Below are 57,671 nucleotides of genomic sequence, written 5' to 3' on the forward strand. Positions count from 1 at the left end.
CAGCCGGAGTACGAGGGACTGTCGGCGTACTTCGTGAGCCTCAACCGGAATAAACGGAGTCTTACGCTCGACCTAACGAGCGAGGAGGGACAGACGGTCCTCCACGAGCTGGTCGAAGACGCCGACGTATTCATGCAGAACTTCAGCCCTGGCAAGGCCGAGGCGTTCGACGCCGACTACGAGACACTCTCGACGCTGAACGATGACCTGATTTACTGTGACGTGTCCGGATACGGTTCGGACAGCCCCTACAGCGGGCGCAAGTCTTTCGACATCGTGTTACAGGGCGAAGCCGGCATGATGAGCATCACCGGGAGCGAAGACGAACCGGCGCGGGTCGGTATCTCGATCTGTGACGTCTCGGGTGCTATGACGGCGACCTACGCCATTCTGACGTCGCTCTATCATCGCGAACAGACGGGCGAGGGGCAACACATCGAACTCTCGCTGTACGACACGAGCTTCCAGTGGCTCCTCTATCACGTCACCAACTTCTTCGCCTCCGGCGACGTGCCGCGCCGGATGGGGACCAAACACCCCAACCTCGCGCCCTACCAGGCGATCGAGACGGCCGACTCCCACGTCGTCGTCGGCGTGATCAGCGAGGGTCTCTGGCCCAACCTCTGTCGCGCGCTCGATCGCGAGGAGTGGATCGACGACGACCGGTTCGCGACGTTCGAGGATCGGGTCGAGAACCGGGAGGCGCTCGACAGCCGACTCGAGGAGATATTCGCCCGGATGACGACCGACGAGTGGGTCGAACACCTCCGCGAGTTCGACGTCCCGTGTACGCCCGTCAACGACGTCGAAGACGTCGTCAACGATCCGCACATCCAGTCCCGGGACATGATCGCCAAGATGGAACACCCCGAGCACGGAACGCTGAAAGCGCCCGCGAACCCGGTCAACTTCTCCTCGCTCGAGACCACCCACGAGCGGGCACCGCCGGATCTCGGTCAGCACTCGCGTGAGATCCTCGCGGAACTGGGCTACTCGGACGACGAAATCGCGGCTCTCGAGGCCGACGAGGTCGTCTGATCGAGGAACCGACGACGGCGTACCCCGGCCGACCGCACTCGTAGCACGGTTCTCTCCGACCGCGAGCCGATCGGCGGTCTCGGACGGTCGTTCGAGAGGCTCGACGAGAGAGGGATCGGCAGTCCTGTCGTTTCCGGTGACGATCGTCATCGGAATATCGTTTCGTTGGTCGAAACGGCGACTCTTCCTGTGGCAATAATTGCGATATCGCCGCTCGAGACGCCCGATTCGCGCTGTTCTCGGTCGACGGCCGCGATAACGGGTCGCGATCCGAATCAGCGCGACGGGCACCGAGAGGAAGCGGACGAACGACCGAATGCAACTACTCATTCATTGTTCATTTGAACGGATGTGTTATTTCGTCGACTCGGCTAACCGCACGCCGTGACGGCGGCAATCGATCGTGTACTCTCGAGGGATTTTACATATATATGGCCGTAATTCATAGTCGCGAATAGCGAGAGCGTCCCAGTCTGAACGAGGCGATTGCAGCGGACGAATCGCAATTCAGCGCCGAACGGCGTCATTTCGAGAGGCGAAACGAATTCGGTTCCGCCCTCGACCATCATTGGTTCTTGATATCACACACCAATTTCGATCGAACTCCCCGAATCGGCGATAGAGGCCGTATACGCACCCTTCATGGCATCACACGGCAGTCGGACGCCACGAACTGTCATCGCCGGCCCGATCTGTCCGTGTCCCGACCGGCCCAGTTTTGTTTCGGTACGCGAAACGCTATTGCGTTTCAGCGCGCCCGATCCGCCCGTCGGATCACCGCTCAGAGAGCGAACCGAAGGGAGATCATAAGTACCTGGTTTACGAGGTGAGCGTATGGACGTGAGCCGAGCGGTCATCGAGCGATTGGCAGCCGACGGAATCGACACCGTGTTCGGCATTCCGGGCAAACAGACGCTCCCGCTGAACGAGGCGATCGGAGCGCGGGACGACATTCAGTTCGTCATGGCTCGCCACGAGACCGCCGTCACCCATCAGGCGTGGGGGTACGCCGAGACCAGCGGGCGGCCCGCGGCGACGGCCGTTGTCCCCGGGCCGGGCGATATGAACGCGATGAACGGTTTGAAGAACGCGCTCAACGATTGCACGCCGCTCGTCCACATGGCCGTCGAGACCGAACCCGAGGTCCGCGGCGGCGACGGCATCCACGAGACGCCGCCGGACACCTACGACAACGTCGTCAAAGCGAACCGACTCGTCGAGAGTCCCGAGAGCACGCTCGCCGTCCTCGAGGAGGCGATCTCGATCGCCGAGACGCCACCGAAGGGCCCCGTTCGGGTCGGGATTCCGAAGAACTTCCTGGCGATGGACGTCCCGCTCGCGACGCCGGCGGAATACAGCCGGGACTCGGTTTCGGGGGTCGCGGATCGCGACGTCGAGGCCGCCGCCGATCGCCTCGCCGACGCCGACGAGCCGGTGATCGTCGCTGGCGGCGGGGTCCGTGCCGCCGAAGCGAGCGACGACCTCCGCCGCGTCGCAGAGCGACTCGGCGCGCCCGTCGTCACGACCTACAAGGGGAAAGGCGTCCTCCCCGACGGTCCCGACGGGTACGTCGCCGGAACGCTGTCGGGCAGCGCGTCGCCCGAGTTGCTCGAGCTCCTCGCCAGCGCGGACGCCGCGCTCGCGGTCGGCACGGACTTCGACGCCGTGGCGACCCGTGCCTGGTCCGTGACCGTACCCGAGACCCTCGTCCACGTCACGCTCGATCCCGACGACCTCGGGACCGGCTACGATCCGACGGTCGGCATCGTCGCCGACGCCGGCGAGGCGCTGTCGGCGCTCGAAGACGCGCTCGCCGACCGCGAGTTCGCGGCCGGCAACGCCGTCGAGCGCGCCAGCGAGGTCCGAACGGCCACGAGCGAGCGACTCGAGGAGCTGCGCGTCTCGTCGCCGCCACTGACCTCCGTCAGCGCGCTCGAGGCGATCCGGGAAGCGGTCCCGCGGGAGGCGATCGTGACGGCAGACGCCGGCGGCTCCCGCGTATGGGGACTCAACGTCTTCGAGGCGGGGGGGCCGCGCTCGTACGTCAATCCGGGCTCGTGGGCGTCGATGGGGACCAGCCTCCCGTCGGCGATCGGTGCACAGGTCGCCAACCCCGACGAGGACGTGGTCGTCCTGGTCGGCGACGGCGGACTCATGATGTGCGTCCACGAACTCCACACGGCCGTCGCCGAGGCGCTGCCGATCACCGTCGTCGTCTTCGTCAACGAGGACTACGCGATCATCAGCGACGACGCCGACCGGAACTACGACCTCGAGGCCGGCGCGTACGAGTGGGCGAACGCGCCGATCGATTTCTCGAGCCTCGCGACGAGTCTCGGGATGCGGGCCGAGCGCGCGGAGACATCGTCGGAAATTCGGGCAGCGCTCGCGTCCGCGCTCGAGGCGGACGAGCCGGTACTCGTCGAAATTCCGACGGACCCGGGCGAACCGCAGGCGAGCGAGTGGATGAGCGAATAGGCGGTCGCGTCTGGCGGGAATCCGCGTCTACGACCGCGGAGAACCGATTCAACGAGCGGGTTCGCTTCGATGCGACCGGTCGCTCCAGTCCTCGAGGCGACGAACAACACACGTATACTGAGTGATACGATTCGAGAGGGGTTTACGTGATACGCCCCCACTAGTCGATAATGAAACACGAGATTGCCGAAGACGACCTGGTAGTGGAATACGAGATTCCGGAGAACGAATCCCCGAGCGTCGCGACCGTTCGCGCGGTGAGTTCGATACGGGAGTGTGACCCCAAGGCGCTGACGCCGTTATACGAGGCGATAGATCCGGACGCATTGAACGACCTGTGTGAGTCGCGAGGAGACGAATCGGACGGAGTCGACTGCACGATCGAATTCGTCTTCAGCGACTATCACATCACCGTTGACAGTGATGAATGTCTCACGATTCGAGCAGTCGGAGAGTGAGCGACCGGGCCGTTTAGCCGTCAGTACCCCAGCGAGAGGACGTTGTTCGAGACGATCGTCACCAGCGCGATCGCCATAATTCCCGAGAGGAGGCCGAACGCGACCGTCCAGCCGAACAGGTCGGCGGCCGTACCGATGGCGACGCTCCCCGTTGCGCCGAGTAGCATGTAAGCGGTCCGGACGAGTCCGAAACCGAGGCCGCGTTCGGACGACGACAGTACGTCCATGAACCGCGACTGCAACGGGGCACCCCAGGTCATCGCGACGCCGACGCAGGCGACTCCGGCGATCGCCGCCGCCAGTCCGTCACCGGTGACAAGCACCGCGAAGCCGACCAGTCCCGCCGTCATCGTGACCGCGGCGGCGGCGTCGCGCGAGTAGCGATCGGACAGCGAGCCGATCAGCGGCTGCACGCCCCCGTTGACGAGGAAGTACAGCGAGAACAGGAGGCCGGCCGTCGTCCGCGGGAGACCGTAGCCGACCGCGAGAAACGTCGGGAGAAACGACGCCGTGGCCTGCCAGGTGAAGGCACCCATCGCACAGAGCGCGGTCGTGTAGGCCACGCTGGGCCGGGTCAACAACTGCGAGAGGAGGGACGGGTCGACCTGGTCGCGCATCCGCCGATCGGGATAGCGCGGCTCCGTCGGACGGGTCCGGAGGTAAAACAGGGCGACGATCGGAATTCCGACGGCGGTCCCGACGGCGATCGCCGCGCGCCAGCCGTATCGGTCGGCGGCGAGCGCCGCGAGCACCGGCGCGGCGAGGCCGGCGATCGGCGCGCCGGAGACGTGGATCCCGATCGCGCGTCCCGTCCGATCGAACAGCCGAGTCAGGAACGTCGTCGCGACGCTGTAGTGGAGACCGGCCGCTCCGCCGAGGACGATCGCGAAGAGCAAGAAGGCGACGTAGGTCGGCGACAGCGCGAGCAAGGCGCTCGCGACCGCCGTGCCACCGATCGCGGTCAAGATGATCCGCCGCTCCCCGAACCGATCGCCGAGCAGTCCGCTCGGAAACTGCGAGAGCGCGTAGGCGGCCCACATGCCCGAGAGCGCCAGTCCGACCGCACCGGTGCTGACCGAGAACGTCTCGACGATGTCGGGAACGACCGGACTGATCACCAGCCGCGCGGTCACCGTCACGAAGAACGCGAACGTACAGAGAACGAGAACCGTATTCCTGTATGACCAGTTCACTGAGAGACCGTTCGACGAGCGACCGAAAAGCGGTTTCGATAGCGGCCGTCCACCGCGATGAGAGTCTATCGCGACGCGTACTACTAAGTGAATTCCGGCCGGTCTATGACGCATGTACCGGATCGTTATCCCGGTCGACCCCGACGAAGAGCGGGCGATGGAGGCCGCGGACTACGTAGCCGGACTCCTCGAGGACGGACCGGTCGAGAGCCCGGACGAACTCGCCGTGACGGTGCTCAACGTGTTCGAGGAGTTCTCGGCCGTCGACGATGGCGTCCGCGTCACCTCCGACGAACTGTTCGATCCCGACGACGTCCCCGAGTCGGTCGACGCCGTCCGTGACGCGCTCGAGGCCGCCGGCATCGACGTCGACGTCGTCCGCCGCCACGGCGAACCCGCCGAAGAGATCGTCGACTACGCCGACTCCGTCGACGCGGATACGATCGTCCTCCCGACCCGCGAGCGATCGCCGGTCGGCAAAGCGGTCTTCGGAAGCGTCACGCAGCAGGTGATGCTCGAGACCGATCGCCCCGTGACGGTCCTCTGAGGATCAACCGACCGCCGGTCAGTTCCCGTCTCCCCCGGCCAGTGGACGGCGGTATAGAAATATGTGATATCATAGTAGTGCATAGAACAGTAAAATAGTACTCATATATAGCCCCACATCTGACAGTATCTATTAATACGCACTTATCAACCGTACTACGGCACTTATTCGCTGTTTTCCCTTTCTCATGCAGTTGCCACCCCTACCAAAAATATAATTTCCCCAATACGCCGTAAAACGCCCTTTTGAGCCCTAATACGAGACTACTCCTAATCTACTCCACATTCACGACGATATTCATTCATATTCTATATGGGTATCTATGTAATCGTATAGTATCGGCTTCGGTCACGGGTGAGCGGTCGTTCGCAGTCGGACTCGAGTCACCGGTATGCTCGAGTCCGATCGATCAGACTCGATTCGCACACCGAACGGAGACCGGATCGTGCCCACATTTAAATACCAATTCCGTCATACACGGTGACGTACGACCGATGACCACCACGCCGCCCGCGCTCGACGGAACCTGTAAGCTCCTCCCCTCCCCCCTACCGGGCAACGACGTGTTCGCGACGATCGCCGCGGAGTACGCCGCTCTCGCCGCGGAACACGGCCCGCGGAACGTCCTAGTCCTGAAACGGCATCCGGCGGGTCTCGAGGCCCTGACCGAGGCGGTAGCGGACGCCGACCTCGAGCGGGCCGGCGACGATCCCCGTTCACCTCGAATCGAGTCGCTACCGGAACACGCCTCGAAGACCATCGAGGAGTACGATCCGACGCTCTCCCGCCTCGAGTACGAGGAGCGTATCGAGCTCATCTCGCTCGTGATCGACGGCGCGAGCCGGTCGGTGCCCGACTACCTCGAGCGCGCGGCCGACCACGAGAGCTTCGCGCGCGACGTCGGGCAACTGCTGCTCGCCGCGACCCGCCAGCGGCTCCGACTCGACGACCTCGACTCGCCCCACGACTGTCTGGCCTTTCTCTACGCGATGAACGACCGGTTCCACGCGGAACTCGACGATCGGGGCTACGTCGAGCGGGCGGACGTGATCCCGCAGGCGGTCGACCTGCTCGAGGCGAACGCGGACGGACTGCGAACCCGCGTGACCGACTCCTTCGACGCCGTCCTCGCCGTCGAGTTCGAGGAGTACCGCCGACTCGACCGCCGGTACCTCGCGGCGCTTTCGGGGGACGCCGACCTCGTCTGTCTCGGCGAGCGCCACGCCAGCGTCGAACGTACCCGGGTCGAACCGGGTCGCGTCGAGGATTTGGCGAGGGACGCGGGCCTCGAGATCGAGCCGCTCGAGCCCGCGTCCGATCGCGAACCGGCCGACGAACCGCCACATCGACCGATCACGCGGTTCCTCGCGACGGGCGAATCGCCGGACGAACGCGTCGACGCCGAAGACGGGCTCACAGGGGGAGGACCGGCCGGTCGCGCCCGACGGATCCGCACCGAAACCGCCCGCGAACAGGTCCGGGCGGTCGCGACCGAAATCCAGTCGCTGTCCGACCGCCACGGCTGGTCCGCCGACGAGTTCGCGGTCGCCGTGCCGCGGATCGAACGGGTCCCGGAGACCAGACGCCGACTCCGGGACGCCGGCGTTCCGACGGCGACGATCGGGACCCCATCGCTGGCGGACGATCCCGCCGTGAACGAGCTCTACGCGGTCGTCACGTGCCAGTGCGAACGCGAGCGCGACGGTGACGCCCTCGAGCGGCTCGGTCCCGCTGACCCGGCCCGCGAGTCCCGAGCGTCGAACGACCCGCGAGACGTCTCGCTGAATCGTCTCCGAGCCCGCGTTCCGGACTTTTCACCCGACCTGCTCGCCGAAACCGCCGGGTCGAGCGTTCGCCGCTCGCTCGAGCGCTGGATCCGTCGGACGAACCTGAAGGGGCGAATCGCCCGCGAGGAATCGTGGGTCGACGCCCGCGAGCAGTACGAGGGCGTCGGACGCGTCCTCGAGATCGCCCGGTTCGTCGAGGAGACGGACCTCGTCGGCCCGGACTGGCAGGGGCTGCGCCGGATGCTCCGGCGGACGATCCGGTACGACGCGCCCTACGTTCACGCGGTCGAGACGCGGCCGCCGACCGGCGGCGTCACCGTCTGCGCCGTCGACGACCTGAAGTACGACTCGCGGCGGGCGGTCTTCCTGCTGGACCTGATCGACGAGACCTATCCGGGCGAGCAGTTCCTCACCCAACTGTTCCCGTCGGCGTGGCTTCGCACCATGCCGACCTATCCCGCGGTCACCGACCCGTCGCTCGAGGACATTTCGGAGACGTTCGAGCCGGTCGACGCGACCGCCGTCGGTGACCCCTTCGAGACGTACCACGCCCAGCGGTCCCGTAGGCGGCTCGCGCTCGGTGCGCGCGCGGCCGAGAAGACCCTCTACTGGTGTTCCTACGAGCGCGGTGCCGGCGGCCTCCAGCGGACCTACGACGAGTCGCGGTATCTGAAGCTGCTCGAGTCGACGCCGGGACTTCGCCTCGCAGACGTCGACGCCGCGGCCGACGCGGCGATCCACGGCGAGACGAACGCCGTCGAGGCGCTGCTCGACCAGCCCCGCGGCGAACTCGAGCGGGTGCTCCGAGAGGCCAGCACCGGCGGTGAGGCCGACCTCGGCGAGACCGAGGCGCTGTTCGAGGAGATCGCGGTCGTGCTCGAGGACGGTGATATCGACGACGAACTCGCCGAGGCGGTCCGCTCGCAGTTCGAGTTCGCCGCGGGCGAGGTGGTCCGCGATGACTGACGACGCGACGACCGTTCCCGTGCTCGACGTCGACGGCCTCCGCACCGCGCTCCACTGTCCGCGCCGATACGAGTTCGCCCACGTTCACGGGCTCGAGGGGAGCGACGACGACGCGGTCGACGACCGCGTGGACGTGTTGCGGACCGCCATCTGCGACGCGCTCCGGAGCGGCGAGACGGACCGAGAGGCGCTCGAGTCGGTCGCCGGCGACCGACTCTCGACGTTGTGGAACGACCACGACGAGCCGTTCCACTCCGGGACGCAGCGCCGTCACGAGCGACGGGTGCTCGAGGCGACGCTGTCGGCGTATTTCGAGCGCGTCGGGGCCGACCACGCCGCGGGGATCGAGCGGCTGGACGCCAAGGCGGCTGGCGGCGAACTGATCGGCCCAGGGCTGCCGCTCTCGAGCGCAGTCGACGTGCTCGATGAGACAGTCGAGGCCGAGAGAGCGAGGATCGACGCGACGGTGGACTACGTCTACGGCGACGGCTCGTCGATCGTCGGCGTCCGGTTCGTCCCGACGCTCGCGCCGCTGGGCCGCCTGCGCTACCGGTCCGACTGGGAGGGCGACGTCGCCGAGCTCTTCACCGATCACTTCGACGACGAGTCGACCGCGTTCGAGCCGGACCCGGTCGGCTCGCTCTTCGAGACCGCCGTCGTCCTCGACGGGCTTCGCGGGCTCCGCGACCGGCTCGAGCTCGGCGACCGGACCTGTCGATACGTCCAGATTCCGCTGGCGGAGCGCTCCGGAACGACGGTGAACTGGGTCCGGGACACCGTCGAGACGAGCCTCGAGGTCGTCGATCTGACCGACGTCTACGTCGACCACCACACCTACGGTATGACACACGACCACCGAAACGAGACCGTCGACGACCGACTCGCGAGGATCGCTGCGGGCCTGCTCTCGGGTCCCTTCGATCCGTCCGAGCGCTGGGCACAGATCGCAGAGCACGCCTGTCCGGACTGTGAGTACACCGTCTGCTGTCAGGAGTACATCGCGAAGGAGGTGCGGTTCGATGGGTGACGGCTCGCGACGGGACGACAGCGGAGAGCGACCGCTCGAGCCGGGGGCCGACCCGAACGACGACGAACCCGACGCGGGGGCCGCTGCCGACCTCGCGTCCGCCGCCGAGATCGAACCGAAGGGTAATCAGGAGGCCGTCATCGACAGCCGCGCGGCCTGTACCTCCGTCGACGCGGGGGCCGGTACCGGGAAGACGACGACGATGCTCGTCCGGATCGAGCGCGCCATCGAGCGGGGCGACGTCGATCCCGACGACGTGCTCGTGTTGACGTTCGCGAACGAGGCGGCTGCCAGCATCCGCACGGCGGTCTCCGAGCGGCTCGAGCCCGACGCCGCCGCGGCGATCGACGTCTACACCTACCACTCCTTCTGTTACCGGCTGGTCCGGGAGTACGCCTACTACCTCGGCTACTCGCCGGAGTTCGACGTCGTCACCGAGCGAACGCGTCGCCGGCTCATCGGCCGCCTGCTCGCGGACAACGACTACGACTTCGCAGCCGCGTCGACCCGCAACGACGGCTCGCCGGCCGACCTCGTCGATGCGATCGACCGGTTCATTCAGTCGATGAGCCAGGAGGACATCACGCCCGACGACCTGCAGTCGGGGCTGCCGCCGGTGCGGACCCTCGAGCTCTGCAACGAGTTCGTCCTCTGGCTCGAGCGGACCGCCGGCGAGGAGCTCTCGTTCGACAACGAGGCGCTACGCTACTTCAACCGGGACGAGTACCTCGAGACGGCCCGGGAGTCGCTGGTCGACTACGGCAAGCTCGTCTCCTACTGCCGGGAGAAGATCGCCGAGGCACCGGCGGCCTTCCGCGACGACGACCTAGTGCAGGACGTCGACCGCTATCTCCGAGTGCTCCAGCGGTGCGTCACCGACACGATCGACGCGCTCTCGCTCGACGACCCGACGACGAAACACCTGCCGCGGGCCCTGTTCGGCAACCGGATCTGGGGGACCGCGACGAGCCGGATCGAACAGACCCCCTTCGGGCGGCTGAAACACTACGTCGAGTTCCTCCGACTGGCCCGCCACTACGCCGACGTCTACGCGGATTACCACGACGCGCTCGAGGCCGAAGGGGCGATGGACTTCGACGAACTGGTGCGGACGGCGACCGGCCTGCTAGATGACGAGGCGATCGCCGACGAGATCACCGACCAGTGGACGCAGGTCTACTGCGACGAGTTTCAGGACACCGACGCGACCCAGTTTTCCCTGCTGACCGAACTCACGGACGGCCCCGACCGGCCGGACCTGCTCGCGATCGGCGACAAGGATCAGGCCATCTACGGCTGGCGCGGTACCGACCGCGAGGGGTTAGACCGGCTGGCCGACGCCTACGACGACCACGAGGCGATCGAACTCGAGCTCAACTTCCGCTCGAGACAGGAGATCCTGGACCTGACCAACGCCTGCGATTACGGTCCCCAGTCCTCGAAGACGCTGCGGGAGGACGGTCGGACGGCCGGCACCTACGACGAGGACGAGCCGCCGGATCGGGTCGTCAAAGTCGAGAGCGACGAGGTGCCCCAGTCGACGCCCGAGCAGGTCGCGACGACGGTCTCACGGCTGCTCAACGGCGAGGCCGCGAACGTCCCGCAGCGCTCGCTGGGCGATATCGCGGTCATCGTTCGGACCAACCGCCACGCACAGCGGGTCGCAGACGAACTGCGAGAGTTGCAGATCCCCCACGAGATCTCCGGCTCGCCCCGCGGCGAGATCTCGTCCGGGATTCGGACGGTGCTGTCGTACCTCAGAGTCCTCGTCGAACCGGACGCCGACGCCCACCTCCGGCGCGTGTTGCTCTATCGGTATCGGTTCACCGAGGGCGATCTCGCGACGCTGCAGCGACGGGACGGCTCGCTGTTCGACGCCGTGACGGACGCTGATCCGGCGGCGCTCGACCTCGAGCATCCCGATCGGCTCGAGACGGTCCGCGACCACATCGAGCGACTCGAGCGGCTCCGAGACGTTTACCCCCTCTCGGGGTTCGTCCGCCGGTTCCGGGAGCTCACCCGGATCGAGTGGTTCTGTGCGAGCGAGGAGCGCGCTCAGTTCGACCGCCTCGAGCGGTTCGTCGAGGCCTACGAGTCCGACGGGGTCGTCCAGTCGCTGTCGAGCGAGTTCGTAGACGCGCTAGCACAGACCCTGCGAAGCGGCGGGAGCGACCGGACGCGTGGGACGCGCTCCGAGGACAGCGTCGACGTGATGACGGTCCACCAGGCCAAGGGCCTCGAGTTCGATACCGTCCTCGTTCCCTACCTCTCCGACGAGGAGTGGTGCGTCGACGGCGACTACGTCGAGCGGGCACGCTACCGGCTGCTGGCCGCGACGCTCGACGACGACGTCGGCTCTCCCTTGCTCGCCGATCTCGCGGCCGAGCGGGTCGCAGAGGAGTGGCGGGTGCTCCACGTCGCGCTCACCCGGGCCGAGGAGCACCTGTTCGTGTTCGGTTCCGACTACGAGTACGACGGCGACGACGACGAACTCGCGGCGTCGACGGCCGAGGCCTGCCTGGCGAGCGAGATCGAGTGGTCCGTGACCGGCCAGCGGATGGACCTCTGGTCGTCGCTGACCGAGAGCTTCGAGCAGGTGCGGGAGACCTACCCCGAAACCGTAGTCGATCGCACCGACGAGATCGCCGCCTCGGCGGGCGAGAGCCCGGGAACGATCACCTACTACGCCGACTACGGCGACCGCCCCGTCGAGCCCCTCGAGACCCGCGAGGCGATCGAGACGGTCCACCGGCTGGGCCGGCTGCTCCGCGACGGGACGCTGTTGTCGGCGGCCGATGCCGCGAGCCACGGCTCGCTCGAGGACGGGAGCGGCGACCGATCGGCAGCGGATTCGCCGGCTCGAGTCCCCAGCGGTCGGCGACTCTCCGCGCTGACGACCGACACGGTCCGGTTCCCGGTCGAGACGCTCGCGACGGCGACGGAGCTCCCGGTCGCGATGCGCCACAGCTACTCCGCGATGGACACCCACGAGACCTGCGCCCGGAAGCACTACCTCGATCACGTCGTCCGAGCGATCGACGATCCGCTCGCGGCGGACGCGATGGACGGCACCGCGACCGAGACGAACGGCGGGACGCCCGCGCCGACCGACGACGCAGCGTCGCGACTCGTCGGCACCGTCTTCCACGACGTCGCCGAGGAGGCGTTCCACCGCGAGTACCGCACCCGCGAGGCGTGGCGCGAGGCCGCCGTCCGACAGCTCACCGCGCGAGACCTGCTCGCACACCGGGAGGCCGTCCTCGCCTGCGTCGACCGCTACTTCGCGGCGACCGCACCGGCGGTCGACCGCCCGGTCGCCGACTGGGAGCCCCTGGCCGCGGAACTCCCCTTCTCGCTCGAGGACGTGCCCGGCGTGACGGGAGACGTCGTCGGCTACGTTGACTCGGTCCGGCGGCTTCCCGACGGCGGGCTCGCGGTGCTGGACTACAAGGCCACCGCGGAGCGGATCGACCCCGACGACGCCGCCCAGTTGTCGCTCTACGTCCGCGCCTGCGAGGATCGGTTCGACGAGCCGATCTCGGCCGTCGGCTACGTCTACGTCGGCGATATCGACGGCCCTCGCGTCGACCTCATAGCGCCCGACGACCTCCCGCCGTGGGAGTCCGTGCTCGAGACGCTGGAGGCGGTCGACGAACCGTCGTTCGCGGAGACGACGCCGGGCGACCACTGCCGGCACTGTCCGCACCGCTCGCTGGGCTGTGGACCGGCGGAGTACACGCCCGAAATCGACCGAACGGGTGACGACTGAGGGGGTCAGTGGGGTCTCGCGAATTCGGGATAGGTGAGGAGAACGACTCCTGCAAAGAGCAGCATGAGCGGATCGTACGGGACCGCGAGCGGGCCGTCGACGAGCGTCGAGGCACCGACGAGCGAGAGCGGGATCCCGGCGACGGTCGTCAGCCGGCGTTCCCACGCCAGCACTAGCTCTCGATGCGGCGTTTCGGAATTTCGGAGAAGCTTCCAGACGGCACGGCAGACGAAACCGACGACGATCAGCGACGCGAGACCGTACACGAGTCCGTCGGAAAGGGGCATACCGGCATCGAGCGGTGCGATACCAAGAAACTGAGGGAATGTATGATGACGCCGTCGCCGACCGAAATCACGACGGTCGATCGCTCGCGGCGGGGAGCGTAAACGAGAACGTCGTTCCCTCGCCGGCGTCGGAGCCGGAGTCGACCCAGATGTCGCCGCCGTGGCGCTCGACGATCCGCTCGCACAGCGCGAGGCCGATCCCCGTGCCGTCGTGTTCCTCGCGGGTGTGGAGCCGCTGGAACACCTCGAAGATGCGCTCTCGGTCGTCGGGATCGATCCCGATCCCCTCGTCGCTGACCGAGAGCAGCCACTCCCCGCCGTCGCGCTCGGCGTTGATCCGGACTCGGGGGGGCTCGTCCCCGCTGTACTCGATCGCGTTCGACAGCAGGTTCTGAAACACCTGCCGGAGCTGGTTCGCGTCGCCCTCGACGAGGGGTAACGACTCGCTCGTGATCTCGGCGTCGGTCTCCTCGATCCGGAACTGGAGGTCCGTCAGTACGTCGTCCAGCACGGCGTCCAGATCGGTCGGTTCCAGCGGATCGCCGCGGGTCTCGACTCGCGAGTACTCGAGGAGGCCGTCGATCATCTCGCGCATCCGCTGGGCCCCGTCGACCGCGAACGCGAGGAACTCCTCGCCGTCCTCGTCGAAGGCGTCGCCGTACCGCTGCTCGAGCAGTCGGAGATAGCTCGTGACCATTCGCAGGGGCTCCTGGAGGTCGTGCGAGACGGCGTAGGCGAACTGTTCGAGGCGCTCGTTGGACTCCTCGAGCTTTCGCTGGTACTCCCGGCGTTCCGTGATGTCCTGAACCATGACCATGCCGGCGAAGGTGTCGCCGTCGTCGTCGTCAACCGGCAGCGTATACGCGATCCAGTGGCGGTCGTGAAACTCGATTTCGAACGAGTTGCGTTCGCCCTCGAGTGCAGCCCGGAAATTCGGCTCGAGCTGCGCGGCCAGTTCGTCCGGATACCGCTCCCAGAGGGATTTCCCGACGATCTCCTCCTCTGAGGTGCCGACTTCCTCCAGAACCGCCCCGCCGGCGGCCGTGTACCTGAGATCTTCGTCGAACAGCCCCACTGCACCGTTCGGGAAGTTCTCCACGATGGTCCGATAGCGCCGCTCGGACTCCGCGAGCCGGCGCTGGGCCCGCCGTCGCTCGGTGACGTCGCTCAGCGTGATGACGCCGCGAGTCACCTCGCCGGCCTCGTCCCGGATCGGCATGCCTTCCGCCTCGATGATCCGGCGCTCGTCGTCGAAGGCGTCGATCTCGAAGATATCGGGCTCGGTCACCTCCTCGCCGCGGAGCACCCGGGCCAGCGTCATCTCTTCGGGGTCGGCTCGCTCGCCCGAGTCGGCCCATCGCAGCGAATACTGCTCGTACTCGTCGATGGAGTCGGCGTCGAACACGTCCCCGCCCCAGATGTCGTGTGCGGTATCGTTCGCCGAGACGATCTCACCGTCGGCCTCCGCGACGACGACGCCGACCGGGAGCACCTCGAACAGCGTCTCGAGTTGCTCCTTGTTCCGCTCGAGTTCGCGTTCGCGCTCTATGCGTTCCGTGACATCGCGGACGACGCCGACGCGACCGACCTCGTCGTCCGTCTCGAAGAGGGTAAACCGGGTCACGACCGGGATCTCTCCGTCGGCGGCTCTGACGTGCTCGTCCAGTTCCGCGATGTCGGTCTCGCCTGCGATCATCTCTCGTTGGAGCCGCTCGGCTCGGTCGACTTTCGATTCCGGAAAGACGGTCGAGGCGTGCTCGCCCACCAGCGCCGCCCGGTCGCGGCCCAGCATGTCGGCGAAGGCCTCGTTCACCGTCCGGAACCGGCTGTCGCCGTCGAGCACGTAGACGCCGTCGTCGATCGTCTCTATGATCCGCTCGTACCGCTGTAGTTCGCGCTCGCGCTCCCTACGCTCGGTAACGTCGCGGTCCGAGACGATGATCGAGACCACCTCGCCGTCGTCGTTCGTGACCGGGCGGAAGTACCCGCTGATGGAATACTGCTGGCCGTCCGGACCGACGAGATCCGTCTCGAAGCCCACGTACTCGCCCCGGGCTGCCCGTTCGATCCACTCCCTGACGTCGTCCCGGACGCCGTCGCTCTCGCCCCACCACGGCGTCTCCCAGAACGGTTCGCCCGTCACCGCCTCGAGGTCAGCGTCGACGTACTCCATCGCCGTCCCGTTGATATCGATGACCGTTCCGTCGGGCTCGAGCAGCCCCACGAGGATGTTCGGGTCCTCGAAGACGGCCTCGTACCGACGTTCCTTGCGCTCGAGTTCCCGCTCGCGGGCTCTGCGCTCGGTGACGTCTCGGGAAATCGCGAGGACGTACTCGTCCTCGAGTTCGACGTACGAGGCGTTGATCTCGACGGGATAGGTCGTCCCGTCCTTTCGCCGGTGACGGCCCTCGAACGTGATCGGTCCCTCGGCTCGCAGGTCGTCGACGAAGGACTGCCAAGCGTCCCGGTCGGGAAGCTCGGTCTGGAGGTCGGGGACCGACAGTTCCAAGAGCTCTTCTCGGGAGTAGCCGCGTCGATGACAGGCCGTTTCGTTGACGTCCAGATAGCGGCCGGTGTCCGGATCGACGACGAGCACGCTGTCGGTCGAGTGATCGAGCAGGAGCCGGAACAGTTCGAGCTCCCGTTCCCGTCGTTTCCGCTCGGTGACGTCCTCGATAATCCCCTCGATCTCGACGAGCTCGCCGTCCTCGAAGACGCCGCGACCGTAGTCTCTGACCCACCGCTGCTCGCCGTCGGCGGTCTCGACGCGGTATGTCTCGGAGAAGGTATCGTCATCGGCCATCTCGCGCTGGATCGACTCCCAGACCGGCTGGCGGTCCGCCTGCACCATGACGTCCACGCCCCACTCGACGTCGCCGCGCTCGAGCGCCGCCGGGTCATAGCCCGTGATTCGCTCGCAGGCCTCGCTGATGAACTCCATCGGCCAGCCGCGTTCGTTCTTGCAGCGATAGACCATCCCGGGAACGTTGTCGATCAGCGTCGAGAGCTGCCGCTCGCGCTCCCGGAGTTCCCGTTCCAGCTTCCGGCGTTCGACGATGGCCTCGGCGCGTTTCCGCTCGCTGATGTCCCGGACGATCCCGACCGTCCCGCGAAACTCTCCGTCGTCGGTCAAGAGACTGAAGCGAAGTTCACACGGGATCGTCTCTCCGCTCGCAGTCCGTGCCGTCAACTCGAACGTCTCCTGCTCTCGATCGTCCGTCGTAAGTCGAGTGGAGATCTCCGCCTCGATCCGTTCGGAGTCGGCCTCGTTGAGGACGATCGAAATGTGTTCGCCGAGGAGGGTGTCGCGTTCGTAGCCGGTAATCTCGAGAACGCAATCGTTGACCGCGACGAACTGACCGTCGGAATCGAGCTGGTAGATACCGTCGTCGACGACGTCGACGAGCGTGCGATAACGCTGGAGCGCCTCGGACTCGGTCGTCTCCCCCCAGAAGTTCGGGTCCGAGGCCGCCGACCGTTCGCTCATATCCCCGCACGTGGGGACCGTGACGTATAAATCCGCTCCCGGGAGTGTCGTACTCCGGCCAGTCGCTCGCCGTCACGCGTTCCAGTCGAACCGCTCCGGATCGCGCGCGGCGAGCGCCGTCCGAACCGCGGCGACGTTCTCGGGAACGTCGTGGACCCGAACGAGATCCGCTCCCCGGTCGGCCGCCAGCGCACTGGCCGCGACGGTCGCCTCGAGTCGCTCGCCGGCCTCGCGGCCGACTCGTTCGAACATGGACTTGTGGGAGTGTCCGAAGAGAACCGGACAGCCGAGCGCGTGGAACTCGTCGAGCCGGTCGAGGAGTTCGAAGTTCTCGGCGGCGGATTTCCCGAAGCCGATGCCCGGATCGACGATGATCTGGCTCCGGTCGAGGCCGGCCTTCTCTGCCAACAGGATGCGTTCGGAGAGCTGATCGATCACGTCCGCGACGACGTCGTCGTACTCGACGTCGTGGTCCGGCACGACCGGCGCGTCGATGCTGTGCATCACGACCAGCCCTGCGTCGTGCTCGGCGGCGACGAATCGCATCTCGGGATCCTCGAGCCCCGAGACATCGTTGATAACGTCTGCCCCGGCCTCGAGCGCGGCGTCGGCGACGGCGGCCCTGCGGGTGTCGACAGAAATCAGGGCGTCGAGGTCGGCGATCCGTTCGATCACGGGCACGACCCGCTCGAGTTCCTCGTCGACCGAGACGGGAGCCGCACCCGGCCGGGTCGACTCCCCACCGATGTCGATCACGTCGGCGTCGTTCTCGATCATCGCCTCGGCGCGGGCCACGGCGTCCTCGAGGGCGTCGTACTCGCCGCCGTCGTGGAAGCTGTCGGGCGTGACGTTCAGGATCCCCATCACGGCCGTCCGATCCGTCCAGGGGTAGTCCGGGCCGCTCGAGTCGGCCGTCGTCCGACCGACTGCGTGCGGACGGCCGGCGGACTGCGCCGGGCTCGTCGCGTCGCCGTCGGTTTCGCCGTCGATATTTGTATCGTCCGCAACGCCGACGCCGGCCTCGGCGTCGAGCGCGAGCGTGTCCCGCAACTCCCGGGCGACGTCGGTCAGTCCGTGGGGCCGCGAGCGGCTCTCGAGGGCATCGACGAGCGACTCGAACTGGGCGAGCGTACCCATCAACACGGCGTCGACGGCCTCGTCGTCTCGCTCGAGGCCGGAGAGGGCACACTCCCCGCCCAGCCGCAGCAGTTCCTCCTTCAGGACGGTCGCCTGTCGGTCCCGGAGCGCCGTCCTGACGACCCGGTGGACGGCGTCGCCGTCCAGTCGCTCGACGTCGCCCGCGGCGACGTTCGCCTCCGCGAGCGCGTCGCGAGCGTCCGAGCGGTCGCGAATCCGCTTGGGAACGTCGGTGCGAGTCCACCTCGAGCGGGCCTCCGCGACCGCGAACAGCGAGCCGGTGACGAGCACGCAGTCGTCGCGCTCGGCGCCGGCGAGGGCGGTCGCGAGCGCGTCCGGGACCGCGGTCTCGGTGCGGACGGTACCGACGCCGGCGTCCGCGAAGACGTCGGCGAGGACCGCCCGATCCTCGGCCCGGTCGAGGGTCGGTTCGGTCGCGACGACGGTGTCCGGCGTCGGCAGCGCGGCGGCCATCTCGCGGTGGTCCTTGTCGTGCATCGCGCCGAAGACGAGGTGGAGGTCGTCGTACTCGTACGTCCCGAGCGTCTCGGCGAGCCCCTCGCAGGCGCCCGGATTGTGCGCGCCGTCGAGGACGGTCAGCGGGTCGGTGTCGAGCACTTCGAACCGGCCCGGCCAGTGTGCGCTCCGCAGTCCGCGCTCGAGGTCCGTCTCCGAGATGTCGCCGATCTGTCTGGCGAGGACGGCGGCGATGCCGGCGTTCGAAGCCTGATGCTCGCCGAGCAGCGGAATCCGCGTCTCGAGGTCCCACTCCGCGGCGTCGACCGAGACGGCGGCCTCGGTGTGGTTCGTCCGGCCGCCGTAGGCGACCCGAACGTCCGGATTCGAAGCGGTCCCGTCGCCGTCGCCACCGTCGTCTGCCCCGCTAGCAGCGGCGTCCGGTGCCGGACCGACCGTGACGACGTCGCCGGCGACGTCGCGGATCGCCTCGAGCGGGCTCCCGGTGACGCCCGTGACCAGCGGCGCGCCGGCCGGGGCGACGTGGGCCTTGTCGCGGGCGATCTCCTCGACGGTATCGCCGAGGATTCCCGTGTGCTCTAAGGTCACGCTCGTCACCGCGCTGGCGATCGGATCGACGACGCTCGTGGCGTCGTACTTGCCGCCGATACCGACCTCGAGGACGGCGATATCGACGTCCTCGCGGCCGAACTGCCAGATCGCCATCGCGGTCATCGTCTCGAAGAAGGTCGGGGACTCGCCGTCCGCGCCGCGTTCGGTGATATACTCGCGAGCGGCGTCGACGTAGTCACAGACCGCGGCCCGCGACATCTTCCGGCCGTCGACGCGGACGCGCTCGCGGAGGTCCTCGAGGTGCGGCGAGGTGTAGAGGCCGACGGAGTAGCCCGCCTCGCGCAGCGTCCGCTCGAGCATTCGGGCCGTGCTCCCCTTCCCGTTGGAGCCGGCGATCTGGACGAAGTCGACGGTTTCGTGCGGGTTCTCGAGGTGGGCCAGCAGCCGGGCCGTCGACTCGGTGCCCGGCTTCGGGCGGAACCGCCGCAGATCGAAGAGGAAGTCCGCCGCCTCGTGATACTCCATACGGAACCAGAGTGCCCGATCGTTTTAGAGTATTCCGTTCCGGTACCGCTCGGGTCGCTCTCCCGGCCGGTACGCGGCGACTCCGTCGGGGCGACGAGGGACGATCGGTCTCCCCAACATATTCGGGGGAAGATCGACCCTGGCGAGGGCCGTCGTTCCGGATACGTCTAGGCGAACCTAAATCGCCTGGCGCATACTACCTATGCCAGCGACCGATTTTGACACCGAACGGACGTACGACGAGGATCGATTCAGCACGCAACCTGTCTTCCAGAGCGACCGGATGAAGGTCGTCCTCGGCTACTTCGAGCCGGGGCAGTTCATCCCGGTCCACGCGCCCGGCAGCGACGTCGCGATCTGCGTTCGCGCCGGAACCGGCGTCGTCCGAGAGGGGGAGACCGAACACGTCGTCGGGCCGGACGACGTGGTCGTCATTGAAGCCGACGTCGACCGGGGGATCCAGGCCGACGACGACGGTCGGCTCGAGGCCCTGCTCACGACGAGTCCGCCGCCGACCGACGCAGAGCACGCGCCCGTTCGAGAGGGACTCCGGCGCGGCGTCTTCGATCCCTGACTCGAGACGCGATACTCGCGGGGGTAGCGACTGGGCTCGAGCGGTGCGACCGGCGAACTTACGTCCCGCGGGGCCTCGTCGGAGGCCGGAAGAACAGGCCGTCGAGCAAGGCGAGAGCGGCGATGACGACGCCGGCGAGAAGCGTCGCCTTACCGGAGAGATCGAAGATGCGACCGGCGATCCCGGCGACCGCGAAGGCCGTCGGGATCAGTCCGAGCAGGAGATCGTATCGATCGATCGTCGAACCGTACTCGGCGAGTCGAGAACCCGTCTCGATTCCGGTGCTATCTCTCAGTCCCATCGATTCTCACCACCCGACAGGAGCTATGACCGCGCCCCACTAAAAATATACGGAAACGAAGCCCGCAAAACGCAGCTACGCCACCATCCGACGATCTTATCGAGTGTCACCGCTCATAACGGCTCGCCGGCGCATCACTCCGCGGCCCGCTCTCTCGCCAGTCCGTCCTCGTCGGGTTCGCGAGTGATCTCGAGGAAGGCGTCCTCTAAGCTGCGGGCGTCGCCGGTCTCGACACGGGACTTGAGCGTCGCGGGATCGCCCTCGGCGACGAGTTCGCCGTCGTGGAGGACGCCGATTTCGTCGGCCAGTTCGTCGACGACGGGAAGGATGTGCGTCGAGAGGAAGATCGTCATTTCCCGGTCGGCGAGTTCGGCGATGGTGTCCCGCATCGTCCGGGCGGCGCGGGGATCGAGCCCGCTCGTCGGTTCGTCGAGGAAGGCCACTGCCGGCTCGTGGAGGACCGCCTGAATGACGCCGACCTTCTGGCGCATCCCTTTCGAGTAGTCCTCGATGCGCTTGTTCGCGTCCGCGAGCAGGTCGAACCGCTCGAGTAGCGACTCGATGCGCTCGCCGGCCGCGTTCTCCGGCATATCTCGGAGACCGGCGGCGTGCTCGAGCTGTTCCCGGCCGGTCAACTCGTCGTAGATCGGCGGCTCCTCGGGAAGATAGCCGATATGAGGGGTGACGGACTCCCGGTCCGCGATAGAGTGGCCGGCGACGCGGGCCGTCCCGGCGGTCGGCTTCGTCAGGGTCGTCAGCATCCGCATCGTGGTCGTCTTCCCCGCGCCGTTGGGGCCGAGGAAGCCGTAGACCGTCCCGCGCTCGACGGCCATCGTCAGCTCCGAGACGGCGACCGTCTCGCCGTAGCGTTTCGTCAGTCCCTCGGTTTCGATAGCGGCGGCGCCGACAGAGCTCATACGGTTCCTTTCGCGGCGATATAATTAAATGTGTGTCACGTCCAGCGGTCGAGCCGACGCGATCCGAATGACAAAAAACCAAACTAATTACTGGCAGCGCGATGCGGTTACACGTATGATGTCGGTTCGTTCCCGGTCCCTGCATTCGAAACGAGGTGATCGCTGATGGCAGCCGTTGCGCTCTCCATCACCAGAACAGAGGTCCGGCGAACGGTTCGTGCGGTCGCCGGCGATCGAACGAAACTGCTCATGATGGCGGTGGTCGCGCTGTTCGCGCTCGGTCCGGTCACGGCCGTCGGACTGCTGATCGTTCCGGAACTCGGCGAGGAGGCCGCCGCCGGATCGCTCTCCGCGGCCGACGCCGCGACGGTGATCGAGTTCGTCACCGGCGGCACGGCGGTCCTGTGGCTGTTTCTGGTCCTCATGGCGATCATGCGAACGGTCACGGCCGTCGCCAAGGTCGATAAACCGGCGTTTCTCCTGCTCTCGACTACGGTTCGGAACTCCGTCATCGGGGTCGTCGCCGCGGAAATCGCGCTCTTCGCGATTTGGCTGGTACCGCCGACGGTCCTCTTCGCGGCCGCGTTCGCCTCCGGTTCGGGAACGGTGCTTCCGGTACTCGTCGCGCCGCTGCTGATCGCCCTGCTCCTGTGTACCGCCGTCCCCGTCGGGTTCACCGTCGGCGTCTGGATCCGACATCTGATCACCGTCTACGAGCCGGTTGCCCGGTATCGAACGCTGCTGTTCGCCGCGTTCTGGGTCGTCTACTTCGGCGCAATTGCGACTGGCGGGCTCAACACGGTCATGGGAACGCTGTTCTCCGCGTTACAGGCCAGCCCGCTCGGATGGCCGGGCCACCTGCTGGTAGCCGGAATCCCAGGTGTCGATCCGTCCGCGACCGGAATCGCGGCCGCGATCGGGGGCTCGCTCCTCGTCGCTGGCCTCGCGATCGCGGTCGCGATTCCCTCCGCAGAGCGCCACTGGTTCGCCGACCCGGCCCGGACTCAGGACGAGGAAGTCGACGAGACGACGTCGTCAGATCGGCTCGCTGGCCTCCTCTCCGGGACGCTCTCGCGGCCGGTCCGAACGGTGACGGTGACAGCGATCCGCCGAACGAAACGCGCCCCCATTCGATTGGTGTACGTCGGCTACCCGCTGCTGGGTGCGCTCGGGTTCGTCCGACAGATCGTCGAACTGGGGACGATACCACCGTTCATGGCCGTCCTCTTCTCCCTGTACATCGTCTGGGCGGCCGGCGCGCTGTTCACGCTGAACCCGCTCGGCGATCTCGGACCGGCGCTGCCCGCCGTCGTCACGTCGACGCTCACCGGGAAACAGGCGATTCGGGGACGAATCATCGCCGGTGCGCTCGTCGCCGTCCCTGCGGCGCTGTGTCTCTCGCTCGCGATGGGGCTCGTCAGCCCGCTCTCGCTCGAGCGGACCGCCGCCCTGGTCGCCGGAACCGTCGTTGGCACGGTCGCCACGCCGGCGCTGGCGACCGGGATCGGTTCGGCGTTTCCCCGCTTCGGTAGCGTCAACGTCACCAACAACCGCGAGGCCGTGATGCCGAGCAAGACCGCGTTCGTCGTCTACACGCTCGCGATCGCGCTCCCAGCGGTCGCCGCCGTCGTGTTGTACCTCGAGGCACCGGAACTGATCGCCGACCTGATCGCGTCGACCGCGACCGTCACGCCGCTTCCCGACCTCTCGATCTCCGCTCAAGCGATCACCGTCGGCGCGTGGATCGTCCTGATCGTCGGCCTGATCGCCCCACCGGTCTCCTATCGCTATGCGGTCGAGCGGTTCGACTGGTACGATTTCGAGTGAGTCGATCGCAGTTCGCTGCTGCAGCGAGGACGTGCCGTGCGAGGCGAGACGTCGAACCGCGTCACCCGCGGGCGTGCTGATCCGGACACGGGAATTTCCGCCCCGAACGGCGCGAGGAACGTGTCAGTATCGATGCAGAGACGCTACACTGTTCGAGGCCGTTTACGGAGCATGGAACTGAATCACGTGCGAAGAGGGACGGGCGAGCCGTTACTCCTCGTCCACGGACTGGGCGGAAGCTGGCGGACGTGGCAGCCAGTGCTCGAGTCGCTGGCCGCCGAGCGCGAGGTGATCGCCGTGGACCTTCCCGGCCACGGTGAAACGCCGCCGCTGCCCGGCGAGTCGTCCGTCGATACGCTCGCCGACGCCGTCGGTTCGTTTCTGACGGCCCGCGACCTCGAGGGCGTCGACGTGGTCGGGAACTCGATGGGCGGACGGCTCGTGCTCGAACTGGCGCGCCGGGGCGAGGTCGGCGCGACCGTCGCCCTCGATCCCGGCGGGTTCTGGGCGGGCTGGGAGCGGTACTTCTTCTACGCGACCCTCGCCCCGTCGATCCGTCTCGTTCGCCTGCTCCAGCCCGTGATGGGGCGGCTCATGGACAGCGCCGCGGGTCGCACACTGTTGCTGGCCCAGCTCTCGGCACGCCCCTGGGAGTTGCCCGCCGACGTCGCACTCGAGGAGATGCGGACCTTCGCGGACTCGCCGTCCTTCGACGAACTCCTTCGTCGATTAGCGTTCGGACCCGGTCAGGAGGGGACGGACTCCACCCCGGGACCGGTCGTGATCGGCTGGGGCCGGAAGGACCGGGTCACCCTCCCGCGGCAGGCGAAACGCGCGCTGAAGCGGTTTCCCGACGCGCAACTGTACTGGTTCGAGGGGAGCGGCCACTATCCCCACTGGGACGCCCCGGAAGAGGCGACGCAGTTGATCCTCGCGTGTACCGGAGAGACGGCGGTAACGGCCCGGGAGTAGGGACCGACGCGTGCGAGCGCTTCCGACTCGTACGCCGTGCCCGCTCGAGTCGAGGGGGCCGTCGACCCGACCCTTTATTCGATCGGCGGCGAAATCCGACGATCGATGCCACGACTGTGGCGGCTGACGCGCAACCGGTACGGCCGCGCCGCCTACGACGCGCTCGCACGGGTAGGGATCACGGCGACGGTGATGGACGAGTACGTCGCGACGCTCACCGAAGATCAGTTCGACGCGCCCGCGTCGAACGGCGAGCGATCGTACGCGATCGACGTCTGCGAACCGGCGCGGGTCGCGTCGCTCGACGCGCCGGTGGACGAACTCGAGCCCGACGAACGGATCGTCGCCGCGCTCGAGGACGGGCGAGCGCGAGGGTATCTCTTTCTCTCGGTGGATACCGCCCACGAGATCGGCCCCCTCGAGCGGACGCTCGCGTTCGACGGCGCTTACGTCAGACGCGTCTTCGTCGATCCGGCGCACCGAAACCGCGGTATCGCGACGGCAATGGTCGCCGAGGCCTGTCGACGGGCGCGCGAACGTGGCGCGCGGCGGGCCACTGCACTCGTCGCCGTCGATAACGCACCGTCGCGCGCGTTGTTCGAACGCCACGGCTTCGAACCGCGCCGCCGTCGGCGCTACGTCAGGGTCGGTCCGTTCTCCCATCGGGCGACTCGAGCGGTCTGATCCCGATCTCGATCGATCCCGCTCGCCGCGTATCCGCCATCGAGACGATCGGATCGCTCTCGAGCGCTACGTATCTCTCCACACCTATATAGAATAATAGTAAGTAAATAGTTGTCAGAGCAGATTTATACCGGTTCCCGTGGTGTCTCCACTCGAGCGGATGGCCAGTGAACTGCGAGAGGCGATACGAGGGGTCTGGAATCGGCTCGATCTCGCCGATCGGCGAGTCGGCAACGCGGCGGATCGAACGAACGTGTTCGGACGGCTCACGGGGGCCGATTACATCAGCCTCGGCGCCCTGTTCGTCGGGTGGGCCAGCGCGCTCCTGTTCGCTCGCGGGGAGCCGAACTGGGCACTGCTGGTCATGTTCGGTGCCTTCCTCCTGGACAAGGCCGACGGCTGGTACGCCCGCCGCACGGGCACGTCGTCGCCGTTCGGTCGGCAGGTGGACTCCTTCATCGACATCTTCGCGTATCTGGTTCCGGCGGTCCTCCTCTATCACTTCGTCCTCGCGCCGAGCGTGTATGCGAGCCTCGTCGTCGGGTTCCTCGTCCTCGCGTTCGGGGGACTCAGGCTGGTCCGGCACAACAACGAAGGGTTCGGCACCGACGGCGGCGAGAGCTTCTATCACGGGACCACCGTCGTCCACACGAACCTCGTCGTGGTCGCGAACTACTTCCTCCTCGTCTTCGTCGGGGGCTGGAACGGCTGGCTGGCGGGGCTCGTCGTCGGTGCCGTCTGCCCGCTGATGGTCTCGGACTACAAGGCCTACAAGACCGATACCTCCCACGCGCTGGCCGGCCTCGCCGCGGTCGCTGCCGCTGGACTGGCGATCGGCCTCGAGTTCGGCCACCTATGACGAGCCACGCGATCGGCGCGGCCGACGGAGCAGCGCGGACGCTGCGTATCGATCCCCACGTCCACACCAGCGCGTCCTACGACGGAACGACGACGCCGGCGGAACTGGTCCGGGCGGCGCGGACCGTCGGCCTCGACGGCGTCGTCGTCACCGATCACGACACGGTCGACGGGGCGACTCGGGTCGCGGACCTGGCGGCCGACGACCTCACCGTCATCGTCGGCTGCGAGGTTTCGACCGCCGACGGCCACCTGCTCGCGATGGGCGTCGACGCCGCGCCCGAACCCGACCGCTCGCTCGAGGAGACGGCGCGGGCGGTCCGCGCCGCGGGCGGCGTCGCGGTCGTCCCCCACCCGTTTCAACGATCGCGACACGGCGCTCGGGGGGCCGCGATCGACGGCGTCGACGGCATCGAAGTCTACAACGCCCACGCGGTCACGAACGTCCGGAACCGCCAGGCCGACCGGTTCGCGACGCGCCACGAGTATCCGCGATTCGGGGGGAGCGACGCCCACCGTCCCGGGAACGTCGGCCGCGCCGCCACGGCGGTTCGACTGCCCGCGGACGCTCCCCCGACGCCGACGGCGATCCTCGAGGCGATGCGCGCCGGCCGGACCGCCGCCGTCGGCGAGCGAACGACGACGTGGCAGTACCTGCGCAAGGTGGTCACGAACGCGAGGCGAAAGACGCCCTCGCTGCGCTGAGTTCGACTCCCCGTTCCCGCTCGAGTTCGATGGCGGGGAGTGGGTCCATGGCCGGGAGTGGGTCGATGGCGAGAAGCGGTTCGTGTCGAGTAGCCGTAGGGAGCGACTGTCTCTCGAGCGTGCGCGTCCCTGGAGGCGAAGCCTCATTGCTTATCAGTACCGAGGGCTATGTAGCGACCAGTATCGCTATGATGGCGCTCACGCACGGGTTCGTGGCCCTCGCCGCCGCGGTCGTCGTCCTCCCGGTCCTCGGCGACCACGTCGGGACGCCGCTCCTGCTGGCGGCGTTCGTCGGCGGACTCGCGCCGGACGCCGACCTGCTGGCGAGCCATCGGAAGTCGCTGCACTATCCGGTCGGCTTTTCGGTCCTCTTTTTCGTTTTGCTCGGCGCGGTCCACCTGACGGCGTCGGCTCCGCTAGTGGTCCTGACGGTGGGGGTCGGGGCCGCCGCCCTCCACGCCGTCTCGGACGTGTTCGGCGGCAGCGCGGAGCGGGAGCCCTGGAATCCGGTGACCGAAAACGGCGTCTACAACCACGTCCTCGGCCGGTGGCACCGGCCGCGGCGGTACGTCCGGTACTCGGGCGCGCCGGAGGACTTTCTGGTCTGTCTCGGGTTCGCGGCCGTCGCGATCTCGTCAGGGAGTACGTCAGCGGCGGCCGACACCGTCCTAATCTCGCTGGTCGCGTTCGCGGGCGTGTACTCGCTGTGTCGAAAGCGGCTCGCGGCGATCGGCGCCGGAATCGGGGGCCTCGTCCCGGCGAGTCTACGCGCGATCCTCCCGGCGGTCCGCGTCAGAGAGACGGAAACCGACGGGACGACGATCGATATCAGGTTCGGCCGCTGAGTGTCCGGCGACGCGATCGAGAACGACACTGCGAGCGGCACGGATCAATCGAACAGTTCACTGTTCAGTCTCTCGTCGCCGTCCCAGTACCAGCGGAGATACGAGTATCCCACACCGAACAAGACGCACACTGTCACGATCATCGCTATCGCTCCCATACGCCAGTTGTTACCTTCGGACAGAAGTGATTTCTGGACGTCACCGGTGAATACCGACTGAATCAGCTACTCCGCTTGGATAGAAACCGCGTGGGCCGGTCTACGACACCTCGAGACCAGTGAAACCGGCGTCGGCGAACCGATCCGGACGACTCGAGCGCGGTCTTACTCCGCCGCGCCCCAGTCGCCGGTGTGCTTCGGACGGTCCGTCACCGACGCGACCTCGAGGTCGCCGTCGAAGCTATCGAGCGCTTCGACGTAGGCCTCGGCGCTGGCCGCCGTCGACAGGTAGGGGATCTCCTCTTCGACGGCCATCTCCAGCGAATCGCGGTCGCGGCTGACGATGAAGTCGACTTTCCCCTCGCGGATCGCCTGCGGGACGTCGTCGAACTCGGTCACGTCGAAGTGATTCTCGAAGCCGTCGACGTCGAGGTCGACCACGGCGGTCCCCTCGCTGACGGCGTTGCCGGCGGCCTGCTGGGCCTTCCAGTAGGCCGTCCCGGGGTCGCTGGCCGTCCCCATGACCTCGCCGGTGGACTTCATCTCCGGGCCGAGACGCGGGTCCGAACCCGGCAGGCGGTCGAAGGGCAGAACGACCTCCTTGACCGAGGTGTGGTTGGGGATCTGCTCGTCGACCTCGAGACTCTCGAGGGTCTCGCCGGCCATGACCTGCGCGGCGAGTTTGGCGATCGGCACGCCGGTCGCCTTCGAGACGAACGGGACGGTACGCGAGGAGCGCGGGTTGGCCTCTAAGACGTACACCTCGCCATCGCGGACGGCGAGTTGGACGTTCAGCAGCCCCTTCGTTTTGAGCGCCTCGGCGATGTCCTCGGTGACCTCGCGGACGCGCTCGAGCGTGTCCTCGTCGAGCGAGCGCGGCGGGATCATACACGCGGAGTCGCCCGAGTGGACGCCCGCCGTTTCGACGTGTTCCATGATGCCGCCGATGATGACGTTGCGGCCGTCGGAGACCGCGTCGACGTCGAGTTCGATCGCGTCCTCGAGGAAATCGTCCACGAGAATCGGTTTGTCCGGCGCGACGCGGACGGCCTCCTCGATGTAGGTCTGCAGTTCCTCGTCGTTGTAGACGACGTCCATCGCGCGGCCGCCCAGCACGTAGGAGGGGCGGACGAGGACGGGGTAGCCGATGTCGTGGGCCAGCTCGAGGGCTTCCTCCTCGGAGAAGGCGGTCCCGCCGTCGGGCTGGGCGATGCCCAGTTCGTCCATCAGGGCGTTGAAGCGGTCGCGGTCCTCCGCGAGGTCCATCGCTTCGACGGAGGTACCCATGACCTCGCAGTCCAGGCCGCGGCGCGCGAGTTCGTCCTCGAGCGGTTCGCCGATGTTGACGGAGGTCTGGCCACCGAACTGGACCATCACGCCGTCAGCACCGGTCGCCTCGGCGACGTCCGCGACCTCCTCGGCCGTGATGGGCTCGAAGAAGAGGCCGTCGGAGGTGTCGTAGTCCGTCGAGACGGTCTCGGGGTTGTTGTTCACGACGTAGGCGTCGATGCCGAGGTCGCGCAGCGCGCGGACCGCGTGGACCGAACAGTAGTCGAACTCGACGCCCTGTCCGATGCGGATCGGGCCGCCGCCGACGACGATCACGCTCTCGATGTCGCGGTCGACCTCGAGCTCACCGGCCGCGGCGTCGCCGAGTAGCGGGCCGGACTCGAACTCCGACTTGCGCGCGGAGTAGTAGTACGGCGTCTCGGCCTCGAACTCGCCCGCGCAGGTGTCGACCTGCTTGTAGGTGCGGCCGGGGACTTCCGTCTCGACGGTCTCGACGTCCGCGCCCGCGGTCGTGGCGATGCTGGCGTTGGTGTGGCCGGCGATCGCGGCCTCGGTGAAGTCGCCTTCCTGAGCGGCGAGCGTCGAGTCTGCGATGCGTTTGAAGCGCTCGGTGTACCACTCGAAGATGCCGGTCAGCTCCTGGACCTCGTCGACGGTGTAGCCGCGCTCGAAGGCCTCGAACATCGCGTAGGGACGATCCGGCGACGGGCGCTCGAGGTAGTGCTCCTCGAGTTCCTCGTCCGAGATTTCGGCCCAGTCGACGTCGGGCTCGTACTCCGAGGAGCGAAGCGCCTTGAGCAGGGACTCCTCGAAGGTGCGGCCGATTGCCATCGCCTCGCCGGTCGACTTCATAGCCGTCGTCAGCTCGAAGTCGACGTCGTCGAACTTGTCTTTGGGCCAGCGGGGTACCTTCGTGACCACGTAGTCGATCGCGGGTTCGAAGGCGGCGGTGGTCTCGCCCGTGATCTCGTTGGTGATCTCGTGGAGTCGCTTGCCGAGCGCGACCTTCGCGGTCACGCGGGCGATCGGGTAGCCGGTCGCCTTGGAGGCCAGCGCGGAGGAGCGGGAGACGCGCGGGTTGACCTCGACGACGCGGTACTCGCCGCCGGGGGTGCCGTCGTCGTGCCACGCGAACTGGATGTTACAGCCGCCCTGAATGCCAAGTTCGCGGATGACGTCGAGCGCGGCGGTGCGCATCTCCTGGTGACCCTCGTCGGGGACGATCTGGGAGGGCGTGACGACCGTCGACTCGCCCGTGTGGATCCCCATCGGGTCGATGTTCTCCATGTTACAGATGATGATACAGGAGTCGTCGGCGTCGCGCATGACTTCGTACTCGTACTCGACCCAGCCGGCGATCGACTCGGTGATGAGTACCTCGCTGTTACGAGAGAGGCGCAGTCCCTTGCGGACGCGGCGCAGCAGTTCGTCGAAGTCGTGGACGACGCCCGAACCGGAGCCGCCCAGCGTGTAGGTCGTGCGGGCGATCACGGGCAGGCCGCCGACTTCGTCGACAGCCGCCTGAACGCGATCGCGCAGGCCCTCCTCGGTCATCTCCGAGACCTCCTCGCCCTCGTCGAGCGAGATGGTGGTGGAGGCGGGAACCGGCTGGCCGATCTTCTCCATGCGCTGACGGAAGAGGTCGCGGTCCTCCGTCGCGTAGATCGTGTCCAGGGGCGTCCCCATGATCTCGACGTCGTACTCCTCGAGAACGCCTTCCTCGGCGAGTTCGGCGGTGACGTTCAGCCCGGTCTGGCCGCCCAGGCCGGCGATAACGCCGTCGGGGTTCTCCTTGCGGATGATCTCGGCGATGGCGTCGGTCGTGATCGGCTCGATGTAGACCTCGTCGGCCATCTCCGGGTCCGTCATGATCGTCGCCGGGTTCGAGTTCACGAGGACGACGCGAGCGCCTTCCTCCTGAAGCGCGCGACAGGCCTGTGCGCCCGAATAGTCGAATTCGGCGGCCTGTCCGATCTGGATCGGGCCGCTCCCGATCAACAGGATCGTGCGCCCGTCGCCCGTCTCGGCGTCTGTGGCGGTGTCCGTACTCATTTGTCTTGTCGAATTGGAGTTCGTACATCGTAATAAGCCCCACGATACAGTACGAATCTCGAAATCGATTTTCGAAATTCGAACTCAACGGCGGAGTCATCTCGATCAGTCCGAATTCGCGCGGGTCGCCGTCGATCCAGCGGCTGGGTGTGAACCTCTCGCGTCCTCACCGAGGACGGTCGGCAGGGGTATAGCAGTCGGTTATGACCGGTATCTCCGGCCACACGCCTTATGATGACTCGTCCCGTCACTTCAGATCATCTAGATGGCCGCGTCCGGTACTATCCGTTTCCAGCGCCCGATCACCGTTCTCTACGCCGACCCGGACCCCGCGGCTCGCCGCCGAACCGTCGAGAAACTCGAGACGGCCGCGGACGGACTCGCGGTCGATCCCGTCGCGACGCCGACCGAACTCCGCGACGCGCTCGCGGACGCGGACGAGCGTACGTGCGTCGTCACCGAATATCGGTTCGCCGAAACGGACGCGCTGTCGATGTACGAACGCGTCCGAGCCGAGGACGCCGCCGCCGTTCCGTTCGTCCTCTACACTGCCGACGACGACGAACGGCTCGCGAGCGACGCCATCACGTCCGGCCTGATGGGATACGTCCCGAAGGACGTCGCGGATTCGATCGAGCGACTGCTCGCCCAACTCCGAACGGTCGTCGACGAGAGACTCCGACCGGGCGATGGCAAGCGGGCCGCCGCCCCGTCCCGATTACACCGGTCGCGAGCGACCGACCGCGACCACTTCGTCGCGCTCTTCGAGCACAGCCCCGACCCGATCATCGTGACGCGCCGCGCCGACCCGAATCAGATCGTCGACGTCAACCCCGCGTTCGAGGACGTCTTCGGCTACGAACGCGATGCCATCTCCGGGGACTCGCTCGACGACGTCCTCGTCCCCGACGACGCCGAACCGGTCCGTATCGCCGGGACGGTCGGGCTCGGTGAAGTGGTCACGGCGGCCGTCGAGCGCCTGACGATCGACGGCTGCAGGGACTTCTCTCTCCGCGGGTTCGCGGCCGAGATCGGGGGCGACGTCTACGAGTACGCGATCTATACCGACATCAGCGAGCAGAAACGCCGGGAACGGGAACTCGAGCGATATCGGACCCTCGTCGATACCGTCGGCGATCCGATGTACGTCCTCGACGAGCGGGGACGGATCGAGATGGCCAACGACGCGATGGCCGACGTGCTCGGGACGACGCGCGCCGCACTCGTCGGCGAGCATCCGAGCGAGTACATGTCCGACGAGGACGTCGAACGGGCGAAAAGGACCCTCAGCGAGATCCTGTCCGACGACGATCGAACGTGGGAGACCTACGAGATGCAGTTCGAACCCCCCGACAGCGACCCGTTTCTCGTCGAGAACAACGTCGCACCGCTGACCGACGAGCACGGGTCGTTTACCGGCAGTGTCGGCGTCATCCGAGATATCAGCGACTACAAGGAGCGAGAACAACGGATTCACCGCCTCCACGAGGGGACCCGACGGCTGATGGCCGCGGAGAGCAGCGAAGAGGTCGCCCGCGTCGCGAGCGAAATCGCCCGCGACGCGCTGTCGCTCACGATCAACTCGATCCATCTGTACGAGGAGCGAGCGGACCGATCCGCCTCGAGTTGCGACGACACGTCACGCGCGCCCGGCGTTCTCGTCCCGGTGGCGATGACCGACGAGACGAAAGCGCTTCTCGGGGCGGTCCCGCCCATCGAGCCGGGCGACAGCATCTCTTGGGACGCCTTCGAGGCCGGCGAGACGATCGTTCACGGCGACGTCCGCTACGCCGATAACGTTCGAAATCCGGAAACGCCGGTCCGGAGCGAAGTCCACATCCCGCTCGGCGAGGCGGGGATCTTCATCGCCAGTTCGACGGCGACGAACGATTTCGATCCGGAGACGATCACGCTCGCGCGCATCCTCGCGGCCAACGTCGAGGCCGCGCTCGAGCGGGCCCGCCGGGAGGACGAACTCGCCGCGCGTACGGCCGAGCTCGAGCGTCAAAACGACCGGTTGGACGCCTTCGCGAGCACCGTTTCCCACGACCTCCGGACCCCGCTGACCCTCGCGGCAGGCCACCTCGAGAACCTCGAACCCCAACTCGACGCCGAGGGCGAGCGATACCGCGAGGAGATCGAGTGGGCGGTCGATCGGATGGACGACCTCATCGAGAACGTCCTCGCGCTCGCCCGGAGCGGCCAGCGGCTGACGGAGACGGAACCGGTCGACCTCGACGGCGTCGTCGATCGAGCCCATCGAGCGGTCGACCCCGAACTGACCGTCGTTCGAGAGCGGGCGTTACCCACCGTCGAGGCCGACGAGGAGCGGCTGCTCGTGCTCTTCGAGAACGTCTTTCGAAACGCGCGCAACCACGTCGGGACCGACGTGAGGATCACGGTCGAGCCGACCGACGACGGGTTCGCCATCGGTGACGACGGCCCCGGAATCCCGTCGCGCGAACGTGAGAAGATCCTCGAGTCCGGATATAGTACTGCCGCGGAGGGCACTGGCTTCGGGCTGGCGATCGTCTCCGAGGTCGTCGAGGCCCACGGCTGGTCGATCACCGTCGGGGAGAGCGAGGCGGGCGGGCTTCGGCTGGCCGTTTCGTTCGGCGCGTAGCGCTATCGAATCCGCCGCACGCTCCGCAGCGATCGACCGTCACGCTCGCATCGCTCGATCCTCTGTCTATTCGCCGCCGACGTTCTGTGATATGATCGCTCTCAGAGCGCCCGGTCGTGTTCGCTCTCGAACTCGCGCTGCCGGCGGTACTGGTCGACGAACTCCGCGACATCGAACTCGAGCATCTGGGACTCGAACTCGGAGACGGCGTCGTCGTTCTCGGCGTGACTGACCGCGTGTTCCATGAGTTCGACGACGAGTTCGACGACGATTTCGTGGAGTCGGCGGGCGTCAAAGTCGGTCATCCACAACAGCGTGTATCCGACGGCACCGTCGTCACTCGCATCGTGGACGACGACCTTCTCGGGGAACTCCTCCAGGACGACGCCCATCAGGTGGGGCGTGCCGAACTCCTCGAACTCGTCGTCAGTTTCGATCGTTTCCTGAAGGACGGCCACGAGCGACTCCGGGAAGAACCGCGAGGGCGGATGGACGTCCGTCACGACGGCGTGGGCGTCGCCGCAGGAACAGGTGTACTCGCGCATCCCCAGATCGATCTCGTGGGGGTCGACGCGCTCCCCGCAGGGGAGCGCGAGCCGATCACCGCTGTCGGAACCCGGGACGCCGGAGTCTGCCATTGACAGCGCTTCGGCTGGAGCGGGCATAAGAGCGACGACTCGCAGGGAAAGACGAGCGATTCGTCCCCGCCGGCAGGCGGTATCGGAGCGGCCGCCACGGGACGGTAGGTGCGATGATTTCGAACGGACAGAGCTGAACCGGTTGATCACTACAGATGTAAATTGGGCAGTGGGATCTGATGGGAACGAGCGAGAGAATGTCTTGCTACCGTGGCAACGGGGAATTGCCACGCCCTCCCCAGCCGATTCACTCACGCCTGCGGCGTTCGCTCATCCCTCGCGCAGTATCGGCGGCCGCCCTCACTTCGTTCGGACGGCCGACAGCGCGCGCCACCGCGGGTTGAATGATTGATTTGGATAATATCGGTTATCTTTGCTGGACGGATGATAAGCGGATAAGACAGGCTTGTAAACCGCTCGCTGAGATTCAGAAACGAAAACGTTCCAAGCAGTATGACACGAACCGTTCGGAGAGAACGCCGACGTCGAGGTTACGGCCAGTCGTCGCGGACCTGTTCCGCCTCGTCGTCTTCGTCGTCGGCATGCGTTGCCGGCACCCAGTCCGCCGCCTCGGCGGCGTCGTGGACGTCGAGGTACTCCCAACCGACCTCGTCGGCCAGTTGCTCGTCCTCGTCGTTCGCGCCGACGTAGACGTAGCGGTCGGTGTCGAACTGGTCTTTGACGCCCTCGAGGCTCTCCGCTTTCCCGCGGGGGCCGGAGAAGAAGTCCTGTCGAATGCGGTTCTTCCGGGTGAAGTTCGTCACGACGTAGGTCGGTTTCTCGGAGACGACGCCGATGTACTCGGTCCACCCTCTGGCGTCTTCGAACACGCGCTCGGGCGAGGCGAGCTCCTTGAGCGCCTCGAGTTCGAACGCCAGTGTCATGTCGCTGTCGCCGTTCATGCGTCATCGAAGGCGCGCACGCGGGAAAACGACTTCGATACCACCCACCGAATCGGTATCGCCCACTGGACGAGGGCCCGACTCGCGACGCCGGCGCGGCTCAGACGCGTTCGACGCGGTAGTAGTCCGTAAAGACGATGATCTCGCCCGGCTCGAGATCGGTCTCCGCAGTCGACACGGGTCGGTCCTCCGAAACGGCCCGATAGACGGCCGCCAGCGTCTTCGTATCGAGTTGGTCGACGTGACGAATCGTCGCGTTCGCCGCAACTGACTCGACGCGCTCGAGTCGGACGTCGACGTGGTCGAGACGGATCGATCGACGGCGGAAGTCACTGGCTGCCATGTTCATTGTTACCAAATACCTTGGATTGACTTAATAGTTCCGGCTCGAGAACGGTCGACGGAGCAGGTAAGAGAGCGATCGCCGTTCGGACGCGGATCGAAACGAGCGACGGCGAAACGGCACGGTCCGTGCCTCGAGAGCGGCCGGAAAATGGACTGCGTCGAACGGATCGGGTCGGATTACTGTTCCTGGGGCGCAGCGAGTTCGTCCAGATCGACGGACTGCTCTAGGAGCACGTCGGCCTGATCGGCGACGACGCGCTGTTCGCGCATGAGCTGTTTGAACTTGCTCTGGGGCGAGAGATCGCCGATGAGGACGCCGCCGACGATCCGGCCGTCCTTGAAGGCGACGCGTCGCCATTCGGTGTCGCTGTAGCGCCGTTCGGCGTGTTCGTCGCCCAGCGTCGGGTGCCCGAAGGAGAGGAACGGGAAGTCGAAGTGGGTGATGGAGTACGAGGAGACCCACTGGAATCCCTCTTCCTCGGCGTCAGCGGCCATGTTGACCGCGGCGACGCGACCCTGTTCCTTGGCCGAGCCCCACGAGCCGTTCTGGCCCTGCTCGCCGAGCAAGACGTCGTGGAATCGGGTGAGGTCGCCGGCGGCGTAGACGTCGTCGACGTTCGTCTGCATGTACTCGTCGACGATGATCCCGTTGTCCCGTTCGATCCCGGACCCGCGGAGGAACTCGGTGTTGAAGTTCAGCCCGATAGCGGCCCCGACGAAGTCACACTCGTAGCGGTCGCCGTTGGGATCGACTGCGGCAGTGACGCGACCGTCGTCGTCGGTTTCGAAGCGATCGACGCCGCTGTCGAAGACCGGTTCGACGCCGACTTCTCGCATGCCTTCGTGCATGATCTCCGCGCCGTCGGCAGAGAGCGCGTAGCGCCACCAGCGGTCGCCGCGCATCAGGTAGTCGGCCTCGATACCCTGTGCGCCACAGACCGCGGCGAAGTCGATACCGAGCAAGCCGGCACCGACGATGACGCCCTTGTCGGCGTTTTCGGCGTGTTCGCGGATGCCGCGGGCGTCCTCGAAGGTCCAGAAGTGATGGATCCCGTCGGCGTCGCTGTTCTCGACGGGCAACTGTGTCGGCGTTCCACCGGTCGCCACGAGCAGTTTGTCGTAGGGAATGTCACCGCTATCGTGGGTGTAAACGACATTCGCGTCGGTGTCGACGCTCGTGACGTGGGTGTTCAACGAGAGCTCGATGTCGCGTTCCGCGTACCAGTCCTCGTCGTGGATCGAAATGGGGGCTTCGGGGAGCTTGCCTTTCGCGTGTTCCTTGATGAGAATCCGGTTATACAGTGGCTCCCCCTCATCGGTGATGACGGTAATCTTCGCGTCCGGGTCTTCCTCCCGGAGGGTCTCGGCGGCCGAACTACCCGAGATCCCGTCACCGATGATCACGTACTGAGTCATATCCGGAACGTTTGTAATGCGGGTTAAAGTGGGTTGCTATCTCGTCTATTTTGCCGGACGTGGACGTATGGCACTACGATCGTAAACTGACGGCCGAATATATTCACCAGAATATATCCAATTCAGCTATTTCGGCACCAATTCTCGAGAGAGCAAGGTTTGCTGCCATCTCTGACGAGCGCTCGCCCCGTCATCTGCGGTCGCCCTACTCGAACGGAGCGGTGACGGAAACCGAGATGGAGCGGTCGGTCGCCGGGGCCTAACAGTGTTGTCCGAACGGCTCTTTAGGGCCCCTTCCTAAGACGAGACCATGAAACTCCGTCAGAACGCGAAACACTTCGCCTATCGGAAGTCCCTCGAGACACCGGGGATTCGATCGGTCGCCAAGTCGGGGCTCGTCAGGCTGCACACCAAGATCTTCACCGGCAAGGCCGACCCGGCCCACGCCGAGGAGCGGAAGGACCACCTCGACGCCCTCTTCGACGCGACGATGGACGCCTACCTGCGCGCGCTCCAGGAGGGCTACTCCGAGGCCGAAGCCCGAGAGATCACGCACATTCAGGCCAACTTCGACTTCTACAACCACGGCTGGACCGAGATGATGGAGTTCCCCGCTGACGAACTCGAGGCCCATTATGATCGCTACGGTGAGTTCTTCGGACGCTGGGACGTGACGATCGACGAGCCGCTGGGTCAGTTCGAACCGCCGGAGGGGCTCCCCGAGGCTCCGTCGACGCCCGAGCGGCTCGAGGACCCCGAACACCCCCACGCCGAAGGCGGATTCGCGGACGACGTCTACGTCGAAACCGACGACGGCGAACTGGTCGTCGGCGGTCGCGACTCGGCGAACGCCGATTCGTGAGGTCGTCGGCGATCGACGGAGTCTGAGGACGGCTGAGGAACGAACCGGCCGACGTTTCGAAGGCCGTCAGCGTCGCGGACGAGCGCGACCGTCGGACGGACGCCAGCCTGACGAGGGTCGGTTCGACTCTTCGCGTCTTGAGGACGGGTACCGCCGGTTCCCAAGCGGCTAAGTGCGCGGAGGGTCCGCGTTCGGGTAACGCAATGGGGCTGAACGCGAACGATCGCTCGATCGCGGGGTTTACCATGGCGGGCCACGCGCTCGTCCACTGGTTCGAAACCTCGATCCCGATCTTTCTGGTCGTCTGGCTGACCGAGTTCGACGTGGGCGTCTCGCTGTTCGGGATCGTGGTCGCGCTCGGCTACGCCCCCTTCGGACTGGGGGCGCTCCCGGGCGGCATTCTCGCTGATCGGTACGGCACCAAGCGGCTCGTGGTGGGCTGTCTCGTCGGCATGTCGCTGTCCTTTCTCGTCCTCTCGCTCGCGACCTCCATCTATACCATCGCCCTCGGCCTGATCCTGTGGGGCGTCGCCGCCAGCGTCTACCACCCCGCCGGTCTCGCGCTCATCAGCACCGGCGTCGAGGAACGCGGCACCGTCTTCGCCTGGCACGGCATCGCCGGCAACGCCGGCATCGCGCTCGGTCCCTTCGTCGCCGCGACGCTCCTGATCTTCCTCGAGTGGTCGCTCGTCGCGGCGCTGCTCGCCGTTCCGGGCGTCCTCGCCGTGCTCTACGGGCTCAGTGCGGAGTTCGATCCGACCGCGGCGGTCGCGGCGGACGCCGACGCCGGTCCCGACGAGGCGCTATCGGCGTCGGGACTGCTCGGGGACTCGCGGACGCTGTTCGCGAGCGCGTTCGCCGTCGTTTTCATCCTCGTCACCTTCGAGGGGCTCTACTACCGGGGCACGCTGACCTACCTCCCCGAGATCCTCCACGGACTGCCGGCGACGGACGGCCTGGCACTGCCGGCCAGCCTCGAGGGGATCGAGCCGGCCGACTACATTTACGTCGGCCTGTTGGTCGTCGGGATGGCGGGTCAGTACGCCGGCGGAAAGCTGACCGGGCGGGTCTCGCCGGCCCGCGGACTCGGGGCGATCTTCGCCGTTCTGGCCGTCCTCGCGCTCGCGTTCGTTCCGGTGACGGCGACGGGAGCGGGACTGGCACCGCTCGTCGCGCTCTGTGCCGCCCTCGGCTTTTTCCTCTTCGCTATCCAGCCGTTCTACCAGAACGCCGTCGCGATCTACACGCCGCCGGACGTCCGCGGTCTCTCCTACGGCTATACCTATCTCGCGGAGTTCGGGATCGGGTCGGTGAGCATCGCGCTCGGCGGGTTCGTCCTCGGCGAACTCTCTCGGACGGCGTTTTTCGCGATGATCGCCGGGTTCGCGGCCGTCGGGGGCCTGCTCGCGGGCGCGTTGCTGGTCGGCGGCGATCGGTTCACCGGGACCGACGACGCGCTCGAGGCGAACGCGGACGACTGAGGCGTCGATCCGCGGACGATCGAGCGCTCGCAGCGGCGACCCGCTCCTCTCCGGCGACGATGCCACCCCGCTGGGACCATCGCTCGCCTACTGGAGTTCCCGTACGGGGTCGGATGTAGCGTGCCGGTCGCGATCGGCGGCTCGTGACCACCGTATCCTGACCGCTGTCCGACGAGAGATGTTCGACAGAAGAGTCCCTCAACTGAACCGAGTCGTCTGCGGGTTGCGTCGGGCGAATTCGATCGGCATCAGTCTGCGAGACGCGCGGCGTTCTCCTACTCGTCGCCGTAATTGCCGAGGGAACACTCCGCTGCCGGACCGCTGTCGCAGTCGTAGCTCACCTGATCGCTGGAGACGAGCTCTTCGATTTCGTAGAAGACGCCCTCTCGTTGCTCCGACTCCGGCAGTCCCTCGACGACGGGGACCGGGCGCTGGGCCTGGTGGTCGCAGGCGCGCATCGTCTCCTGTCCCATTCCGATATCGTACTCGTGGTCCTCGAGTTCGCGGATGACGTGTGGCGGATAGAACGTCCCCGCGCGTTCGGCGGCAGCGGCGTACTGGAGCGTTTGCGCGTACGCGAGATGTGCCGTACCGGACGGAAGACGCCCGTTGTACTCGGTCTGGAACGCCTCCGTGAACGAGTTCGACAGGTCGCTTTCGATCTGTGCGTCCCACGCGACCGTTCCGTAAACTCCGTCGATCGCGCTGCCGGCGGCCTGGGCCATCGGTCGGTTGTAGAGGGGAACGACGAGTTCGGCCTCCTCGTCTATCCCCATCTCGACCGCCTGTGTGAGAGAGTTCGCGCCGTCGAGTCCGTAATGGTTCAGGAAGATGACGTCCGCTCCGGAATCGAGCGCGTCCTCGAGATACGAGGAGTAATCCTTCGTTCCGAGCGGCGTCGGAACGCTATCGATCTGTGACCAGCCCTCGTCCTCGAAGGCCGACTTCATCGAGGCCTGCTGGGTCTGTCCCCAGGAGTAGTCCGCATACAGTTGATAGAAGGAAAGGTCGCTGCCGTAGTCGTCCGTAACGATCGGTGCGAGCGCCTGTCCCGACATGTAGGCGTTGAACACTTCGCGGAAGCCGTAGCGGACGCAGTCCTTGCCGGTCGTATCGTTGGAGTGGGTGAGTGCGCACATATAGAGCACCTTCTCCTCCTGTGCGACCTGCTGCTGTGAGATCGCGGTCGCGCTCGAGGAACCACCGCTGAACATGATGACCTCTTCCTGATTGATCAGACGGCGAGCGGACTTCGCGGCAGCGGACTCGTTCGTCTCCGTATTGCCGATTGCGTAGCCGACCTCCTTGCCGAGCAGTCCGTCGCCCGAGAGGTCGTCGAAGCCGTCGACCCAGCCGCCGCCCTCGTTGAGGTGTTTCACCGCGAGTTTGTAGGCGCGCAGTTCGTCTTCCCCCTCCGAAGAGTATGCTCCCGACCGCGGCACGTTGAATCCGAACTTAACGATATCGCCAGTAACAGGGTACGTACCGAGAGCGGGATATTCGCTTTCGATCTCGCTCGCGGTCTCGGAGTTAAATCGATCGAGACAGCCGGCCAATCCGACACCGCCGATACCAACACCCGCCTTGAGCAGCGTTCGTCGACTCGGCACGGTGTTTTGCGAACTCGGGACGTTTCTCTGAGGCACAGTCGTCGTTGTTTGACAAATTATATAACAGTTTTGGCCATTTCAATAAGTAACTGTGTATCTAATTATTACTGAATGACAAATATCTAAATTTCAAACAATACGGAAGATTGGAAGCAGAGGGCGAGAAGTAATCAATGTATCGGATTTAGCGAGTGTCTTCGTGGCCGGACGTTTTATATAGAAACAATCTATTTACAGACTATGTTTCGGCCGATACGGAAATTAGTCCCGAATTTTATTCGAAAGAGGTATGCGCTAAAATTCGCCATAGCGCTCCTCGCGATCGGATTGATCGTCGGTGGAATCGGTACGTTCGCAACCGGAGAGATCACGGCACAGACCGAAAACAGCGTCAATTCGGAGTATGAATCGCTCGCTTCGTCCGAAGCGAAAACGATCTCGCGGTGGCAGGAGCGCAACGAAATGGCCACGCGCAGTACATCGACGTCCGAGGTGTTACGCAGCGATGATAGTTCGGAAGTGACATTATTCCTACAAAACAAACAATCCGAACTGTTCGGCGACGTCCACGCAACCCACGTGATCGATCACGACACCGAGAACAAACGGGTCGTCGGCAGTACGACGATGAAAAGCGACGTGAGCTTCCAGGACGAGGAACGAAACTGGCTCGACGACGTCGAGACCAATCAGGTGAGTGAGGTGCACGTCTCGGACGTCTACGACGTCGGCGGGACACCAGTCGTCGGGTTCGTGAGCCCGATCGGCGGCGGGGAGAATCGAATGCTCGTTCTCGAGGTCCGCGTCTCGGACATTGCGAGCGACTTCCAAGGCGGTGACCGCATCGACAGCGGATTCACGATGGTCGTCAACACCGAGGGCACGGTCGCCTTCGACGAGCGCAACGAACGAGTGCTCACCGAATACGGCGACGACGCGGCCATGGAACCGGTCCGACTGGGCGAAGAGCTCCGCGGATCGATGGACTCGTTCGAACAGGAGGCGGGCGTCGTCCAGATGTCCGCCACGCCGTCGGTCATCGACGAACCGTACACGGTCGGCTACGCGCCGATCGAAGGCACGAACTGGGTCGTCGTGACCCACGCGCCGACGTCCGACGTCTACGGCTTCGTCCAGACCGTCCGCGACTTCGGGTATATCGCCACGTTCGCCGGGGTCGCCGCAATCGTCCTCATCGGTGCAGTGCTCGGTCGAAACACCGCGAGGGCGATCGATCGACTCACGGGCAAGACGAAACAGATGGAGGAGGGGAACCTCGAGGTCGATCTCAGTTCCTCCCGTATCGACAGCATCGGACAGTTGTACGACGGCTTCGCCTCGATGCGCGATTCGCTGAAGACTCAGATTCACGAGGCGGAATCCGCTCGCATGGAGGCCGAACAGGCCCGGAAGGAGACCGAACGCATCAATCATAATCTGGAGCAGAAGGCCGCCGAATACTGTGCGGTCATGGGTGACGCCGCCGACGGCGACCTCACCGCCCGCGCGGACGTCGAAAGCGAGAACGAGACGATGCGACAGATCGGCGAGGACTTCAACGAGATGCTCAGCGAGATCGAGCAGACCATCGCCGAGCTCAACCGGTTCGCGACCGACGTCGCGACCGCCTCCGAGCAGGTGACCGCCTCGAGCGAGGAGGTCCGATCCGCCTCCCAACAGGTCACCGAGTCGATTCAGGAGATTTCGGACGGTGCGGACCGACAGAACGAGTCGCTCCAGTCGGTCAACCAGGAGATGAGCGGCCTCTCGACGACGACCGAGGAGATCGCCGCCTCCTCGAACGAGGTGGCCGATATCGCCGAACGGACCGTCGACACGGGACACGAAGGGCAGGAAGCCGCCCAAGCGGCGATCACTGCGATGGACGATATCGAAGGCGAGGCCGGCGACGCCGTCGCCGAGATCCGCCGGCTCGAGGAAGAGGTCCAGCAGATCGACGAGCTGATCAACACGATTTCCGAGATCGCCCGCCAGACCAACATGCTGGCACTGAACGCCAACATCGAGGCCTCCCGATCCGCGGGCGGCAGCGACGACGAAGGGTTCTCCGTCGTCGCGAAGGAGGTCAAGGCGCTCTCCGAGGACGTCGCCGAGGCGGCCGACGAGGCCGAAGACCGGCTCGAGGCGATCCGCGAGCGGACCGAAAAGTCGGCCGCCGAGGTCGAAGGCACGAGTTCCGACATCGAACACGCCAGCGAGCAGGTCGAGGACGCGGTCAACGCACTCGAAGAGATCGCCGAACTCGCACAGGAGACCAACGTGGGCGTTCAGGAGATCTCCGCGGCGACCGAAGAGCAGGCGGCCTCCACGCAGGAGGTCGTCGCGATGGTCGACGACGCGGCGACGATCTCCGAGGAGACGACCTCGGAAGCCGAGAACGTCGCCGCCGCGGCCGAAGAGCAGACGACCGCACTGACCGAGGTCACGAAGTCCGCCTCGAGCCTCTCCGAACAGGCGTCACAGCTCTCCGAAGCGCTCGATCGGTTCGACACCGACATCGACCGCGCGGACGTCGACTTCGAATCGACGTTCGACGTGGACGCGGAACTGGACGCGCCCGCAGCGAACGCCGACGTCGACGTCGACGCGGCCGGCGACGAATCGACCGCGCAGGGCCAGGGGATCACCTTCGATGCCGATGTCGGAGACGAGGAGGGCGACTCCGACGAGGCCCTCACGTTCGACGACGCGGACGAGGACGCCGTCGAACTCGAGGACGGCGCGGATACGGACGACGCCACTACCGAGCGGTCGACGGATACCGCGCTCGAGGGCGAGCCGTCCGAGGCCGAGACACCGTCCGACGGCTCGATCGACCGTGCCGACGACGGACCGGCAACCGGCAGCGATGCCGACGGTGACGACGCGACCGAGGAAATCGGTGCGGAAGAGATCCTCGGAATCGACGAGAGCGGAGCCGACGACGCCGACGGGGTCGACGTGACCGAGTCGGCCGAACCGACCGATCCGCTCGCTGACATCGACACCGACGCGGGCGACACGGACGAAGCGGTCGCCACGCCGCTCGAGCCGGTCGACGACGGCGACGGTGCAGAGAGCGCCGAGACCGAGTCGGACGCCGACGACGACCTCGCGACCGACGAGTCGACCGATGACGATCTCGACGTCGGCGACGACGACGGGGACGAATCCGACAGCGACGACGTGTTCACGTTCGGCGCGACGGACGACGAGTAATCCCGCGACCGCGTTCGACCGGCGAATATCGCTGCGCTCGCCTCGAGTCGAAGCGCGGCGCGGTCGGCCGACGTGTCCGCGGCGCGGCCGGCATATCAGCGGTGTCGTTCGCTACCTTTTTGACTGCCGTCTGGAAAGGAATCGGCATGCTCACCGTGCGGGCACCCGCGACGAGTGCGAACCTCGGGAGTGGCTTCGATGTCTTCGGCGTCGCTCTCGGGACGCCCGCCGACGTCGTCCGAGTCGAACGCGCGCCCGAGACGAGGATTACGGTCACCGGTGCCGGCAGCGAGTACATCCCGGAAGACCCGAAGAAGAACACCGTCGGCGCGGTCGCGGAGGCGCTCGACGCTCCGGCGCGCATCCGGATCGACAAGGGCGTTCGGCCGTCCTCGGGGCTGGGATCGTCGGCCGCGAGCGCGGCCGCCGCCGCCGTCGCGCTGAACGAACTCTACGATCGGGGGCGCTCTCGCGAGGAACTCGTCCCCGTGGCCGCCGAGGGCGAGGCGCTCGTCTCCGGGGAAGCACACGCGGACAACGTTGCGCCCTCCCTGCTCGGCGGCTTCACCGTCGTCACCGACGACGACGTCACGCAGGTGGACGCGTCCGTCCCCGTCGTCGCCTGCCTGCCGGAAATTTCCGTGTCCACGCGCGACGCGCGCGGCGTCGTTCCCGACTCGGCCACCATGGACGACGTCGTCGACACCGTCGGCAACGCCGCGACGCTGACCGTCGGCATGACGCGAGACGATCCCGATCTCGTCGGTCGAGGGATGAACGACGCGATCGTCACACCCGAACGGACCAAGCTGATCCACGGCTACGAACGGGTTCGCGAGGCCGCCCTCGAGGCGGGCGCGACCGGCGTCACCGTCAGCGGTGCCGGCCCGGGAATCCTCGCGGTCTGTCACCGCCGCGACCAGCGGGCGATCGCCTCGGCGATGGTCGACGCCTTCGACGCGGCCGGCGTCGAGAGTCGGGCCTACCAGACCGCCGTCGGGCAGGGTGCGACGCTGTACCGAGACGACTCGTAGCCGCGGATGGGAACGAGAACCGACGGCGCCCTCGCACTGATCGCGCTCGCCGCGTTCCTGGGTCTCGTCGTCCTCGCCGATGTGTCGCTCTCACTGCGTTTCCTGCTCGTCGGCGGTATCGCGACGATCACCTTCGAACTGCTCGCCGCTCGAGACCCGTCGCTCGTTCGGTACTACTGGGAACGACGGCCCGTCCAACTCGCGTCGCTCGCGCTGGCGATCGGCGGAGCCGCCGTCGGCGCTCGAACCGCGCCGGTCCCGGTACTGTCGCTGTGCTGTGGTGCGACGATAACCTATCTGGTCTTTCTCGCGCTCCTCCGAACGGGTATTATTCCGCCGCTCGAGACGTGGTGGGAGTCGGACGCGTAACGGTGGCGGCTCACTTCGAGCGCGCGGCCGTCTTCCAGCGGCGCCCGTAGATCCGCGGGAGAGCGTCGACTTTCGCGTGTCGAACGGTGGCCGGGACGGTCGACACTCTCGTGGAAACGCTGTCCGGGAGCGGACCGTACGGCACCGACGAGACGGCAGTCGGATTTTTCGAGACCGGTTTCCGACCGGCGTAGCCGGGACCGCGCCCGGTCGACTCGTACAGTTTCTCGAACGTGGAATGGGCCTCGACGACGCCCTTTCGTGCAGTTCGAGCGGCCTCCTTCGCTTCTTGCTGAAGCGCCGCGTTCGTCGCCTCCGGCGTCACGTCGTCGACGAACCGGCGGATCTCGGCTGCCGCCTCGGAGTCGCCGGACGTTTCGAACGCGTCGGGGCTGACGACGTCCTCGAGTTCCGTCCGGAGCTGTCGCAGCTCTCGCAGGAAATCGGCGATATCGACGGTGTTCCAGAGTTCTCGCAGCTCGATGACGTCCCCGATCGTACTGAGATCCACTGCCAGGTCCGGATCCCGATCGCGCATCGCGTTCGGGAGTTCGTCTAGCCGGACGAGACCCGGTAGCTCCGACACGTCGACGGCGGCCGGCAACCGCTCGAGATCCGTCGTCTCGAGGAGGTCCTCGACTTCCGCGACGACGTCCAGGAGTTCCGTTATCACCGCCCGCCTCTCGTCCGATCCGTCGGCTGCGGCTTCGCGGAGCAACCGCTCGGTTCCATCCGTGATTCGGGCGACGAACTGCTCGGCACTGGTCGGAGACGTGTCCCGGCTCATGGAGCCAGTACGTCGTATACGGAGAAAATGAGCGTGCTTGCCTGTCAGTCGCAGTTCCGGAGCGTCAGCGAACGGAAACGGGTCCTGCGTCAGTCAGACGCCCCGGCCCTGCATCTTCTCTTCCTCGGGGAGGTCGGCGTTCGCGTCGCCTTTCATGCTCTTACCGAGGTTCTTCGAGATCTCCGCGAGCGTCTCGGGGTCGTCCCAGTTGTTCGTCGCCTCGACGATCGCTTCGGCCATCTCGGGCGGGTTCTCCGCGCCGAAGATGCCGCTGCCGACGAAGATGCCGTCGCACTCGTGGTGCATCATGAGCGCGGCGTCGGCGGGCGTCGCGATGCCGCCCGCGGCGAAGTTGACGACGGGAAGTCGTCCCATCTCGGCGGTCTCGTGGACCAGTTCCGCGGGCGCTTCGATCTCGCGGGCGAACGCTTCCCGTTCCTCGTGGCTCATCCCCTCGAGTTTCCGGATCGCGCCCTTGATCGTGCGCTGGTGGTGGACGGCCTGATTCACGTCGCCGGTGCCGGCCTCGCCCTTCGTTCGGATCATCGCCGCACCCTCGTCGATCCGGCGCAGCGCCTCGCCGAGGTCGCGCGCGCCACAGACGAACGGCGCGGTGAAGTCGCGCTTGTCGATGTGGTAGGCGTCGTCCGCGGGCGTGAGCACCTCTGACTCGTCAATCATGTCCACGCCGACGGCCTCGAGGATCTGGGCCTCCTTCGTGTGGCCGATGCGGGATTTGCCCATGACGGGGATCGAGACCGACTCGACGATCTCCGCGACGTCGGCGGGGTCGGCCATCCGGGCCACGCCGCCGCGCTTGCGGATATCCGCGGGGACGGCTTCGAGCGCCATCACGGCGACCGCGCCGGCCTCTTCGGCGATACGGGCCTGTTCGGGATCGACGACGTCCATGATGACGCCGCCCTTCTGCATCCGTGCGAAGCCGCGCTTGACGAGATCGGTCCCGCGCCGCAGTTCCTCGAGATCGGTGTTGTCGGTCATACGCCGCGGTTAGGAGCCCCCGCACTTACGCGTGTTCTTTGGGGCCGATTCGGCCGGGGGAACCGAAATCGTTCGGTGGGTCCCTCTACCGAATCGCGATCGGCCGCTCGATCGGGCCGCCTCAGCCGTCCGGCCGCTCGCCCTCGAACAGGCGCGCTCGAACGTCCGAGCCGTACAGCCGTGCGAGCGGCCGTCGCCACAGTCCGAGTTCGCGGGCCAGTTCCGACGTGACCTCGAGGCAGGTGCCGATCGAGGGCCCGAGTCCGATCGCCACGTCGCCTCGAATCCAGGCCGGCGTCCGCAGGAGATTCCTGTCTTTCCGCGTGTAGCTGGCCATCGTCCAGTCACGCGCTCGCGGCCCGAGACGGGGTCGCGCGACCTCGAGCCGGACGGACTCGTCCCCGTAGCGACCGCCGTCGACGACAGTGCGGATCCCGTCCGGGCCGTCGGACACCGTGATATCGGCCCGTTCCTTGGGATAGCCCCAGATCTCGCGCCCGAGCGCGACCGAGGGCTCGGTCGTCACCGGGAGCCAGTGAACGTAGCCGCCGAGTTCGCTGCCCGCGAGCCCTGCGAGCGGGAGGGTCGTTCGACTCCCGCGGCCGCGGATCGCCGGGATGATGACCGCGAACTCGTCGTACGGCTCGAGTCCCGTCTCATCCTGCTGTCCACCACCGACCCGGTGGTACTGGATCCCGGCGAGCGTCGCGCAGCCGATACCGGGTGCGATCGCGAGCGCGGAGAGCTCGTCCGGCAGGGCTGCCTCGAGCCGGCCGCGACGGGCGGGAACGGTGACGCCACCCATCGCGAACGACAGCTCGAGCGGGAGTTCGATCTCGTGGCCGGTCGAAAGCCGTCGTCGCGTCCGTTCGACCGTCGTCATGTCAGACGGTACGACGGGTCCTGTGATAGTAGTACGCGTCGGGCTCGCCGTCGAGACCGCTACTGTTTTGCGGGTTCCGGCCGTCGCGCCGGACAATGACCGCGTCGACTCGGCTGTCCGATCGCGAGCGGCCCGACGACACGTCGCTCCCGGCGTATCTCGCGCCCGTCCCGACGACGCTCGAGGACCTCGGCCTGCGGTTCGCGTGGCTCGTCGTGGCGATCAACCTCGCGGGAACGGCCTTCGGCTTCTGGTACTACTCCGGCCAGTTCGCGGAGACCACGGCCGCGCTCTGGCCCTGGGTGCCGGACAGTCCGCTCGCGACGCTGTTCGTCGCGCTGGCGATCGGCGCGTGGAAGCTGGGCCGCGAACAGCCGTGGCTCACGGCACTGGCCTTCTTCGGGAACATCGTACTCGGTCTCTGGACGCCGTACACGCTGCTCGCGTTCGCGGACTCCTACGCGTACCTCCACCCGGTGATGTACCAGTTCCTCTTCTGGAGCCACCTCGCGATGGTCGTCCAGGCCTTCGTCCTCCACCGGATCTCCGACTTTCCGGTGTGGGCCGTCGCCGTCGCCGCCGTCTGGTACTGGAGCAACCTCATCGTCGACTACTTCGTCCCCGTCGTCGGCGACCCACACCACACGATCATCCCCGTCGAACGAGGGACGGCCATGTTCCTCGAGGCCGACGCGCTCGGCGTGATCGCCGCCGGCGAAGTGACGTTCGTCCTCCTCGCGCTGTTTCTCGCGCTCGCGACGCGAGTCAAAAAGTGTGAATCGGCCCGGAGCCGGCCGTAGCTGCCGGCCCGAGCAGCGCCGACTCCGTCCTACAGGTCGTCGACGTACGCGAGCTCGAGGTACGGGTCCAGCGAGCGGGCTGCGGTCCGGCGTTCGATCGTCCCGGCGTCCGCGTCGTAGCGCAGGACCTTCGAGTCGATCAGCTTCCGCAGGTGGTTGTGGTGGAACGTGACGGCGATCCGTTCGATTCCGTCGCGGTCGGCATCCTCTCGATCGGCGATCCGATCGACGAGGTCCTCGAGACTGATCGCCCCCACTCTCCGGGAGAGGTAGTACAACGCGTACCGGCGATGTTCGTCGTACAGGAGCTCGAAGATCGTGTTCGAGGGAAGAGACCCGTCGGTCTCCACGGATTTCGCGTCCGAGATATCTGTCATCATGGTGCGCTGTACTCGGCTTACACGGCGGCAACCGACGCATCGGCTCTCATCGACTTCGGCAGAGTACGGGTCACGATTGGACGAGGGCGTTATAACCGTTCAGTTACTCCCCGCCGATTTCTTCAACGACCCGCGACAGTCAGCGATATCGGACCGAAGGAGGGACTGAACGGACACAACAGACCGAGTCGTCTCCGAGAGACGGTGAGAGGATTACTCGAGGATGAGGACCGCCGACTCGGTCTCGATCATCTCGCCGTCACCCGAGTAGGTCCGCTCGAGTTCGACCTCGAAGAGGTCGTCTTCGAGTTCCTCGCCGGCGACTCGGAGGACTCCGGCGTCGTCGTCAATTTCGTACTCGCCACTCTCGATGCCGGCGTCGATCTCGCCGACCTTCGACCCGAACTTCGGACCGAGTGTCGAGTAGTCGAGGTCGATCTCGGCGACCTCGGTCGTGATCTCCGGCTGTTCCTCGAGCACCGTGAGATCCCGAACGTGCATCACGTTCCGGATCGCGTCCTCGAAGCCCTCGATGGAACCGTAGACGGCCACCGACTCGAGGTCGGCGTTCAGCGGCAACTGGTTCTCGCTCTTGTAGCGTCGCAGCGCGGAGATGACCTCCATGGCCGTCTCGCCGGCCTCGAGGTCGGCCTCGTAGCCCTGCGGAGCGGGCCAGTCGCGGACGTGGATGCTGGTTTCGTCGAGGTCGCCCTCACCGTCCGCGTAGACGGCCTGCCAGATCTCCTCCGTCGCGTGGGGCAGGAACGGGGCCCACAGCTCGAGGAAGGTTCGATGGGCGGTCCGCAGCGCGTACTGGGTCGACGGATTGTCTTCGCGCGTCTTGGCGATCTCGAGGTAGTCGTCGCAGAAGGTGTTCCAGAAGAACGTTCGGAGGCGGTCGCGGGCCTTCGCGAACTCGTAGTCCTCGAGGTGGGCGGTGAGATCGTCGACGGCGTCGTCGAGTTCCGCGAGGAGCCAGCGATCGATCGCCTCGAGTTCGGCCGGCTCGTCGGGGTGGGCGGGCGCGAGCGTGTCGACGAGCTTCGAGGCGTTCCAGAGCTTTCGCAGGAGCTTCTCGCCGGCGGTCAGGTCCTTCTCCTGGTACGGGAAGTCGTCGCCGACAGCGGCGCTGGCGGCCCAGAACCGGACGGCGTCGACGGGATACTCGGACAGCACCTCGTCGGGCTCGACGACGTTGCCCCGCGACTTGGACATCTTCTCGCGGTTCTCGTCTAAGACGTGGCCGTTGATCATCGTCGCGTCGAAGGGCACCTCGCCGGTGTGCTCGTAGCACTTGACGATGGTGTGGAACAGCCAGAACGAGATGATGTCGTGGCCCTGCGGGCGGAGATCGAAGGGGTAGAGCTCGGGGTTGTCCATCGTGAACGCCTCGCTCTCGGCGTCCCAGTCCCAGCCGGCGTTGATCAGCGGCGTCAGCGAGGAGGTCGCCCACGTGTCGAAGACGTCCTCCTCGGCCTCGAACTCGTCGTGGCCGCATTCGGGACAGCTGTCGACTGGGGGCTCGTCCGAGAGCGGGTCCACCGGAAGGTCCTCCCGCTCGGCCATGACCGGATGGTCGCAGTCCGCACAGTACCAGACCGGGAACGGAATCCCCGAGTCGCGCTGGCGCGAGATCAGCCAGTCCCACTCGAGGCCCTCGATCCAATGCTCGTAGCGGGTGAACATCTTCTCGGGGTACCAGTCCATCTCCCGGCCGGCCTCGAGGTACTCCTCCTTGTGGTCCAGAATCTCGACGTACCACTGCTTGGAGACGCGGTACTCGACGGCGGTGTCACAGCGTTCGTGGACCTGCACGGCGTGGGTAATCTCCCAGCGGTCGCGGAGGGAGCCCTCGTCTTCTAAGTCCTCGACGATGGCCTCGCGGGCCTCCTCGGTGGACATGCCCTCGTAGTCGCCAGCGAGGTCGGTCATCGTCGCGGACTCGTCGATGGCGACGCGGAGCGGCAGGTCGTGGGCCTGGTACCACTCGATGTCGTTCTGGTCGCCGAAGGTACAGCACATCACGACGCCGCTGCCCTTCTCCATGTCGACGCGCTCGTCCTCGATGATCGGCACCTCGTGGCCGAAGATCGGAATCCGAGCGGTCTCACCGACGAGGTCCTGATTCTCCTCGTCGTCCGGATGGACGAAGACGGAGACGCAGGCCGGGATGAGTTCCGGCCGCGTCGTCGAGATGACGAATTCCTCGCGCGGGGCGTCTTCTCCCACGAGTTCGAACGCGATGTCGTTGAAGTGCGAGCCTCGTTCGTCGTCCTCCATCTCGACCTGCGAGATGGCCGTCTCGCAGTCGGGACACCAGATCGCGGGCGCTTTCTTCCGGTACTCGCGGCCCTTCTCGTAGAGGTCGAGGAAGGAGAGCTGCGAAATGCGCTGGACGCGGGGTTCGATCGTCTTGTAGGTGTTGTTCCAGTCGATCGAGGTCCCGAGGTTCTGCATCTTGCGGGTAAAGTCGGCCTCGTACTCCTCGCAGACCTCGCGGCAGAGTTGTTGGAACTCGCGGCGTTCGTAGTCTTGATGGCGGATGTCCAGTTCCGATTCGGTCAGCCGCTCGCTCGCGATTCCGTTGTCGTCGTAGCCGAACGGAAAGAGCACGTCGCCGTCGTGCATCCGCTGGAATCGCGCGGCGAAGTCCTGCAAGGTGGAGCCGTAGAGGTGGCCCATGTGCAGGCTGCCCGAGACCGTCGGCGGCGGCGTGTCGATCGAGTAGACGGTGTTCGGGTCCCGCTTCTCGTCGCCCTCGTAGGCGTAGACATCCGCGTCGATCCAGCGCCGCTGCCAGCGCGACTCGACCGATTCGGGGTCGTAGCCGCCCTCAAGGCTGGGCTCGTCGTCCGCGTGTTCCGGCGAATCCATGCTCATGCTCTCACCGCCCGTCGCGGGCGTCGTCGATACGTCGTCCGAAAGTGCAGTTGGCTATCGTCCATAGAGCGGTCGTTGCTCGGTGAATGCTGGTCGGCGACAATACATCCGTCGAAACGGGGTGGGGAAGGTGGGGCTACAGCGCCCCTACGAAAACAGCGTCACGCGGGCCATCGAACGGCACGGCCGTCACCGCGACGGACTGGCTCATACGTGCGAAGTCGGGCGGCGACCGTGTTAGATGTTTCGCGTCTCAGCGGGCGCGATCGGATGGCCGACGGGCCGCTCGAGCGGACGGAATCACAGCAGTTCGACCAGCGGCACGACGCCGAACCAGACGATATAGGCCAGCGACGCGGCCATCAGCCCGTCGATCCGGCCCGGCATCGCGGACGCCTCGAGACGGTCGCGGACCAGCCAGGCGATCGCCACCGCGTGGGGGACGCTGAGGGCGACGAGCGGGCCGTAGGCACGGGGGATCACCGCGAGCGCGTACAGGAGAACGCCGGTCGCGGCGGCGAGCAGCGCGGTTGCGGTCGCCACCGTCCCGGCCCCGTCGATACCGAGCCGAACGGCCAGGGTCACCTTGCCGGCGGCGCGGTCAGCCTCGTAGTCCGGGACGCCCGCGAGCGTGATCGACGGCAGGATCGACAGGAGGAAGGGAATCCCCAGCAGCCACGGGACCGGGTCGAGCCACGAGCCGCCGAGAAAGACGAATCCGCAGAGCAGGACGCCGACGCTGTGGGTCACGGCGACGTCGAGTTCGCCGAGCGTGCGATAGGAGAGCTGTAGGGGCGGTACCGTGTACCCGAGCGCCAGCACTGCGAGGACCCCCATCGCGGCGGTCATCGCGAGCAGCGAGCCGGCACCGAACACGAGAACGGCGAGGGCCGCGACTGCAGCGAGTGCGAGGGCATTTCGAACGCCGCCGCGGAGGTCTGAACGCTCGAGTTCGCCCTCGACGAGCACTCGAGAACCCCCCGTAAACGGGCCCGCGAACGTGTTCCGTCGATCCGTCTCGTAATCGAAGTGCTCGTTGCTCAACACCGTCGCCGCCTCGAGGCAGAACAGGAAGCAAAACCCGAGCCAGTAGACCGCCGAGGAGAACGCGTCGCTCGGGCCGGTCGCCGCCAGCGCGCCGACAGTGTAGGCGATCCACGCCATCGGATAGAACTGGAGCCGAAGCGCTTTGAGCCACGTCGTGAGCCGTCGCTTCGTTCGCGTCGCCGGCGGCTCTGGCCCGTCGGCGAGACTGCGGCCCAGCCGCGTCGCTTTCTCGAGCCACGCCTCTCGCTTCTCGGGACTCGAGTCCTCGACCGGACCCAGATTCGTGACGCGCGTGGTCCGGATGCCGGCGTATCCCAGCGTCGCGCGCTTGATCGCGTTGGTGCCGGGCCGTCTGAGGAGACACCGATAGATCAGCGGGGGGACGTCCATGGTCACGATCAGTTCGGCGGTCGTATCGCTCAGCAGCTCCCGATGGCCCGCGCCCTCGCCCTCCTCGTAAAACGAGAACGCGAATCCGGGGGTGAAGGTGCGGTCGAAAAAGCCCTTGAGCAGCGCGGGCATCGTCCCCCACCAGTTCGGATAGACGAACGCGAGGTGGTCGGCCCACTCGATGCGCTGCTGGGCGTCGGCGAGATCGTCCTCGAGCGGTTGCTCTTCGGGGCTCTCGGTCCGGACGTGGGGATCGAACTCGAGGTCGGCGAGGTCGAGTCGGCGGACGTCGACGCCCGCCTCGCAGGCCCCCTCCTGATACGCGTCGGCCAACCCACCGCAGAAGCTGTCGGTTCTGGGATGGCCCAGAACGACCAGCACGTTCATTCCGAATTGGGGTTCCAGACGAACCGTTGTAAGCGTACGTCCGGCACTGCTCGTCGGAGCCGACACGGCGGGCGCGCCGCCGCGTTCGAGAGGGGGAGTCCATCGTCGCCGTCGCGGCGATCGACTAGTCGTCTGTCTCGTCGTCCGAGTGGGCTCGCACCCATAACTCGCCGATCCGCGAGAGTCGCGTCCGGTAGGACTTGCCGTGCTCTTCGCGCTCGATGTACCCCTTCCCGCCGGGACCTAGCCGGTCGACGTTGTAGATGACTTTCGACCGGAAGCTGTCGGTGTACTCCTCGTTCAACTCGCGGGCCAGCGACTCGGCGAGTTCCGAGACGGAGTCGAACTCGCCGTCCTCGCCGAGTTTGTAGAGAATGAGTTCCTCGAAGGGCTTGACGTTCGAGAAGGAGGCGACCGGCAACTCGACGATGTGCTTGCCGTCGATCTCCTTCGCGCCGATGGTCGTCCCGCGCTCGTCGAACTCGTCTAGCAGGTCTCGGGCGCTCTCGAGGCGACTCACGATCCGGTCGTTCTCGATCCCGTCGTCGGCCCGCTGGAGGTCCTCGAGCAGGGCGATCTGTTCGCGCAGTTCCTCGGCGAGTTCGGTCTCCAGGTACTTCTCGGGGGCAGTGTAGTAGGTGTGAATCCCCTCGCGGTCCTCCTGGCGTTCGACCATCAGCGAGTGAGCGGCGTTGGCGAAGGCGAAGCTCACGGTCCGGGGCATCGCGGCGACGTTGACCCAGACCTCGTTGCCGGCGTCGAGCTCCGCCGTGATGAGCTCGTAGGCCTGCTCGAAGGCGTCGTCGTAGTCGTAGACGTCCTCCAAGACGAACCGCTCGGTCTCGGCCCCCAGCAGGTTCTTGAAGTCCGTCTCGAGTTTCTTCGAGAGGTGCCGAGAGTACTCGACGTTGGCCTCGCTGCCGACCGCGCCCTCGAGCAGGATGACGCTGTCGACATCGATCTGATCGCGCACCAGGGGCGCGATCAGCCGGTCGTAGTCGAACCCGACCGGGACGATGTGGGTTTGCATATCCGATACGTGGGCGGGTATTTATAAAAAACACCAGTTTCGGGACTGTTGGCGATCCGCAACCGGAACGTCTCGAACCCAGTCGCGGACGAACACCGCAGCGGAAGTCGAGCGAACGAGCGACGAATCGTCGGAGTCTGCGTTCGACCGGCAGTTCGAATCGTCGGTCGCGCTATTCGATCAGTGGCATGACGATACCGAAGACGAACGGGGAGGCGAACCCGATCGCGAAGCCGATCATCGTCAGCGCGAAAAACAGCGTGTTCTCCCACTGCGGGAGCGATCCGAACACCGCGTGCCCGACCAGTTCGCTGCCAGCCCCGACGACGAAGAGGGCGAGCCCGAGGAAGAACCCCGTTTTCGCCATCTCCGGGTAATCGCGGCCGCTATAGTGAGCCATACCGGGAGGTCGATGTGCGGTCAATTAATCATTTCGACAGAAGCCGATCAGTCGTCGTCCGAACCCTCGAGTTCGAGCCCCCGGAACAGATCGACGATCCCCTCGCGGTCCCGAGCGGGATCGATATCGAGCGCGGCCGCGAGCAGGTCCTCGCCGTCGGGGGCCTCGAGCGGGAGGATCCCGCCGGCCATCACGTACGCGTCGGCGGCGGGCCAGACAGCGACGTGGGCTTCGGCGTCGATCGTCTCGGGTTCGCCGTCGGCCTCGTCACCGCCGTCGGCCGCCGCGTCCGAGTCGACCGGATACGCGGCCTCAAGGACGGTGAGGTGACCGACCGCCCCGTCCGGCCGATCGATGTATTCAGTCGTTCGCTCCGCGCCGACGTCGATCCCGTCGTCCTCGAGCGTGTCGGCGAACTGATCGCGGACTTTCGGGGCGGCCATCTCGAGGGCGTCGCCGGGATCGAGCCCGACGACCGAGAGGGAGGGGCTGATGTCGAGATCGACGGTGAACAGCGACCGCGCCGGGATGTCGCCATCCGTGCGGAGCCGCTCGAGCGCGTCGGCGGTCGGTCGGTGTTCGAAGACGGTCGTCTCGGCGGTGACCGTCGCCAGCGAGAGGCTTCGCTCGTCGGTTCGGCTGCCGAGACGACGCCAGTCGTCGGCGATTGCGGGCGGTAGGTCGATAGCCATTGACAGCGCGTATGCGGCCGGGGCCGTTCAGCGTGGCGGTTCGAACGCCGTCAGTCGGCACCGAGTCGATCGAAGTAGATCGCGCGCCGCTCGGCGGCCGCCGGCGAGGTCACCAGCGAAATGACGACAGTGACGACGAGTCCGAGCCCCATCCCAACGATGCCGGCCGACCAGCCGGCGTAGGAGTTGGGGACGATCGCGAGGAAGAGGCTCGAGATGTAGAAGGCCTGGCTCGTCACCACTCCCGCAGTGATGCCGGCTCGCGTAATCTTGCGCCAGTAGAGCGCGAGCAGGACGGGTAACGCGAGTTGGGCGAAGCCGCTGAAGGCCGCGTCGCCGAGTTCGAACAGCCCCGCCGGCCGGAACAGGCTGACGAGGAACGCCGCGCTCGCAAAGACCACGACGCCGCCGCGGGCGATCAGATCCTCCTGGCGCTCGGAGAGGCGGACGCCGAAGAACGCGGCGATCGGTCTGACGAGGTCCCGCGTGAAGTACGACGAGCCCGACAGCAGCATCGAGTCCGAGGACGACATCATCGCGGCCATCGCGCCGGCGATGACGAGCGCGGCGAACCAGGTCGGCGTGTACTCGGCGAGGACGGCCGGCAGAATGTTGCCGCTGTCGGGCATCGGGACGCCGAGACCGGCGGCCCACGCGCCGAGCATGAACGAGGGGACGAACAGCAGGACACAGAGGACCGGCCAGAGGGCGAAGGAACGTTTGAGCACGGTTTTCGAGCTCGCGGCGAAGAAGCGCTGGTTGACCTGCGGGAACATCGCGACGCCGAAGCCGATCGTGATCGCCGTCGAGAGGATCCACGGGACCGTGTAGATGCCGCCCCCGAGCGAGAGGAAGCCGCCGGTCTCCGGGTTCGACGCGAGCGCCGCCGTCGCAGCGTCGGGCCCGCCGACGGCTGCGAGCACCCAGAGCAGCGCGACCCAGGTCGTGACGAGCATGAACGCGCCCTGCAGCGTGTCGGTCCAGGCGATCCCGCGCATTCCGGCGACGACGACGTAGAGGATCATGAACGCGGTGATTAGTCCGGCTCCGGCGGCGTAGGGAACAGCGCCTTCGGTCAGCGCCTCGAGCGCGGTGCCGGCTCCGACCTGCTGGAGCATGACGTAGGGAAAGAGCCAGAGCAGGCTGACGCCGGCGACGAGCCCGCGGAGCCACCGGGATCCGAAGCGGTCGCCCAGCATCTCGCCGAGGGTCACGTAGCCGTACCGCTGGCCGAGCAGCCACTGCTTGTAGCCGATGACGTACCAGAGGACGGCGAAGATGATGCCGTCCATCAGGCCCATGACGAGGATCCACTCGGGGCCCTGCGCGTACGCGATGTTCGGCCCGGCGAAGAAGGTGAACGCCGACAGCAGCGTCGCGAAGGTCGTAAAGAGGAGGACGACCGTCCCGAGCGTTCGGCTCGCGAGATAGAAGTCCTCGGCCGTGCGGTCGGTCAGCCGGTAGGCGATCAGCCCGACCGCGAGGGCGACCAGGAGGTAGCCGACGATAATCGACAGCTGGAGCGTGACCGCTCTCACGGCGAGTCACCCCCGGTTCCGCCGTCTCGAGTGCGGTCGGCTCGG

At 66.4% G+C, this 57,671-nt stretch carries 44 protein-coding genes (2 of these 44 only partly in view); 21 read left to right on the forward strand and 23 right to left on the reverse strand.

The genetic code is table 11. The features are described from left to right. The 3 genes from LDH66_RS07775 to LDH66_RS07785 all read left to right on the forward strand — a co-directional run. Positions 1 to 1,038, forward strand: the 3' portion of a protein-coding gene (locus tag LDH66_RS07775) for a CaiB/BaiF CoA transferase family protein (RefSeq protein WP_226480482.1). It extends 141 nt beyond the left edge of the window; 1,038 of the gene's 1,179 nt are visible here — the last part of the coding sequence; its start codon lies beyond the left edge, outside the window; its stop codon occupies positions 1,036 to 1,038. A gap of 834 nt (positions 1,039 to 1,872) precedes the next feature. Beyond that, positions 1,873 to 3,516, forward strand: coding sequence for a thiamine pyrophosphate-binding protein (locus tag LDH66_RS07780; RefSeq protein WP_226480483.1), 1,644 nt, complete (start codon positions 1,873 to 1,875; stop codon positions 3,514 to 3,516). Between the two features lie 170 nt (positions 3,517 to 3,686). After that, positions 3,687 to 3,974 (forward strand): HalOD1 output domain-containing protein, encoded by a 288-nt coding sequence (locus tag LDH66_RS07785; RefSeq protein WP_226480484.1) that lies wholly within the window; start codon positions 3,687 to 3,689, stop codon positions 3,972 to 3,974. Between the two features lie 20 nt (positions 3,975 to 3,994). Here the strand turns inward: LDH66_RS07785 and LDH66_RS07790 are convergent, their stop codons facing one another. Beyond that, positions 3,995 to 5,167: an MFS transporter gene (locus tag LDH66_RS07790; RefSeq protein ID WP_226480485.1), complete on the reverse strand. Its 1,173-nt coding sequence runs from the start codon at positions 5,165 to 5,167 to the stop codon at positions 3,995 to 3,997. Between the two features lie 112 nt (positions 5,168 to 5,279). Here LDH66_RS07790 and LDH66_RS07795 point away from each other — a divergent pair, with 112 nt between their 5' ends. The 4 genes from LDH66_RS07795 to LDH66_RS07810 all read left to right on the forward strand — a co-directional run bounded on the left by LDH66_RS07795 (position 5,280) and on the right by LDH66_RS07810 (position 13,263). Then, positions 5,280 to 5,714: a universal stress protein gene (locus LDH66_RS07795; RefSeq protein WP_226480486.1), complete on the forward strand. Its 435-nt coding sequence runs from the start codon at positions 5,280 to 5,282 to the stop codon at positions 5,712 to 5,714. Between the two features lie 494 nt (positions 5,715 to 6,208). Further along, positions 6,209 to 8,467, forward strand: coding sequence for a hypothetical protein (locus LDH66_RS07800; RefSeq protein ID WP_226480487.1), 2,259 nt, complete (start codon positions 6,209 to 6,211; stop codon positions 8,465 to 8,467). Beyond that, on the forward strand, positions 8,460 to 9,494 hold the full coding sequence (locus LDH66_RS07805) for a PD-(D/E)XK nuclease family protein (RefSeq protein ID WP_226480488.1): 1,035 nt from the start codon (positions 8,460 to 8,462) through the stop codon (positions 9,492 to 9,494). The genes LDH66_RS07800 and LDH66_RS07805 overlap by 8 nt, the downstream gene beginning before the upstream one ends. After that, positions 9,487 to 13,263, forward strand: coding sequence for a UvrD-helicase domain-containing protein (locus LDH66_RS07810; protein ID WP_226480489.1), 3,777 nt, complete (start codon positions 9,487 to 9,489; stop codon positions 13,261 to 13,263). The genes LDH66_RS07805 and LDH66_RS07810 overlap by 8 nt, the downstream gene beginning before the upstream one ends. A gap of 5 nt (positions 13,264 to 13,268) precedes the next feature. Here the strand turns inward: LDH66_RS07810 and LDH66_RS07815 are convergent, their stop codons facing one another. The 3 genes from LDH66_RS07815 to folP all read right to left on the reverse strand — a co-directional run bounded on the left by LDH66_RS07815 (position 13,269) and on the right by folP (position 19,728). Beyond that, positions 13,269 to 13,550: a hypothetical protein gene (locus LDH66_RS07815; RefSeq protein WP_226480490.1), complete on the reverse strand. Its 282-nt coding sequence runs from the start codon at positions 13,548 to 13,550 to the stop codon at positions 13,269 to 13,271. 67 nt (positions 13,551 to 13,617) lie between these two features. After that, positions 13,618 to 17,037: a PAS domain S-box protein gene (locus LDH66_RS07820; protein WP_226480491.1), complete on the reverse strand. Its 3,420-nt coding sequence runs from the start codon at positions 17,035 to 17,037 to the stop codon at positions 13,618 to 13,620. A 72-nt stretch (positions 17,038 to 17,109) separates the two neighbouring features. Further along, entirely contained in the window at positions 17,110 to 19,728 is a 2,619-nt protein-coding gene (gene folP, locus LDH66_RS07825; protein WP_226480492.1) for a dihydropteroate synthase, read from the reverse strand. Positions 19,729 to 19,930: 202 nt separating this feature from the next. Here folP and LDH66_RS07830 point away from each other — a divergent pair, with 202 nt between their 5' ends. Beyond that, on the forward strand, positions 19,931 to 20,302 hold the full coding sequence (locus tag LDH66_RS07830) for a cupin domain-containing protein (RefSeq protein ID WP_226480493.1): 372 nt from the start codon (positions 19,931 to 19,933) through the stop codon (positions 20,300 to 20,302). A gap of 58 nt (positions 20,303 to 20,360) precedes the next feature. On the opposite strand, the gene LDH66_RS07835 is transcribed toward LDH66_RS07830, so the two are convergent. Beyond that, positions 20,361 to 20,603, reverse strand: coding sequence for a DUF8015 family protein (locus tag LDH66_RS07835; RefSeq protein WP_226480494.1), 243 nt, complete (start codon positions 20,601 to 20,603; stop codon positions 20,361 to 20,363). A 134-nt stretch (positions 20,604 to 20,737) separates the two neighbouring features. Beyond that, complete coding sequence (locus tag LDH66_RS07840) at positions 20,738 to 21,520, reverse strand: ABC transporter ATP-binding protein (RefSeq protein WP_226480495.1); 783 nt, start codon at positions 21,518 to 21,520, stop codon at positions 20,738 to 20,740. 165 nt (positions 21,521 to 21,685) lie between these two features. Between LDH66_RS07840 and LDH66_RS07845 the strand changes: the two genes are divergently transcribed. From LDH66_RS07845 to LDH66_RS07870, 6 genes are all read left to right on the forward strand, one after another. After that, a complete protein-coding gene (locus tag LDH66_RS07845; protein WP_226480496.1) occupies positions 21,686 to 23,347 on the forward strand; it encodes a hypothetical protein in 1,662 nt (553 codons plus the stop codon). Positions 23,348 to 23,518: 171 nt separating this feature from the next. Continuing rightward, entirely contained in the window at positions 23,519 to 24,319 is an 801-nt protein-coding gene (locus tag LDH66_RS07850) for an alpha/beta fold hydrolase (protein ID WP_226480497.1), read from the forward strand. 105 nt (positions 24,320 to 24,424) lie between these two features. Beyond that, a complete protein-coding gene (locus LDH66_RS07855; protein ID WP_226480498.1) occupies positions 24,425 to 25,003 on the forward strand; it encodes a GNAT family N-acetyltransferase in 579 nt (192 codons plus the stop codon). 160 nt (positions 25,004 to 25,163) lie between these two features. Further along, a complete protein-coding gene (locus tag LDH66_RS07860; protein WP_226480499.1) occupies positions 25,164 to 25,862 on the forward strand; it encodes a CDP-alcohol phosphatidyltransferase family protein in 699 nt (232 codons plus the stop codon). Further along, positions 25,859 to 26,566 (forward strand): CehA/McbA family metallohydrolase, encoded by a 708-nt coding sequence (locus LDH66_RS07865; protein ID WP_226480500.1) that lies wholly within the window; start codon positions 25,859 to 25,861, stop codon positions 26,564 to 26,566. The genes LDH66_RS07860 and LDH66_RS07865 overlap by 4 nt, the downstream gene beginning before the upstream one ends. 188 nt (positions 26,567 to 26,754) lie before the next feature. After that, entirely contained in the window at positions 26,755 to 27,411 is a 657-nt protein-coding gene (locus tag LDH66_RS07870; protein WP_226480501.1) for a metal-dependent hydrolase, read from the forward strand. Positions 27,412 to 27,734: 323 nt separating this feature from the next. Here LDH66_RS07870 and carB read toward each other — a convergent pair whose 3' ends face one another. After that, entirely contained in the window at positions 27,735 to 30,911 is a 3,177-nt protein-coding gene (carB, locus tag LDH66_RS07875) for a carbamoyl-phosphate synthase large subunit (protein ID WP_226480502.1), read from the reverse strand. Positions 30,912 to 31,176: 265 nt separating this feature from the next. Here carB and LDH66_RS07880 point away from each other — a divergent pair, with 265 nt between their 5' ends. Then, on the forward strand, positions 31,177 to 33,534 hold the full coding sequence (locus tag LDH66_RS07880) for a PAS domain S-box protein (RefSeq protein ID WP_226480503.1): 2,358 nt from the start codon (positions 31,177 to 31,179) through the stop codon (positions 33,532 to 33,534). Positions 33,535 to 33,635: 101 nt separating this feature from the next. On the opposite strand, the gene LDH66_RS07885 is transcribed toward LDH66_RS07880, so the two are convergent. The 4 genes from LDH66_RS07885 to LDH66_RS07900 all read right to left on the reverse strand — a co-directional run bounded on the left by LDH66_RS07885 (position 33,636) and on the right by LDH66_RS07900 (position 36,835). Beyond that, entirely contained in the window at positions 33,636 to 34,172 is a 537-nt protein-coding gene (locus LDH66_RS07885; protein ID WP_226480504.1) for a DUF5815 family protein, read from the reverse strand. A 491-nt stretch (positions 34,173 to 34,663) separates the two neighbouring features. Next, positions 34,664 to 35,074, reverse strand: coding sequence for a DUF7124 domain-containing protein (locus LDH66_RS07890; protein WP_226480505.1), 411 nt, complete (start codon positions 35,072 to 35,074; stop codon positions 34,664 to 34,666). 100 nt (positions 35,075 to 35,174) lie between these two features. Continuing rightward, a complete protein-coding gene (locus tag LDH66_RS07895; RefSeq protein ID WP_226480506.1) occupies positions 35,175 to 35,423 on the reverse strand; it encodes a hypothetical protein in 249 nt (82 codons plus the stop codon). Between the two features lie 173 nt (positions 35,424 to 35,596). Continuing rightward, the gene (locus LDH66_RS07900) at positions 35,597 to 36,835 is read right to left on the reverse strand and encodes an NAD(P)/FAD-dependent oxidoreductase (RefSeq protein ID WP_226480507.1); all 1,239 of its coding nucleotides are present in this window, start codon (positions 36,833 to 36,835) and stop codon (positions 35,597 to 35,599) included. A 310-nt stretch (positions 36,836 to 37,145) separates the two neighbouring features. Between LDH66_RS07900 and LDH66_RS07905 the strand changes: the two genes are divergently transcribed. After that, complete coding sequence (locus LDH66_RS07905; RefSeq protein ID WP_226480508.1) at positions 37,146 to 37,697, forward strand: DUF6149 family protein; 552 nt, start codon at positions 37,146 to 37,148, stop codon at positions 37,695 to 37,697. A gap of 203 nt (positions 37,698 to 37,900) precedes the next feature. Continuing rightward, complete coding sequence (locus tag LDH66_RS07910) at positions 37,901 to 39,178, forward strand: MFS transporter (RefSeq protein WP_226480509.1); 1,278 nt, start codon at positions 37,901 to 37,903, stop codon at positions 39,176 to 39,178. Positions 39,179 to 39,453: 275 nt separating this feature from the next. Here LDH66_RS07910 and LDH66_RS07915 read toward each other — a convergent pair whose 3' ends face one another. Beyond that, a complete protein-coding gene (locus tag LDH66_RS07915; RefSeq protein WP_226480510.1) occupies positions 39,454 to 40,824 on the reverse strand; it encodes a substrate-binding protein in 1,371 nt (456 codons plus the stop codon). A 204-nt stretch (positions 40,825 to 41,028) separates the two neighbouring features. On the opposite strand from LDH66_RS07915, the gene LDH66_RS07920 reads away from it, so the two are divergent. The 3 genes from LDH66_RS07920 to LDH66_RS07930 all read left to right on the forward strand — a co-directional run bounded on the left by LDH66_RS07920 (position 41,029) and on the right by LDH66_RS07930 (position 45,410). Further along, positions 41,029 to 44,007 (forward strand): methyl-accepting chemotaxis protein, encoded by a 2,979-nt coding sequence (locus LDH66_RS07920; RefSeq protein ID WP_226480511.1) that lies wholly within the window; start codon positions 41,029 to 41,031, stop codon positions 44,005 to 44,007. Positions 44,008 to 44,153: 146 nt separating this feature from the next. Continuing rightward, positions 44,154 to 45,041, forward strand: coding sequence for a homoserine kinase (locus LDH66_RS07925; protein ID WP_226480512.1), 888 nt, complete (start codon positions 44,154 to 44,156; stop codon positions 45,039 to 45,041). A 6-nt stretch (positions 45,042 to 45,047) separates the two neighbouring features. Beyond that, positions 45,048 to 45,410 (forward strand): hypothetical protein, encoded by a 363-nt coding sequence (locus tag LDH66_RS07930; protein WP_226480513.1) that lies wholly within the window; start codon positions 45,048 to 45,050, stop codon positions 45,408 to 45,410. Positions 45,411 to 45,420: 10 nt separating this feature from the next. Here LDH66_RS07930 and LDH66_RS07935 read toward each other — a convergent pair whose 3' ends face one another. From LDH66_RS07935 to LDH66_RS07945, 3 genes are all read right to left on the reverse strand, one after another. Further along, on the reverse strand, positions 45,421 to 46,197 hold the full coding sequence (locus LDH66_RS07935; protein WP_226480514.1) for a hypothetical protein: 777 nt from the start codon (positions 46,195 to 46,197) through the stop codon (positions 45,421 to 45,423). Positions 46,198 to 46,290: 93 nt separating this feature from the next. After that, positions 46,291 to 47,199 (reverse strand): pyridoxal 5'-phosphate synthase lyase subunit PdxS, encoded by a 909-nt coding sequence (pdxS, locus tag LDH66_RS07940; RefSeq protein ID WP_226480515.1) that lies wholly within the window; start codon positions 47,197 to 47,199, stop codon positions 46,291 to 46,293. Between the two features lie 121 nt (positions 47,200 to 47,320). Beyond that, entirely contained in the window at positions 47,321 to 48,082 is a 762-nt protein-coding gene (locus LDH66_RS07945; RefSeq protein WP_226480516.1) for an acetoacetate decarboxylase family protein, read from the reverse strand. A 95-nt stretch (positions 48,083 to 48,177) separates the two neighbouring features. Between LDH66_RS07945 and LDH66_RS07950 the strand changes: the two genes are divergently transcribed. Further along, positions 48,178 to 48,882, forward strand: coding sequence for a DUF1405 domain-containing protein (locus tag LDH66_RS07950; RefSeq protein WP_226480517.1), 705 nt, complete (start codon positions 48,178 to 48,180; stop codon positions 48,880 to 48,882). 29 nt (positions 48,883 to 48,911) lie between these two features. Here the strand turns inward: LDH66_RS07950 and LDH66_RS07955 are convergent, their stop codons facing one another. From LDH66_RS07955 to LDH66_RS07990, 8 genes are all read right to left on the reverse strand, one after another. Continuing rightward, positions 48,912 to 49,262, reverse strand: a complete 351-nt coding sequence (locus tag LDH66_RS07955; protein WP_226480518.1) for a DUF7344 domain-containing protein — start codon at positions 49,260 to 49,262, stop codon at positions 48,912 to 48,914. 213 nt (positions 49,263 to 49,475) lie between these two features. After that, the gene (locus tag LDH66_RS07960) at positions 49,476 to 52,136 is read right to left on the reverse strand and encodes a valine--tRNA ligase (RefSeq protein ID WP_319004351.1); all 2,661 of its coding nucleotides are present in this window, start codon (positions 52,134 to 52,136) and stop codon (positions 49,476 to 49,478) included. Between the two features lie 306 nt (positions 52,137 to 52,442). Next, a complete protein-coding gene (locus LDH66_RS07965) occupies positions 52,443 to 53,966 on the reverse strand; it encodes an NAD(P)H-dependent oxidoreductase (protein ID WP_226480520.1) in 1,524 nt (507 codons plus the stop codon). A gap of 124 nt (positions 53,967 to 54,090) precedes the next feature. Further along, entirely contained in the window at positions 54,091 to 54,996 is a 906-nt protein-coding gene (locus LDH66_RS07970) for an HFX_2341 family transcriptional regulator (RefSeq protein WP_226480521.1), read from the reverse strand. 172 nt (positions 54,997 to 55,168) lie between these two features. Then, positions 55,169 to 55,396 (reverse strand): DUF7860 family protein, encoded by a 228-nt coding sequence (locus LDH66_RS07975; RefSeq protein ID WP_226480522.1) that lies wholly within the window; start codon positions 55,394 to 55,396, stop codon positions 55,169 to 55,171. A gap of 47 nt (positions 55,397 to 55,443) precedes the next feature. Continuing rightward, a complete protein-coding gene (locus tag LDH66_RS07980) occupies positions 55,444 to 56,088 on the reverse strand; it encodes a DUF6517 family protein (RefSeq protein ID WP_226480523.1) in 645 nt (214 codons plus the stop codon). Between the two features lie 50 nt (positions 56,089 to 56,138). Continuing rightward, positions 56,139 to 57,626, reverse strand: a complete 1,488-nt coding sequence (locus tag LDH66_RS07985; protein WP_226480524.1) for a sodium:solute symporter family protein — start codon at positions 57,624 to 57,626, stop codon at positions 56,139 to 56,141. Continuing rightward, on the reverse strand, positions 57,623 to 57,671 hold the 3' portion of the coding sequence (locus LDH66_RS07990; protein ID WP_226480525.1) for a DUF3311 domain-containing protein. It continues 239 nt past the right edge of the window; the window shows 49 of its 288 coding nt (coding positions 240–288); the start codon falls outside the window, past its right edge; it ends in the stop codon at positions 57,623 to 57,625. The genes LDH66_RS07985 and LDH66_RS07990 overlap by 4 nt, the downstream gene beginning before the upstream one ends.

The sequence above is a fragment of the Natrinema amylolyticum genome (assembly GCF_020515625.1).
In the GTDB taxonomy this organism is placed as follows: Archaea; Halobacteriota; Halobacteria; order Halobacteriales; family Natrialbaceae; genus Natrinema; species Natrinema amylolyticum.

What these genes read in the sequence shown, in the direction of transcription:
- LDH66_RS07780 (WP_226480483.1), top strand. Translation starts at nt 1,873, where the DNA reads ATGGACGTGAGCCGAGCGGTCATCGAGCGATTGGCAGCCGACGGAATC.
- LDH66_RS07785 (WP_226480484.1), top strand. Translation starts at nt 3,687, where the DNA reads ATGAAACACGAGATTGCCGAAGACGACCTGGTAGTGGAATACGAGATT.
- LDH66_RS07795 (WP_226480486.1), top strand. Translation starts at nt 5,280, where the DNA reads ATGTACCGGATCGTTATCCCGGTCGACCCCGACGAAGAGCGGGCGATG.
- LDH66_RS07800 (WP_226480487.1), top strand. Translation starts at nt 6,209, where the DNA reads ATGACCACCACGCCGCCCGCGCTCGACGGAACCTGTAAGCTCCTCCCC.
- LDH66_RS07805 (WP_226480488.1), top strand. Translation starts at nt 8,460, where the DNA reads ATGACTGACGACGCGACGACCGTTCCCGTGCTCGACGTCGACGGCCTC.
- LDH66_RS07810 (WP_226480489.1), top strand. Translation starts at nt 9,487, where the DNA reads ATGGGTGACGGCTCGCGACGGGACGACAGCGGAGAGCGACCGCTCGAG.
- LDH66_RS07815 (WP_226480490.1), bottom strand. Translation starts at nt 13,550, where the DNA reads ATGCCCCTTTCCGACGGACTCGTGTACGGTCTCGCGTCGCTGATCGTC.
- LDH66_RS07820 (WP_226480491.1), bottom strand. Translation starts at nt 17,037, where the DNA reads ATGAGCGAACGGTCGGCGGCCTCGGACCCGAACTTCTGGGGGGAGACG.
- folP (WP_226480492.1), bottom strand. Translation starts at nt 19,728, where the DNA reads ATGGAGTATCACGAGGCGGCGGACTTCCTCTTCGATCTGCGGCGGTTC.
- LDH66_RS07830 (WP_226480493.1), top strand. Translation starts at nt 19,931, where the DNA reads ATGCCAGCGACCGATTTTGACACCGAACGGACGTACGACGAGGATCGA.
- LDH66_RS07835 (WP_226480494.1), bottom strand. Translation starts at nt 20,603, where the DNA reads ATGGGACTGAGAGATAGCACCGGAATCGAGACGGGTTCTCGACTCGCC.
- LDH66_RS07840 (WP_226480495.1), bottom strand. Translation starts at nt 21,520, where the DNA reads ATGAGCTCTGTCGGCGCCGCCGCTATCGAAACCGAGGGACTGACGAAA.
- LDH66_RS07845 (WP_226480496.1), top strand. Translation starts at nt 21,686, where the DNA reads ATGGCAGCCGTTGCGCTCTCCATCACCAGAACAGAGGTCCGGCGAACG.
- LDH66_RS07850 (WP_226480497.1), top strand. Translation starts at nt 23,519, where the DNA reads ATGGAACTGAATCACGTGCGAAGAGGGACGGGCGAGCCGTTACTCCTC.
- LDH66_RS07855 (WP_226480498.1), top strand. Translation starts at nt 24,425, where the DNA reads ATGCCACGACTGTGGCGGCTGACGCGCAACCGGTACGGCCGCGCCGCC.
- LDH66_RS07860 (WP_226480499.1), top strand. Translation starts at nt 25,164, where the DNA reads ATGGCCAGTGAACTGCGAGAGGCGATACGAGGGGTCTGGAATCGGCTC.
- LDH66_RS07865 (WP_226480500.1), top strand. Translation starts at nt 25,859, where the DNA reads ATGACGAGCCACGCGATCGGCGCGGCCGACGGAGCAGCGCGGACGCTG.
- LDH66_RS07870 (WP_226480501.1), top strand. Translation starts at nt 26,755, where the DNA reads ATGATGGCGCTCACGCACGGGTTCGTGGCCCTCGCCGCCGCGGTCGTC.
- carB (WP_226480502.1), bottom strand. Translation starts at nt 30,911, where the DNA reads ATGAGTACGGACACCGCCACAGACGCCGAGACGGGCGACGGGCGCACG.
- LDH66_RS07880 (WP_226480503.1), top strand. Translation starts at nt 31,177, where the DNA reads ATGGCCGCGTCCGGTACTATCCGTTTCCAGCGCCCGATCACCGTTCTC.
- LDH66_RS07885 (WP_226480504.1), bottom strand. Translation starts at nt 34,172, where the DNA reads ATGGCAGACTCCGGCGTCCCGGGTTCCGACAGCGGTGATCGGCTCGCG.
- LDH66_RS07890 (WP_226480505.1), bottom strand. Translation starts at nt 35,074, where the DNA reads ATGAACGGCGACAGCGACATGACACTGGCGTTCGAACTCGAGGCGCTC.
- LDH66_RS07895 (WP_226480506.1), bottom strand. Translation starts at nt 35,423, where the DNA reads ATGAACATGGCAGCCAGTGACTTCCGCCGTCGATCGATCCGTCTCGAC.
- LDH66_RS07900 (WP_226480507.1), bottom strand. Translation starts at nt 36,835, where the DNA reads ATGACTCAGTACGTGATCATCGGTGACGGGATCTCGGGTAGTTCGGCC.
- LDH66_RS07905 (WP_226480508.1), top strand. Translation starts at nt 37,146, where the DNA reads ATGAAACTCCGTCAGAACGCGAAACACTTCGCCTATCGGAAGTCCCTC.
- LDH66_RS07910 (WP_226480509.1), top strand. Translation starts at nt 37,901, where the DNA reads ATGGGGCTGAACGCGAACGATCGCTCGATCGCGGGGTTTACCATGGCG.
- LDH66_RS07920 (WP_226480511.1), top strand. Translation starts at nt 41,029, where the DNA reads ATGTTTCGGCCGATACGGAAATTAGTCCCGAATTTTATTCGAAAGAGG.
- LDH66_RS07925 (WP_226480512.1), top strand. Translation starts at nt 44,154, where the DNA reads ATGCTCACCGTGCGGGCACCCGCGACGAGTGCGAACCTCGGGAGTGGC.
- LDH66_RS07930 (WP_226480513.1), top strand. Translation starts at nt 45,048, where the DNA reads ATGGGAACGAGAACCGACGGCGCCCTCGCACTGATCGCGCTCGCCGCG.
- LDH66_RS07935 (WP_226480514.1), bottom strand. Translation starts at nt 46,197, where the DNA reads ATGAGCCGGGACACGTCTCCGACCAGTGCCGAGCAGTTCGTCGCCCGA.
- pdxS (WP_226480515.1), bottom strand. Translation starts at nt 47,199, where the DNA reads ATGACCGACAACACCGATCTCGAGGAACTGCGGCGCGGGACCGATCTC.
- LDH66_RS07945 (WP_226480516.1), bottom strand. Translation starts at nt 48,082, where the DNA reads ATGACGACGGTCGAACGGACGCGACGACGGCTTTCGACCGGCCACGAG.
- LDH66_RS07950 (WP_226480517.1), top strand. Translation starts at nt 48,178, where the DNA reads ATGACCGCGTCGACTCGGCTGTCCGATCGCGAGCGGCCCGACGACACG.
- LDH66_RS07955 (WP_226480518.1), bottom strand. Translation starts at nt 49,262, where the DNA reads ATGATGACAGATATCTCGGACGCGAAATCCGTGGAGACCGACGGGTCT.
- LDH66_RS07960 (WP_319004351.1), bottom strand. Translation starts at nt 52,136, where the DNA reads ATGGATTCGCCGGAACACGCGGACGACGAGCCCAGCCTTGAGGGCGGC.
- LDH66_RS07965 (WP_226480520.1), bottom strand. Translation starts at nt 53,966, where the DNA reads ATGAACGTGCTGGTCGTTCTGGGCCATCCCAGAACCGACAGCTTCTGC.
- LDH66_RS07970 (WP_226480521.1), bottom strand. Translation starts at nt 54,996, where the DNA reads ATGCAAACCCACATCGTCCCGGTCGGGTTCGACTACGACCGGCTGATC.
- LDH66_RS07975 (WP_226480522.1), bottom strand. Translation starts at nt 55,396, where the DNA reads ATGGCTCACTATAGCGGCCGCGATTACCCGGAGATGGCGAAAACGGGG.
- LDH66_RS07980 (WP_226480523.1), bottom strand. Translation starts at nt 56,088, where the DNA reads ATGGCTATCGACCTACCGCCCGCAATCGCCGACGACTGGCGTCGTCTC.